Annotated in this window: 60 protein-coding genes, 1 other RNA gene and 2 pseudogenes; 34 read left to right on the top strand and 29 right to left on the bottom strand. The window is 54.3% G+C overall.

The annotated features are described in order from the left end of the window. A pseudogene (locus Q0683_RS06095) lies at window positions 1–141 on the top strand (photosystem II protein D2); the annotation flags it as partial. A 74-nt stretch (window positions 142–215) separates the two neighbouring features. Here the strand turns inward: Q0683_RS06095 and rfbC are convergent. From rfbC to alr, 4 genes are all read right to left on the bottom strand, one after another. Then, the gene (rfbC, locus tag Q0683_RS06100; RefSeq protein ID WP_298976810.1) at window positions 216–764 is read right to left on the bottom strand and encodes a dTDP-4-dehydrorhamnose 3,5-epimerase; all 549 of its coding nucleotides are present in this window, start codon (window positions 762–764) and stop codon (window positions 216–218) included. Beyond that, window positions 733–1,644, bottom strand: coding sequence for a glucose-1-phosphate thymidylyltransferase RfbA (gene rfbA, locus Q0683_RS06105; protein WP_298976812.1), 912 nt, complete (start codon window positions 1,642–1,644; stop codon window positions 733–735). Before rfbA ends, rfbC begins: the two co-directional genes overlap by 32 nt. Then, window positions 1,641–2,720, bottom strand: coding sequence for a dTDP-glucose 4,6-dehydratase (rfbB, locus tag Q0683_RS06110; protein WP_298612406.1), 1,080 nt, complete (start codon window positions 2,718–2,720; stop codon window positions 1,641–1,643). Before rfbB ends, rfbA begins: the two co-directional genes overlap by 4 nt. A 381-nt stretch (window positions 2,721–3,101) precedes the next feature. Beyond that, window positions 3,102–4,253 (bottom strand): alanine racemase, encoded by a 1,152-nt coding sequence (alr, locus tag Q0683_RS06115; RefSeq protein WP_298612403.1) that lies wholly within the window; start codon window positions 4,251–4,253, stop codon window positions 3,102–3,104. 317 nt (window positions 4,254–4,570) lie between these two features. On the opposite strand from alr, the gene murI reads away from it, so the two are divergent. Beyond that, window positions 4,571–5,464 carry a glutamate racemase gene (gene murI, locus Q0683_RS06120; RefSeq protein ID WP_298612400.1) on the top strand — a complete coding sequence of 298 codons (894 nt, stop codon included), beginning with the start codon at window positions 4,571–4,573 and terminating at the stop codon, window positions 5,462–5,464. 77 nt (window positions 5,465–5,541) lie between these two features. Next, on the top strand, window positions 5,542–6,264 hold the full coding sequence (locus Q0683_RS06125; protein WP_298612397.1) for a Bax inhibitor-1 family protein: 723 nt from the start codon (window positions 5,542–5,544) through the stop codon (window positions 6,262–6,264). Here the strand turns inward: Q0683_RS06125 and aroC are convergent. The 6 genes from aroC to rimI all read right to left on the bottom strand — a co-directional run bounded on the left by aroC (window position 6,261) and on the right by rimI (window position 11,031). After that, the gene (gene aroC / locus Q0683_RS06130) at window positions 6,261–7,352 is read right to left on the bottom strand and encodes a chorismate synthase (RefSeq protein ID WP_298612394.1); all 1,092 of its coding nucleotides are present in this window, start codon (window positions 7,350–7,352) and stop codon (window positions 6,261–6,263) included. The genes Q0683_RS06125 and aroC overlap by 4 nt on opposite strands. Before the next feature lie 14 nt (window positions 7,353–7,366). Then, window positions 7,367–7,705 carry an iron-sulfur cluster assembly accessory protein gene (locus Q0683_RS06135; protein WP_298612391.1) on the bottom strand — a complete coding sequence of 113 codons (339 nt, stop codon included), beginning with the start codon at window positions 7,703–7,705 and terminating at the stop codon, window positions 7,367–7,369. Window positions 7,706–7,716: 11 nt separating this feature from the next. Next, entirely contained in the window at window positions 7,717–8,655 is a 939-nt protein-coding gene (locus tag Q0683_RS06140; protein ID WP_298612388.1) for a TIGR01777 family oxidoreductase, read from the bottom strand. A gap of 6 nt (window positions 8,656–8,661) precedes the next feature. Further along, window positions 8,662–9,105 carry a ChuX/HutX family heme-like substrate-binding protein gene (locus Q0683_RS06145; RefSeq protein WP_298612385.1) on the bottom strand — a complete coding sequence of 148 codons (444 nt, stop codon included), beginning with the start codon at window positions 9,103–9,105 and terminating at the stop codon, window positions 8,662–8,664. A gap of 90 nt (window positions 9,106–9,195) precedes the next feature. Then, on the bottom strand, window positions 9,196–10,371 hold the full coding sequence (locus Q0683_RS06150; RefSeq protein ID WP_298612382.1) for a transaldolase: 1,176 nt from the start codon (window positions 10,369–10,371) through the stop codon (window positions 9,196–9,198). A 114-nt stretch (window positions 10,372–10,485) separates the two neighbouring features. Beyond that, window positions 10,486–11,031, bottom strand: a complete 546-nt coding sequence (gene rimI / locus Q0683_RS06155; RefSeq protein ID WP_298616945.1) for a ribosomal protein S18-alanine N-acetyltransferase — start codon at window positions 11,029–11,031, stop codon at window positions 10,486–10,488. A gap of 61 nt (window positions 11,032–11,092) precedes the next feature. On the opposite strand from rimI, the gene Q0683_RS06160 reads away from it, so the two are divergent. The 6 genes from Q0683_RS06160 to ald all read left to right on the top strand — a co-directional run bounded on the left by Q0683_RS06160 (window position 11,093) and on the right by ald (window position 14,612). After that, the gene (locus tag Q0683_RS06160) at window positions 11,093–11,470 is read left to right on the top strand and encodes a DUF2996 domain-containing protein (protein WP_298616944.1); all 378 of its coding nucleotides are present in this window, start codon (window positions 11,093–11,095) and stop codon (window positions 11,468–11,470) included. Between the two features lie 6 nt (window positions 11,471–11,476). Continuing rightward, the gene (locus tag Q0683_RS06165; RefSeq protein WP_298616943.1) at window positions 11,477–11,950 is read left to right on the top strand and encodes a peroxiredoxin; all 474 of its coding nucleotides are present in this window, start codon (window positions 11,477–11,479) and stop codon (window positions 11,948–11,950) included. A gap of 44 nt (window positions 11,951–11,994) precedes the next feature. Next, window positions 11,995–12,225: a hypothetical protein gene (locus tag Q0683_RS06170; RefSeq protein WP_298616942.1), complete on the top strand. Its 231-nt coding sequence runs from the start codon at window positions 11,995–11,997 to the stop codon at window positions 12,223–12,225. Window positions 12,226–12,232: 7 nt separating this feature from the next. Then, window positions 12,233–12,597: RNase P RNA component class A (gene rnpB, locus Q0683_RS06175), an RNA gene on the top strand. Window positions 12,598–12,658: 61 nt separating this feature from the next. Continuing rightward, window positions 12,659–13,513, top strand: a complete 855-nt coding sequence (gene pheA / locus Q0683_RS06180; protein WP_298976819.1) for a prephenate dehydratase — start codon at window positions 12,659–12,661, stop codon at window positions 13,511–13,513. Window positions 13,514–13,520: 7 nt separating this feature from the next. Continuing rightward, window positions 13,521–14,612 (top strand): alanine dehydrogenase, encoded by a 1,092-nt coding sequence (ald, locus tag Q0683_RS06185; RefSeq protein ID WP_298615847.1) that lies wholly within the window; start codon window positions 13,521–13,523, stop codon window positions 14,610–14,612. A gap of 64 nt (window positions 14,613–14,676) precedes the next feature. On the opposite strand, the gene Q0683_RS06190 is transcribed toward ald, so the two are convergent. Beyond that, complete coding sequence (locus Q0683_RS06190; RefSeq protein WP_298615853.1) at window positions 14,677–15,555, bottom strand: phosphatidate cytidylyltransferase; 879 nt, start codon at window positions 15,553–15,555, stop codon at window positions 14,677–14,679. A gap of 251 nt (window positions 15,556–15,806) precedes the next feature. Here Q0683_RS06190 and Q0683_RS06195 point away from each other — a divergent pair, with 251 nt between their 5' ends. Further along, window positions 15,807–16,472: a sigma-70 family RNA polymerase sigma factor gene (locus Q0683_RS06195; protein ID WP_298615845.1), complete on the top strand. Its 666-nt coding sequence runs from the start codon at window positions 15,807–15,809 to the stop codon at window positions 16,470–16,472. Between the two features lie 41 nt (window positions 16,473–16,513). Further along, window positions 16,514–17,044, top strand: coding sequence for an anti-sigma factor (locus tag Q0683_RS06200; RefSeq protein WP_298976822.1), 531 nt, complete (start codon window positions 16,514–16,516; stop codon window positions 17,042–17,044). Here Q0683_RS06200 and Q0683_RS06205 read toward each other — a convergent pair. The 8 genes from Q0683_RS06205 to proB form a co-directional block, all read right to left on the bottom strand. Next, on the bottom strand, window positions 17,022–17,954 hold the full coding sequence (locus Q0683_RS06205; protein WP_298976824.1) for an NAD(P)H-dependent glycerol-3-phosphate dehydrogenase: 933 nt from the start codon (window positions 17,952–17,954) through the stop codon (window positions 17,022–17,024). The two genes, Q0683_RS06200 and Q0683_RS06205, sit on opposite strands and share 23 nt — an antisense overlap. Window positions 17,955–17,966: 12 nt before the next feature. Continuing rightward, a complete protein-coding gene (locus Q0683_RS06210) occupies window positions 17,967–18,287 on the bottom strand; it encodes a hypothetical protein (protein WP_298976826.1) in 321 nt (106 codons plus the stop codon). 100 nt (window positions 18,288–18,387) lie between these two features. Next, window positions 18,388–19,245, bottom strand: a complete 858-nt coding sequence (locus Q0683_RS06215; protein ID WP_298615836.1) for a DUF6671 family protein — start codon at window positions 19,243–19,245, stop codon at window positions 18,388–18,390. Next, window positions 19,235–20,005 carry an ABC transporter ATP-binding protein gene (locus tag Q0683_RS06220; RefSeq protein WP_298976828.1) on the bottom strand — a complete coding sequence of 257 codons (771 nt, stop codon included), beginning with the start codon at window positions 20,003–20,005 and terminating at the stop codon, window positions 19,235–19,237. The genes Q0683_RS06215 and Q0683_RS06220 overlap by 11 nt, the downstream gene beginning before the upstream one ends. Further along, a complete protein-coding gene (locus Q0683_RS06225) occupies window positions 20,006–21,043 on the bottom strand; it encodes a serine hydrolase (RefSeq protein WP_298976830.1) in 1,038 nt (345 codons plus the stop codon). A gap of 26 nt (window positions 21,044–21,069) precedes the next feature. Continuing rightward, on the bottom strand, window positions 21,070–21,822 hold the full coding sequence (locus Q0683_RS06230) for an RNA methyltransferase (RefSeq protein ID WP_298976832.1): 753 nt from the start codon (window positions 21,820–21,822) through the stop codon (window positions 21,070–21,072). Window positions 21,823–22,358: 536 nt separating this feature from the next. Beyond that, complete coding sequence (locus Q0683_RS06235) at window positions 22,359–23,366, bottom strand: GntR family transcriptional regulator (RefSeq protein ID WP_298615828.1); 1,008 nt, start codon at window positions 23,364–23,366, stop codon at window positions 22,359–22,361. Window positions 23,367–23,532: 166 nt separating this feature from the next. Beyond that, on the bottom strand, window positions 23,533–24,642 hold the full coding sequence (gene proB / locus Q0683_RS06240; RefSeq protein WP_298976835.1) for a glutamate 5-kinase: 1,110 nt from the start codon (window positions 24,640–24,642) through the stop codon (window positions 23,533–23,535). A 79-nt stretch (window positions 24,643–24,721) separates the two neighbouring features. Here proB and Q0683_RS06245 point away from each other — a divergent pair, with 79 nt between their 5' ends. The 3 genes and pseudogenes from Q0683_RS06245 to Q0683_RS06255 all read left to right on the top strand — a co-directional run bounded on the left by Q0683_RS06245 (window position 24,722) and on the right by Q0683_RS06255 (window position 26,560). Further along, a complete protein-coding gene (locus Q0683_RS06245) occupies window positions 24,722–25,525 on the top strand; it encodes an inositol monophosphatase family protein (protein WP_298976837.1) in 804 nt (267 codons plus the stop codon). 34 nt (window positions 25,526–25,559) lie between these two features. Further along, a pseudogene (locus Q0683_RS06250) lies at window positions 25,560–26,008 on the top strand (DUF29 domain-containing protein). A 366-nt stretch (window positions 26,009–26,374) separates the two neighbouring features. Beyond that, window positions 26,375–26,560 (top strand): hypothetical protein, encoded by a 186-nt coding sequence (locus tag Q0683_RS06255; RefSeq protein WP_298976839.1) that lies wholly within the window; start codon window positions 26,375–26,377, stop codon window positions 26,558–26,560. On the opposite strand, the gene Q0683_RS06260 is transcribed toward Q0683_RS06255, so the two are convergent. Together Q0683_RS06260 and ggt are read right to left on the bottom strand one after the other, a co-directional pair. Beyond that, on the bottom strand, window positions 26,557–27,141 hold the full coding sequence (locus tag Q0683_RS06260) for an L-threonylcarbamoyladenylate synthase (protein WP_298615809.1): 585 nt from the start codon (window positions 27,139–27,141) through the stop codon (window positions 26,557–26,559). The genes Q0683_RS06255 and Q0683_RS06260 overlap by 4 nt on opposite strands. A 9-nt stretch (window positions 27,142–27,150) precedes the next feature. After that, on the bottom strand, window positions 27,151–28,878 hold the full coding sequence (ggt, locus tag Q0683_RS06265; protein WP_298976842.1) for a gamma-glutamyltransferase: 1,728 nt from the start codon (window positions 28,876–28,878) through the stop codon (window positions 27,151–27,153). Between the two features lie 99 nt (window positions 28,879–28,977). Between ggt and Q0683_RS06270 the strand changes: the two genes are divergently transcribed. From Q0683_RS06270 to Q0683_RS06315, 10 genes are read left to right on the top strand one after another with little or no spacing between them, the layout of a single operon-like run. After that, the gene (locus Q0683_RS06270; protein WP_298615803.1) at window positions 28,978–30,807 is read left to right on the top strand and encodes an NAD(P)H-quinone oxidoreductase subunit F; all 1,830 of its coding nucleotides are present in this window, start codon (window positions 28,978–28,980) and stop codon (window positions 30,805–30,807) included. Next, window positions 30,792–32,288 carry an NADH-quinone oxidoreductase subunit M gene (locus Q0683_RS06275; protein ID WP_298615801.1) on the top strand — a complete coding sequence of 499 codons (1,497 nt, stop codon included), beginning with the start codon at window positions 30,792–30,794 and terminating at the stop codon, window positions 32,286–32,288. Before Q0683_RS06270 ends, Q0683_RS06275 begins: the two co-directional genes overlap by 16 nt. After that, complete coding sequence (locus Q0683_RS06280; RefSeq protein ID WP_298615799.1) at window positions 32,285–33,430, top strand: CO2 hydration protein; 1,146 nt, start codon at window positions 32,285–32,287, stop codon at window positions 33,428–33,430. The genes Q0683_RS06275 and Q0683_RS06280 overlap by 4 nt, the downstream gene beginning before the upstream one ends. 59 nt (window positions 33,431–33,489) lie before the next feature. After that, window positions 33,490–34,767 (top strand): serine hydroxymethyltransferase, encoded by a 1,278-nt coding sequence (gene glyA / locus Q0683_RS06285; protein ID WP_298615797.1) that lies wholly within the window; start codon window positions 33,490–33,492, stop codon window positions 34,765–34,767. 28 nt (window positions 34,768–34,795) lie between these two features. Beyond that, a complete protein-coding gene (locus Q0683_RS06290) occupies window positions 34,796–35,842 on the top strand; it encodes a glycosyltransferase family 4 protein (protein WP_298976845.1) in 1,047 nt (348 codons plus the stop codon). A 4-nt stretch (window positions 35,843–35,846) separates the two neighbouring features. After that, entirely contained in the window at window positions 35,847–37,097 is a 1,251-nt protein-coding gene (locus Q0683_RS06295) for a competence/damage-inducible protein A (protein ID WP_366142731.1), read from the top strand. Next, complete coding sequence (locus Q0683_RS06300) at window positions 37,094–37,522, top strand: hypothetical protein (RefSeq protein WP_298615791.1); 429 nt, start codon at window positions 37,094–37,096, stop codon at window positions 37,520–37,522. Before Q0683_RS06295 ends, Q0683_RS06300 begins: the two co-directional genes overlap by 4 nt. 13 nt (window positions 37,523–37,535) lie before the next feature. Then, window positions 37,536–38,498, top strand: a complete 963-nt coding sequence (locus Q0683_RS06305) for a glycosyltransferase family 9 protein (RefSeq protein ID WP_298615789.1) — start codon at window positions 37,536–37,538, stop codon at window positions 38,496–38,498. After that, window positions 38,491–39,081, top strand: a complete 591-nt coding sequence (locus Q0683_RS06310) for an HAD family hydrolase (protein WP_298615787.1) — start codon at window positions 38,491–38,493, stop codon at window positions 39,079–39,081. Before Q0683_RS06305 ends, Q0683_RS06310 begins: the two co-directional genes overlap by 8 nt. Window positions 39,082–39,083: 2 nt before the next feature. Then, a complete protein-coding gene (locus Q0683_RS06315; RefSeq protein WP_298615785.1) occupies window positions 39,084–39,584 on the top strand; it encodes a hypothetical protein in 501 nt (166 codons plus the stop codon). Here Q0683_RS06315 and Q0683_RS06320 read toward each other — a convergent pair. Further along, window positions 39,573–40,268, bottom strand: coding sequence for a Crp/Fnr family transcriptional regulator (locus Q0683_RS06320; RefSeq protein WP_149818430.1), 696 nt, complete (start codon window positions 40,266–40,268; stop codon window positions 39,573–39,575). The genes Q0683_RS06315 and Q0683_RS06320 overlap by 12 nt on opposite strands. A 363-nt stretch (window positions 40,269–40,631) precedes the next feature. Between Q0683_RS06320 and Q0683_RS06325 the strand changes: the two genes are divergently transcribed. Genes Q0683_RS06325 through Q0683_RS06335 form a run of 3 tightly spaced genes read left to right on the top strand, consistent with a single transcriptional unit; the run spans window position 40,632 to window position 41,683 of the window. Further along, the gene (locus tag Q0683_RS06325; protein ID WP_298615783.1) at window positions 40,632–40,841 is read left to right on the top strand and encodes a DUF2997 domain-containing protein; all 210 of its coding nucleotides are present in this window, start codon (window positions 40,632–40,634) and stop codon (window positions 40,839–40,841) included. A gap of 20 nt (window positions 40,842–40,861) precedes the next feature. Beyond that, entirely contained in the window at window positions 40,862–41,248 is a 387-nt protein-coding gene (locus Q0683_RS06330; protein WP_298615780.1) for a DUF1257 domain-containing protein, read from the top strand. 24 nt (window positions 41,249–41,272) lie between these two features. Then, window positions 41,273–41,683 carry a ferredoxin gene (locus Q0683_RS06335; RefSeq protein WP_298615779.1) on the top strand — a complete coding sequence of 137 codons (411 nt, stop codon included), beginning with the start codon at window positions 41,273–41,275 and terminating at the stop codon, window positions 41,681–41,683. Here Q0683_RS06335 and Q0683_RS06340 read toward each other — a convergent pair. Then, window positions 41,670–42,101, bottom strand: coding sequence for an NfeD family protein (locus Q0683_RS06340; RefSeq protein WP_298615776.1), 432 nt, complete (start codon window positions 42,099–42,101; stop codon window positions 41,670–41,672). The two genes, Q0683_RS06335 and Q0683_RS06340, sit on opposite strands and share 14 nt — an antisense overlap. A gap of 192 nt (window positions 42,102–42,293) precedes the next feature. On the opposite strand from Q0683_RS06340, the gene Q0683_RS06345 reads away from it, so the two are divergent. Genes Q0683_RS06345 through Q0683_RS06355 form a run of 3 tightly spaced genes read left to right on the top strand, consistent with a single transcriptional unit; the run spans window position 42,294 to window position 44,010 of the window. Further along, on the top strand, window positions 42,294–42,470 hold the full coding sequence (locus Q0683_RS06345; protein ID WP_298615774.1) for a hypothetical protein: 177 nt from the start codon (window positions 42,294–42,296) through the stop codon (window positions 42,468–42,470). Window positions 42,471–42,509: 39 nt separating this feature from the next. Then, window positions 42,510–43,274 carry an EI24 domain-containing protein gene (locus Q0683_RS06350; RefSeq protein WP_298976851.1) on the top strand — a complete coding sequence of 255 codons (765 nt, stop codon included), beginning with the start codon at window positions 42,510–42,512 and terminating at the stop codon, window positions 43,272–43,274. Then, complete coding sequence (locus Q0683_RS06355) at window positions 43,255–44,010, top strand: DUF429 domain-containing protein (protein WP_298976853.1); 756 nt, start codon at window positions 43,255–43,257, stop codon at window positions 44,008–44,010. Before Q0683_RS06350 ends, Q0683_RS06355 begins: the two co-directional genes overlap by 20 nt. Here Q0683_RS06355 and Q0683_RS06360 read toward each other — a convergent pair. Beyond that, window positions 44,007–44,306, bottom strand: a complete 300-nt coding sequence (locus Q0683_RS06360) for a DUF6825 family protein (RefSeq protein ID WP_298615768.1) — start codon at window positions 44,304–44,306, stop codon at window positions 44,007–44,009. The genes Q0683_RS06355 and Q0683_RS06360 overlap by 4 nt on opposite strands. 332 nt (window positions 44,307–44,638) lie before the next feature. Between Q0683_RS06360 and Q0683_RS06365 the strand changes: the two genes are divergently transcribed. After that, window positions 44,639–45,241, top strand: coding sequence for a Uma2 family endonuclease (locus Q0683_RS06365; protein WP_298976857.1), 603 nt, complete (start codon window positions 44,639–44,641; stop codon window positions 45,239–45,241). Window positions 45,242–45,533: 292 nt separating this feature from the next. Continuing rightward, on the top strand, window positions 45,534–47,225 hold the full coding sequence (locus Q0683_RS06370) for a SulP family inorganic anion transporter (protein ID WP_298615763.1): 1,692 nt from the start codon (window positions 45,534–45,536) through the stop codon (window positions 47,223–47,225). Here Q0683_RS06370 and Q0683_RS06375 read toward each other — a convergent pair. Genes Q0683_RS06375 through dnaK form a run of 4 tightly spaced genes read right to left on the bottom strand, consistent with a single transcriptional unit; the run spans window position 47,216 to window position 51,924 of the window. Beyond that, window positions 47,216–47,785, bottom strand: a complete 570-nt coding sequence (locus Q0683_RS06375) for a DNA-3-methyladenine glycosylase (RefSeq protein WP_298615851.1) — start codon at window positions 47,783–47,785, stop codon at window positions 47,216–47,218. The genes Q0683_RS06370 and Q0683_RS06375 overlap by 10 nt on opposite strands. Further along, window positions 47,775–48,860 carry an acyl-CoA dehydrogenase family protein gene (locus Q0683_RS06380; protein WP_298976860.1) on the bottom strand — a complete coding sequence of 362 codons (1,086 nt, stop codon included), beginning with the start codon at window positions 48,858–48,860 and terminating at the stop codon, window positions 47,775–47,777. The genes Q0683_RS06375 and Q0683_RS06380 overlap by 11 nt, the downstream gene beginning before the upstream one ends. Window positions 48,861–48,869: 9 nt before the next feature. After that, entirely contained in the window at window positions 48,870–49,850 is a 981-nt protein-coding gene (locus Q0683_RS06385) for a J domain-containing protein (protein ID WP_298615759.1), read from the bottom strand. A gap of 49 nt (window positions 49,851–49,899) precedes the next feature. Beyond that, window positions 49,900–51,924: a molecular chaperone DnaK gene (gene dnaK / locus Q0683_RS06390; protein ID WP_298615757.1), complete on the bottom strand. Its 2,025-nt coding sequence runs from the start codon at window positions 51,922–51,924 to the stop codon at window positions 49,900–49,902. Between the two features lie 286 nt (window positions 51,925–52,210). Here dnaK and Q0683_RS06395 point away from each other — a divergent pair, with 286 nt between their 5' ends. Further along, entirely contained in the window at window positions 52,211–52,525 is a 315-nt protein-coding gene (locus Q0683_RS06395; protein WP_298615754.1) for a DUF6679 family protein, read from the top strand. A gap of 9 nt (window positions 52,526–52,534) precedes the next feature. Further along, the gene (ribD, locus tag Q0683_RS06400) at window positions 52,535–53,674 is read left to right on the top strand and encodes a bifunctional diaminohydroxyphosphoribosylaminopyrimidine deaminase/5-amino-6-(5-phosphoribosylamino)uracil reductase RibD (RefSeq protein WP_298615752.1); all 1,140 of its coding nucleotides are present in this window, start codon (window positions 52,535–52,537) and stop codon (window positions 53,672–53,674) included. Here ribD and Q0683_RS06405 read toward each other — a convergent pair. Further along, complete coding sequence (locus tag Q0683_RS06405) at window positions 53,646–54,116, bottom strand: hypothetical protein (protein WP_298615750.1); 471 nt, start codon at window positions 54,114–54,116, stop codon at window positions 53,646–53,648. The genes ribD and Q0683_RS06405 overlap by 29 nt on opposite strands. Window positions 54,117–54,551 lie beyond the last annotated feature (435 nt).

The following is a 54,551-nucleotide window of genomic DNA, read 5'->3' on the forward strand; positions in this document are numbered from 1 at the left end:
GAGGACCCTGAGTTTGAGACGTTCTACACGAAGAACCTGCTGTTGAACGAGGGCATCCGTGCTTGGATGGCGCCCCAAGACCAACCCCATGAAAACTTTGTCTTCCCAGAAGAGGTACTCCCCCGTGGTAACGCTCTCTAGGGGATAGAGGGAATTATTCTTCCCCGCAGATCCCTCTCCGATTGGGGAGGGATTTTTGATGGGGTGCTGCCAGCTCAGGGAAACAGGGGAAGCTCCTTAAAAGATTTACCGTGGGCATCTTTAACAGAAAGGAGGGGTTCACCCTCAATTGGCCATCGAATGCCAACGGTCGGATCATTCCACAGCAGTGTATATTCGTCCTGCGGATTATAGTAATCCGTTGTTTTGTAGAGTACCTGTGCGGTTGGCGATTTCACCCAAAACCCGTGGGCAAAGCCAGCAGGAATCCACAGTTGCTGGAAGGTCTCAGCCCGCAGCCAAATCCCCAGCCATTGCCCACAGGTGGGGGAAGAGCGGCGTAAATCAACCACTACGTCGAAAACTTCCCCTTCCAAAACCCGCACGAGTTTGCCTTGGGGCTGCTGGCGCTGATAGTGTAATCCCCGCAGAACCCCTCGCCGAGAGGCGGAGTGATTGTCTTGGACAAAGGTAATTTCTAAACCTGTGGCCTCCCTAAAGACCCGTTGGTTAAAGCTTTCTAAAAAAAAGCCCCGCTGATCGCGAAAGACAGGGGGTTCCAAAAGGAGGAGGTCAGGAATGGCCAGCGGTTGGACTTTGAGCATGCATACCTCCTGTGACTTCTGCCCATACCTGCAAGAGATATTGGCCATAGCTACTTTTGCGCAGGGGTTGCGCTAGTTCATAGAGTTGCTCTGGGGTAATGTAGCCCTGATGCAGGGCAATTTCTTCTAGGCAGGCAATTTTGACCCCTTGCCGTTCCTCTAGAGTGCGAATGAAGCTACTGGCCTGTTGCAGCAGATCAGGGGTACCCGTATCCAGCCACGCATAGCCACGTCCGAGCAATTCCACCCGCAGTTGCCCCTTTTCGAGGTAGAGGCAATTGAGGTCAGTGATTTCCAGTTCCCCCCGTGCCGACGGTTGAAGCTGAGCTGCCAGATCGCACACTTGATGGTCATAAAAATAAATTCCCGGCACAGCATAGTTGGATTTGGGGACGGCTGGCTTTTCCTCAATACCGAGAACGCGACCGCTGGCATCAAACTCAATCACGCCGTACTGCTGGGGATTGGCCACCCGATAGCCGAAGATCATTGCCCCTTCCGTAAGTTGAGCTGCCCGTTGCAACTTCTCTGAGAGATCATGGCCGTAGAGAAGATTATCCCCAAGGGCAAGGCACACAGGTTCCCCCTGTAAAAAATCGCGCCCCAAGATAAATGCTTCCGCCAAGCCATTGGGTTGGGGTTGCACGCAATAGCTAAGGGAAAGCCCCCACTGGTGACCATCCCCTAGAAGCTTTTCAAAGAGATAGAGGTGCTCTGGGGTGGAAATAATGAGAATTTCCCGAATCCCCGCCAACATCAGAATTGAGAGGGGATAGTAAATCATTGGCTTGTCGTAGATGGGCATGAGCTGTTTGCTAACCACCTGTGTCAGGGGATAGAGGCGCGTGCCGGATCCGCCGGCTAGAATAATTCCCTTCATAGGCAACGGGCGAGAACACGACCATAGTGAGTTGCCAGCCAAGCACTGTAGTCGGCAGTGCGAGCCGCCTCAACCCACTCTGGGTGAGCGAGATACCACCGCACCGTTTTTTCTAGGCCGGTGTTGAAGGTTTCTTGGGGCTGCCACCCCAGTTCCCGCTGGATTTTGCGGGCATCAATGGCGTAGCGGCGATCGTGGCCAGGGCGATCGCTCACAAAGGTAATCAAGCTGCGGTAATTCAGATCAGACCGGGGCACAAGGGTTTGCAGGAGATCACAGAGGGTTTGCACGACCTCAAGGTTAGGCTTTTCGCAATTGCCACCAATATTGTAGGTTTCGCCCACCTGACCCCTTTGCCAGACGGTATAGACAGCGCGGCAGTGATCTTCAACGTAAAGCCAATCCCGCACATTTTGACCATCCCCATAAATGGGTAGCGGTTGCCCTGCCAGGGCTTGGCAGATCGTCAGGGGAATCAGTTTTTCGGGAAACTGGTAGGGGCCATAGTTGTTGGAGCAATTTGTTGTGAGTGTCGGCAGGCCGTAGGTGTGGTGGTAGGCACGCACAAGGTGATCCGAAGCCGCCTTTGAGGCGGCATAGGGACTATTAGGAGCATAGGGGGTGTCTTCTCGAAAGGGGGGATCTTCAGGGCCAAGGCTGCCATAGACTTCATCGGTGGAAATATGAATGAAGCGAAACTGCTCCTGTGTTCTTGTAGGTAACCGTTGCCAGTAGGCTTTGACTTCCTCTAGGAGATTTGCCGTCCCGACCACATTTGTTTGGATAAAGTCTTGGGGACTATTGATTGAGCGATCCACATGACTTTCGGCAGCAAAGTGAATTACGGCATCGGGCTGAAAGGCCTGCAATAGCTCTTGGACAAGAGGGCGATCGCCCACATCCCCCTTCACAAATTGATAGTTAGGCAGTTGCTCCAACATAGCCAAGGTGCCGGGGTGACAGGCATAGGTCACTTTATCCAGGTTGAGTACTGCCCCCCAACCCTCCGTGAGGGCTAAGCGCACAAAGTTGGCGCCGATAAAACCACCCCCACCCGTTACCAAAAACTTGCTCATGGGCATTGATACCCCCAGATTCTCGCTTGCATCATATCAAGACTAGACAACGATTCAAAAAAAAGACGTTTACTCAGGTTTTGCCTGCCGAGATTGACCAAGGGGGCGACAAGCCTCGCCGCATAGCGCAGACGGTGCAGCCGTACGATGGTCTCGTTGTCAATAATAGCCAAGTCGGCCTAGGGCAGGACATGCCGCAAGTAGCGCCTAGGGAGAGACGAGGAGCAAAACCCACCGCAGGAATCTCCGGTCTTTGGGCTGGGGAGGAGGCCAACTGAACTTGAAGGAATGCCAGCAGTTAATGCGGGACTTTCTTGCTCAGCACCCTCACCGCTGGTTTAAGGACAGTGGCAAGCTGGGTTCTCAGGAGGAAAAAATGTCCTAGGAGACAGGAATACGCGGCAGACGGTTCTTAAAACCACAGAGAATTTCCCAAGTAATTGTGCCGAGGGTGTTCGCCCACGTCTCCACAGTCAGGCAGTCTTCGCCATCTTCACCTAGGAGCGTGACGACATCACCTTCTTGCAAGCCATCAAGGTCACTAACATCGATCATCAGTTGATCCATCGTAATTGCCCCCACTTGGCGCACCCGTTTTCCCCGGACGAGGACTTCGAGCTTATTGGAAAGCAGGCGCGGTACCCCATCGGCGTAGCCAATACCAACAACGGCAATTTTCATCGGTTTAGGGGCAATGAATTGGTGACCATAGCTAATGCCCGTATGGGCGGGAATGTCTTTCAACAGGGTAATGCGCGATCGCACCTGCATCACCGGTCGCAGGGGCACGACCTCCCGTAAATGGGGAGCAGGATACACGCCGTAGAGGCTCAAACCAATGCGCACCATATCGTAGTGACTACTGCGGTTGGCCAAAGTGGCTGCCGAATTGGCCATGTGACGCCGTACCGACCCCAACCCAAGGCGGGCAAGGTCTTGGCACACCTGCTCAAAATAGGCCTGCTGCTGCCACATTAAACTGGGGTCAGGATCATCGGCACTAGCAAAGTGGGAGTAAATGCCTTGGATCCGCAGGTGGGGTAACCGCTGCACAAATTGGACAAAATTCACTGCGTCCTGCCACGGACAGCCCAAACGAGACATGCCCGTGTCAATCATCAAATGGACATCGAGGGGTTCCCGTAGATGATCGGCGTAATCAGAGAAAATCAGGGCTTGCTTGGGTGTAGAAAGGGTGGGCTGGAGTTGCCACTCGGCCATCATCTGCACTTGCACGGGCAAATTGACGGATCCCAAGACCAAAATTGGCGCTGTAATTCCCGCTTGGCGTAGGGCAATCCCTTCGGGAATGGTTGCCACCCCGAGCCAAGTCGCACCGTGGGCTAAAACGGTCTGAGCCACGGTTACAGCGCCATGACCATAGGCATCTGCTTTTACTACAGCTAAAAGTTCCGTGGTCGGTGCCAGCCACTGGCGAAGATGTTGGGTGTTGGCGGCCAAGGCCGCTAAATCAATTTCAATCCATGCGCGCTCACACTCATGGGAGCGGGTGAGCTGTTCCTGACTGAGCATTGTCTTTCCTGTCCTCACACCATCAACTCCCCAGTAGGGGGTGGCCAACCCTACAGCCACGGGTGTTCTGTGATTCAATGTATAGCACTCTATGTTCAGCGTTGGCGTCAATATTCGGTTCTTAGCAAAACCTGCTAGAGTGTCACTACAGCCCTTTTCTAAGACATTAGAGTCCATCAAAGGGATGCCTTGCTTCCCCACAGTGGCTCTCACGGTTTTGAGCGTGTTCCATCCCTGTAAAAAGCGCTAGATTGGCTGTGGTTGCCCTCTTTCTAATAGGGCAATGTCATTTTTGTTGGTGTGAGGTCGAGGTTCGAGTGGACAACTGGCACAAGACATCCCTAGGGCTAAATCCTCTGGGAGCAATTGGTGTGTTTGACAGTGGGGTGGGTGGCTTAACGGTTTTGCAGGCACTGCAAAGGCTCTTACCCCAAGAGGCATTTCTCTACTTTGGGGATACTGCACGGCTACCCTATGGCACCCGCCGCCGCAGTGAAATTCTCCAGTATGTGCGAGAAATTCTAACGTGGATGTACGGCCGCGGAATCAAGATGGCGGTGATGGCCTGCAACACCAGTTCAGCCCTGGCCTTGAGTCAGGTACGCAGGGAATTTCCCTTTCCCATTCTTGGTCTCATTCTCCCCGCGGCGAGGATGGCGGTTACCCTAGGAGAGCGCATTGGGGTTATTGCCACCCCCGCAACCGTCAAAAGCGGTGCCTATGGGCGGGCGCTTCGGGAACTCTCGCCAACAGTGGCGATCGCCCAAGTGGCTTGCCCTGAGTTTGTCCCTCTTGTGGAGAGTAATTGCCTAGAGGGCGATCGCGTCCATCGCATTGTGCAGCAGACCCTAGCTCCCTTAGCTGACTTTGCCCCCGATACTCTCATCTACGGTTGCACCCACTACCCCCACCTGCGCCATGTGATCGAGCAGTACTTGCCGCCCACGGTACATCACCTTGATCCTGCCCATGCTGTGGCCCGTGCCGCATTGCACAAATTAGAGGCTATGAATTTGGCCACTCCCTGCCCCCAAGGCCAGGTGCAATTCTATGTCAGTGGGAAACCCGAACACTTTGCCCACTTGGCCAGCCAATGGCTGGGATACTTGCCCACGGTGGAACACTTGCCCTTGAGTCTGTTAACTCAGCTCCCTCTGCCATTGGAGAAAACCGCCCTTGAGCCAGAGATCTCCGTGGTTGCGGCCAGTTAGGCACCCTAGGGAATTTTGGCACAATAGAACTATGCCCTGGGGCCTTGTTCTCTATTCACCACCCTTGGAGGATTCCCGTGAGTAGTACCAGTAACTTTCAAGAGGCGATTCGTGAGGCGCGCAGTCACGCGATCATCGGTCCCAATGTCATTCGCAATGCCCTGCCCTTTTTGGGGGGCGGCCTTCTGCTGACGGCGGTGGGTAGTTGGGGCGGTCTAGGTGTGCTGGCTGCTGCGCCCCAGCTTTTTATGCCCACGTTTGTGGTGGCCATTATTGCTGAACTTGTGCTCTTTTTTGTGGCGCAGGGAGCCGCGCGCAAAGGGAACAATGGGTTAGCCCTGCCTCTACTGGCCACCTACAGCTTGCTGTCGGGCTATACCCTCTCTGGATTGATTTATGTTGCCCTCAGTACCGTGGGCATTATGGGCATTGTCCTTGCCGCCGCAGGCTGTGGCATCACGTTTATGGCTGCCAGTCCCATTGGCTCCAATCTCTCAGAGCGCGATGGCTTTGCCCTGGCCAAGACGGTACAGCTGGGCATTATTGCGCTTTTGGTGGTCTTGGTTCTCCAGTTGGTTTTTAGCTTCTTTGGCGTCTTTACGCCCACGTTTCTAGAAATCGCGATTTCTGGCATCGGCGTGGTGCTCTTTGTAGGAGCTGCGGTGGTGGACTTTTTTGTCCTACCCCGCACGTACCGCGATGATCAGTATCTCTCTGCTGCTCTTTCGATGTACCTGACCTATATCAACCTGTTTATTTTTATCCTGCGGTTACTGATTGCCCTCAATCGGGAGCGCTAAAGCAGCAGGTGACACTGGGCATGATCCCGAAGCAGATGGTCACAGAGAACCAAAGCCACCATTGCCTCCACCATGGGCACCGCTCGCGGTAAAACACAGGGATCATGCCGCCCCTTTGCTGCTAAGACTGTTTCTTCGCCCGCCTGGTTCACCGTTTTTTGAGCCTGACCAATGGTGGCCGTGGGCTTAAAGGCCACCCGCAAAATGATGTTTTCACCGTTGGAAATCCCCCCCTGAACTCCTCCGGAGCGATTGGTGCGGGTGCGAATTCGCCCCTGTTCATCGGTGTAAAATTCGTCGTTGTGCTCTTGACCGGTGAGCAGGGTACCCGCAAAGCCAGAGCCAATTTCAAAGCCCTTACTGGCGGGCAGGGACATGACCCCCTTGGCCAGATCTGCTTCTAGCTTGTCAAAGACGGGGGAGCCTAGACCGACAGGCACGTTGCGCACCACACACTCAATAACGCCGCCAATGGAGTTTGCCTGCCGCCGAATTTCATCCACCAGGGCAATCATCTTTTCGGCAGTGACGGCATCGGGACAGCGCATGATATTGGCCTCAACGGCAGCGGCTTCTACGGTATCGGGATCAACGACGGCTTCAATGTCTTTGACCCGCTTGACGTAGGCAATGATTTCGGTGCCAGCGACTTGAGCAAGAATTTTGCGGGCGATCGCCCCCGCAGCTACCCGCCCAATGGTTTCCCGCGCTGAGGCACGCCCACCCCCTTGCCAATTGCGAATCCCGTACTTGCCGTCATAGGTGGCATCGGCGTGGGAAGGACGATAGACCTGAGCCATTTCGGCATAATCTTCGGGGCGGGTATCCTTATTGCGCACCAAAACGGCAATGGGGGTACCGAGGGTTTTGCCCTCAAAAACCCCTGAGAGAATTTCACAGCGATCGCTCTCTTGGCGAGGCGTAGTCAGGCGACTTTGGCCAGGACGGCGGCGATCCAGTTCCTTTTGAATATCCGCCTCCGACAGTTCCAAGCGGGGAGGGCAGCCATCCACCACTACCCCCACACCGCCCCCGTGGGATTCACCAAACGTGGTGACCCGAAATAGATGCCCAAACGTATTCCCCATAGTGATCCTAGAATCTACGATGCGCTCACGCGAAAGGCCATGCCACAGCCACAGGTTTGACTGGCATTGGGATTGTGGAAGCGAAAAGCCCCTCCCATTAAGTCTTCAATGTAATCTACGCGCAAACCCCGTAAAAGCTCAGCAGCGTTAGCAGCAATCGCGATCCTCCAGCCTTGGGACTCGGTGAGTAAATCCGTTGGCTCGGCCTCGGCCACAAGGGCCAGATCATAGCGCCAGTCACCGCACTCACTGGGTTGCACCTGAATCCGCAGAATTGCTGCCCGGCCGCCACTAATGCCGTGGGTCTGGAGACGTTCCAACTCTTGAATGGCTGCGGGGGTCAATTCCACCATTTTGCACAAAACTAGCGGGAATCACCAGTATATCGTGGTTTGAGGAGGTTGGTGAGCGCTGCTTTGGCGTTGGGGTACTCAAATTGAAATCCCATTGCCAGTGTCCGCTCCGGCAAGACCCGTTGCCCCTTGAGCACCACATCGGCACCTTCCCCCAGCAGCAGTTGAAGGGCGGGGGCGGGCACCGGTAACCACGAGGGGCGTTGCATCACCTCTCCTAAAACACGGCAAAAGTCGGCCATCGTCAGAGGCTCTGGGGCGGTGGCATTGTAAACGCCCTGCATTTTCGATTCATCCACGGCTGTGAGAATGAGGCGCACCAAGTCCTGCTGATGAATCCAGGAAAACCACTGCTGACCGGATCCCAGAGGCCCCCCGAGGTACAACTGAAAGGGCAACAGAAGCTTGGCCAGCGCCCCCTGCTCCCCCAAGACAATGCCAAAACGGAGGATCACTAGGCGCACCCCCAAGTCTGTCACCCCTTGGGCCGCTGCTTCCCAGTCCACACAGACCTTGGCCAGAAAATCCGTCCCCGCGGCATGGGTTTCGACAAATGTTTCGGTCTCACTGGTGCCGTAGTAGCCAATGGCCGAGGTGGATACCAATACCTGTGGCCGCTGTTGACATTGGGCGATCGCCTGTACCAGTTGGCGCGTCCCCACCACGCGACTCTCGTAGATCTCCTGTTTGCGCTGAGGTGTCCAGCGACCATTGGCTAGGGGTTCGCCCGCGAGGTTGATCACGGCATCTGCGCCCTCTAGGGCAGCAAACCAGTCACCCGCTGCTTTTGGGGTATAGCCAATGCACTCCACACGGGGAACGCTTGCCAATTGTTTAGCCGCCCTTGCAGGGGAGCGCACTAAAGCAACGACTCGATCGCCGCGATCGCTCAACGCTTTGACCACCTGCTGGCCAACAAAGCCGGTGGCACCGGTAACAACAACCTTCATAGATTCCTAGCCATGGGTTACGCTGGACGTCTTTGAATCAAGAGCCGCCACCAGCGGTTGCCACTCGGTGCCGTAGCGTTCCCGCAGAGCCTGCCAAGCGGCCACTTGACCGGCGGCGTATTCACCGGGTTTGCCCCACTGCAAAAAGGCACTGAGAACGGACTTTTCATTGCTATCGAGAAAGCGGATGGCATAGGTGGGAAAATTGCCCCGCTTCGCCTGACCCTCCTCAAAGCGGATTTTGGCCACCTGATCCATATTCAGGTGAAACTCAAAGTCCTCTGTGTGCATGTTGGCATAGCGCCCCTTGGGCAGTTCAGCATAAAAGACCTTGCTGAGGGGCGATCGCACCTCCAAAACCGCCACCTCATTGGTGACCACAAGGCGCAGTAGCCCCAGTTGCTCACAGTCACTGAGGAATTGCTGAAAGGAAAGAGAAGTATCGGACATAGTTGGTGGAGTTGCTAGGGGATTAGCCATGCGTGCTTCTTCCACTGTGGCGCACAGCGGATGCCGATGCAAGCTTGGGGAGTTCGCTCTCTATTTCGCCTTGGCCAAGTGCAGCACCACCCCCAGACCCGCACCCATATCCTCTGGAGTGACTTTGCCATCGTGATTGGCATCGAGGGCATCAAACACTGCATCGCTTCCCAGCCATTCTTCGCGGGTAATGATGCCGTCGCCATCGAGGTCATAGACATGGAAGAGTTCTTCTGCCGCATGGGTGAGGATTTCGGCGCCTTCAAGGCGGGCTAGTCGCCGTGCCAACAAGTCTTCAAGGGTTTCCAGCGCCTTAGTAAAGCCCTTAATACCCTCCTCTAGTTTTTCACTGGCCATCTCGTCGGCGGCATGCATCCGGCGGAAGGTGGTTTCATCCATAGAGACCCTTTCAATGTCAAGGGTAGCGGCAATGGCTGGATCAAGTTTGCGCTGGAGTTCGCCCTCGGTGTTTTGCAACTCTTGGAGGAGCGCGGGTGAAATTGTCAGCAGATCACAGCCCGCCAGTTCGATAATTTCGCCAATGTTGCGGAAGCTGGCCCCCATGACTTCCGTGGGATAGCCGAATTTCTTGTAGTAATTGTAGATTTTGGTCACAGACCTCACCCCCGGATCCTCAGGGGCAGGGTACTCGGCGCGACCGGTTTTTTTCTTGTACCAGTCGAGGATGCGACCGACAAAGGGGGAGATGAGGGTCACGCCCGCCTCGGCGCAGGCGATCGCCTGGTGAAAGCCAAACAGCAGCGTTAAATTGCAGTGAATGCCCTCTTTTTCGAGAATTTCGGCAGCGCGAATACCTTCCCAAGTCGAGGCAATTTTAATCAGAACGCGATCGCGCCCTACCCCTGCCGCCTCATATTGGCCAATTAAGTCCCGCGCCTTTTCCACCGTGCCCGCCGTATCGTAGGAGAGCCGCGCATCCACTTCCGTTGAGACCCGGCCGGGAATAATCTGCAAAATTTTCAAGCCAAAGGCTACCGCCAAGCGATCCGCCGCCAGGGAGACAATCTCACGGGGAGTGGCACCCGACCCCAAATCCGCCTTGGCTTTGAGCAAGGTTTCATTCACAATGGGCTGGTATTCCTTCATTTGGGCCGCGGCCGTAATCAACGAGGGATTCGTGGTGGCATCGCGGGGGGTAAATTTTTCAATGGCGAGGATGTCACCGGTGTCTGCCACCACAACGGTCATTTGTCGCAACTGTTCCAGCAAGTTCATGGGACAAGTCTCCCAAACATGTCCCTTTCATTATCGTTCGCCAGCCCAAGGGTCGGGGAAAGCCGCGTAACAAAGCGCAATATCATATCTCCTCTGTGGGCTATTTAGGTGTAATCAATAGCTGCGATCAATGAGTGACCAGCCTTGGGTCTCTACCCGCGATCGCCAGGACTGCCACTGCTGCTGCAGTTCTTGTGCCGTTTGCGGCGTATTGAGGTGATTGCGCCAAAGAATTAGGGCATCCTCTTCGGGATTCTGGTAGTAACGGGGACGCCGCCCCACCACTTCAAAGCCAAAGTGCTGATAGAGCCGTTGCGCAGCTTCATTGCTGGCCCGCACTTCCAAAGTTGCCCACCGGCGATCGCCCCCCCGATGTCCCAGTTGCAACAGCCGACACAGCAGTAACCCCCCTAACCCCCGCCGTCGGTACTGCGGATGCACCATTAACAGCACAAGGTGCAATTCATCGGCAATGCCCCAGCTCACGCCACACCCCCACACCTGCGCAGGGCTGGCCACCACCAACAGCGTGTGCTGTGGATTTTCTAATTCGCGGGTGTATTCTTGGTCAGACCAAAAGCCCCCCAAACACACCTGATCTAGGTGAACGATGCCATTCAGATCCATCATCGTTGGGCGTCGTAATTCTAATTGCCCCATTGCCATTGCCTGGAAGGGAGAGTGCTATCATGCAAAGGAAATAGTACCGTGTCGCAGCACCATGGCAGAAGAAACCCCCACCAAACCCGCGAAAAAGGAAAAGCCCCCTGCCGTTGAAGAGAAACCTTTTGCTGAATTCATCAACGAAGCCTTTTTACCTGCTCTTGAGAAAGCCCTCAGCAGCAAAGTAGGGGAGGTCACCCTACGCCTAGAGGGGAATACCGTGATTGGTGAGTGGGGCAAGGGAATGTACCAATTTCGCCTCTACTTCCTAGAGGGGGATATCCAAGGGCCAAAGGCCTTTGTCTGTAGCAGTGGCGGTATTGCCCCCAGCACCATTGAGCCATTTTTGGGGGATGAACGCAAGGTAACACTGGATTTACTGGTCTTTGGCGTGATGCAGCGCCTGAACGGCCAAAAATGGTTAGGAGGCAATTAGACCAAGATGGGAACAGCAATTCAAGTGGGCGATCGCGCCCCGGACTTTGAACTGACCGCTAGCGACGGCCGCAAGGTTAAGCTCTCCGATTTTCGGGGTCAAAAGAACGTCGTCCTCTACTTTTACCCCGCTTCAGAAACCCCCGGCTGCACGATTCAAGCCTGTGCCTTCCGCGATGCCTACAGTGTTTTCCAAGAACTGGGGGCTGAAATCATTGGCATTAGTGGTGACCCCGTGGAGCGACAGCAGGGCTTCCAGAAAAACCACCAATTGCCCTTTCTGATCCTCAGTGATCCGGGCAATAAGGTTCGCCAGCAGTATGGCGCCTCTACCCTCTTTGGCCTTCTTCCCGGACGGATTACCTATGTCATTGACAAAGAGGGGGTGGTGCGCTACGTGTTTGACTCCATGCTCAATTTCAAAGCCCATGTGGATGAGGCTCTCAAGATTTTGCGCCAGTTGGCCAGTGCCACTGCCTAAAACAAGAGGAGCGATCGCAACTAGAGCTGCATTACATTGCAGTCGTGACTCCTCCCCCAGGCGGGGCACATCTCCTTGCGCAGGCCCTGAAGCCCGATGGGCAACTCCAACCGAGCCAAAACTACCGCCGGACATCGCCACTGCCGGGGGGTGCCGATACCGATGATCGCTGTGCCTTTATCTCTGTTAGTGGCGTGATTTCGCGGCTGCAGGGGGCGACGGATTTGCTTCATCAACTTCTAGGGAGCATTGCCCAAGCACCCCTAGTACAATAAAAAAGAATGAGTTAGCGCGGTGGTTGCGGGAGGTAACACCTCCTGAGGAAAGTCCGGGCTTCCGAAAGACCAAGCTTGCTGGGTAACGCCCAGTGCGGGTGACCGCGAGGATAGTGCCACAGAAATATACCGCCGATGGAGGGAAACCTCACAGGCAAGGGTGCAACGGTGCGGTAAGAGCGCACCAGCAACACCGTGAGGTGTTGGCTCGGTAAACCCCGGCTGGAAGCAAGGCGTGCTAGCGCTAAGGAACCAGGGTTGGTCTTTTTCCCAGTTCTTTGCTAGCCAGAGCCGCTAGAGGCACTTGGTAACAAGTGTCCCAGATAGATAACCACCCTTTGAACAGAACCCGGCTTACGTCTAACTCATTCATTTTCAAAATCCCTTGTGAGGATGTGCCCTTGAGTCTTTGCCCCCCCTGTTTGGATCCTCTATGGTGAAGCTGGGTTATCTTGGCCCAGTGGGCACCTACAGCGAAGAAGCCGCTCAAAGCTACGCCCAATGGCAGCACCGGCAGGGCGAACCCGTGACCCTGATTCCCTTGACGACGATCGCCGGCTGCTTGGAGGCGTTAGCGACCGGAGAATTGGATTTGGCTCTAGTGCCCAGTGAAAATTCCGTTGAGGGCAGTGTCAACATTACCCTCGATTCCCTGTGGCGACTGAATACATTGCACATTCAGCACGCCTTTATCCGCCCCATAGTCCACGCCTTCGTTGCCCAGACTCAAGAGCTAGGCCACATTGAAGCGGTCTATTCCCATCCCCAAGCCCTCGGTCAGTGTCAGCGCTGGTTGCAGGCGCATCTCCCCCATGCCTGCCAGTGCCCCGTTACCTCTACTGCCGAAGGGCTGCACTATGTTGCCCAGTCATCGCGGGTGGGCGCAATTGCTTCCGTGCGGGCGGCGCAACTGCATCAACTGCCCATTGTGGCGACAGAAATTCAGGATATTGCCGACAACTGCACCCGTTTTTGGGTTGTCAGTCGCCAACAGGGGGAAGGCTGGCCCAAGGAGGGGGATACCCACACCTCCATTGCCTTTAGCCTCAAGGCCAATGTGCCGGGAGCCTTGCTGAAGGTGCTGCAACTGTTTAGCGATCGCCAGATAAACCTCAGCCGCATTGAATCGCGCCCCAGCAAGCGAGCCTTGGGGGATTATCTGTTTTTTGTTGACCTCGAGGTGAATGGTCGCCCTGAGGTAGTGGTTGATTGCCTTTTGGCTCTCAAGGAAGCCACGGATGTATTGAAAGTCTTTGGGAGTTATCAGTTTCTAGACCTGGGAGAATAGCTTAACCATGCGTATCGGTGTCCCCAAGGAAATCAAAGATCAGGAATTGCGGGTGGGCTTGACCCCCGATGCAGTGCACAGGTTACGAGAGCGCGGCCATGAAATTCTAATTCAGGCGGGAGCTGGGGAAGGTGCCGGTTTTAAGGATCTAGACTACAAAGCGGCGGGAGCGAAAGTGGTGGTAACGGCAGAAGCTGCATGGGATGCTGATTTGGTCATCAAGGTCAAGGAACCCCTGCCCCCTGAATATGGCTATCTGCGCCCCGGTCAACTGTTGTTTACCTACCTCCACCTTGCCGCCAATCGCGAGTTGACGGTGACCCTCATGCAGTCGGGCGTGACTGCCATTGCCTACGAAGCCGTAGAGGAAACCCAAAACGGCCAACGCCATTTTCCCTTGTTGACGCCCATGAGCAAAATTGCCGGACGTCTGGCAGTACAGTTTGGCGCTCGCTTTCTAGAGAGTCCCCAGGGCGGTCGAGGTGTGCTGTTGGCAGGAATTCCGGGCGTGGCACCAGGGCGAGTTTTGGTGTTAGGGGCAGGGGTAGTGGGCACTGAAGCGGTGCGCATGGCAGTGGGACTGGGCGCCCGTGTCACTGTCGTGGATATCAATGTGGAGCGGCTTTACTATTTGGAAACCCTCTTTGGTGACCGCGTCGAGTACCTGTATAGCACGCCGGAACTCATTGCTTATTTAGTACCCCTCAGCGATCTGGTGATCGGCGCTGTTTTGGTGCCGGGGCAGCGACCCCCCTGCTTAGTTCCGGAGTCGGCAGTATCAGACATGCCCCTGGGGGCGGTGATTGTGGATGTCACCGTGGATCAGGGGGGCTGTGTAGAGACGATTCGCCCCACCACCCACTCACGACCGGTTTACAGCGCCTGTGGGGTGATTCACTGCGGTGTACCCAATCTGCCAGCGGCGGTGCCGCGCACGGCCACCCAAGCCCTCACGAATAGCACCTTGCCCTATATCCTTGCCCTTGCCGATGCCGGCGATCGCGCCCTTGAAGCAATTCCTGCCCTAGCAAAAGGCCTCGTTATCAAGGATTACCAACTGGTTCATCCCGACGTGCGGGCTGTCTTTCCAGACCTCTAGGGAATTTTGCAAACACCTTCGCAGAAAAATAAAATAAAAGTGCTGAATCTCGTGTTCAGCTGATTCAATGGAAACAATTGCAAAAAGAATGGCAGAACGGCAATAGCAACGTTACAAAGTAAAACACAAGGGGGGCTGTAAAGACGTAGCTATCGGCGCGATCCAAAATGCCGCCATGGCCGGGAATCAGTTGACCAGAGTCCTTGACGCCGGCATCCCGTTTCATCATTGACTCTGTTAAATCCCCCAGGAGGCTGGCAATGCCAATCATGAGGCCGAAGATGGCGCCCAACAGCCAAGGCAGTGGCCAGCCAAGGGAATGTGCTCCCCAAAGGGCAACCCCTAAACTCCCTAGAACGCCAAACACTGCCCCTTCCACAGTTTTCTTGGGACTGATGTGGGAAAGGCGGGTGCGGCCAAAGAGCTTGCCAACTGCATAGGCACCAATGTCCGCTGCCCAAATACAAACAAAGGCCAAGAGGGTCATCTGTAACCCCAAGGGCAAAGCGGTGAGCCGAAACTGCTCTGGCCAAAATCCCCCCAAAGGTAGTGTTGCCTGTTGCTCTAGCCCCCGCAGACGCACCCAATAGCTTGGCAAATAGCCGCCGTAAAACAGCCCCATGATTGAGGTGGAAATATCGGCAATCGAGGCCAGCTTGGGTTGAAATAGCAAGTAGAAGCAAATGAAAGTACCTGCCACGGGAAATACAGCATCCGCAAGATCTGGCCGCAACAAACAGGTGATGAGAAGTACTTGACTGACTACGAGGGTGGTTTTGGCCGCTGGCGCACTCCCCTTAGCGCGAGCCAGTTCAAAGTATTCCAGTTGACCGAGATAAATCAGTGCCCCAATGCCCAGACAAAAATACCAACCCCCTAGCACGGTCATCAGTAGCGCGAGGGCGATCGCGACAAGTCCACTGGCAATGCGGATCCAGAGCATGGTGGTAGGGGCGGTGATGAGGAAAGGGGGGTACATTGGGCTGCGCGTTCAGTGTCTGCGTAGAGCGTCCAAGGAACGATCGCCGCTACATTAAAAAGCTTAATCTAAATTCACCAACGTTAAGGGAATATTAACAGGTCTGCCCTAAAACAGGAGGCATGGCCCTGTCCTTGGCAAGCTATAACGGATTAGGGAACATCGGAGGGGCAAAGGCGTCATGAAAAGCGATTGGTCTGAGGTCAATTGTATCCATGACATCCAGTCTTCCCCTTCCTTGGACGCGTGTTGAGGAGATCAGTGCTCGGGTGACGCTGCCGCTGACAAAACTTACACCCCAAGAGTTGGTTATTCGCTGTCAAGCCGGCAGAACCCCAGATCGTGCTGCTTTTACTGAACTGCTGCGACGATACCAATCCCATGTGGAGCGAATTATCTATCATCTTGCTCCCGACTGGGAGGATCGCGCCGATCTTGTCCAAGAAGTCTGGATTCGGGTTTATCGCAATATTCACAAATTGCAAGATGCCAGCAAATTTCGAGGTTGGCTCAGTCGCATTGCCACCAACTTGTTTTACGATGAGTTGCGCAAACGCAAACGCCATCAACCGCCCCTTTCCCTGGATGCGCCCTTGAAAACCCAAGAGGGTGAAATGAATTGGGAACTTGCCACCAGTGATACTAGTCCCGACGACCGGCTGCGCACGGATGAATTCTATGATCAATTACGGCGGGCGATCGCCAACTTACCAGAAGCCTTTCGGACAACCATTGTACTTCGGGAGATTGAAGGCCTCTCCTACGAAGAAATTGCCCAAATCACCGGAGTTTCCCTCGGCACCGTGAAATCGCGAATTGCCCGCGCCCGCCAGCGACTCCAACTAGAACTACAACCTCACCTCGATCTCCCCTCAGCCTAATGCGAATCACGCCTACCCTTTTCCTCCACGGACAACCCCCTATGATGGACGAACTTGATCCCTGCAAACACGATACCTTTGAACTCTTGAGCGCCTACCTTGATGGTGAAGTGACGGCGGCAGAACGGCAGCAGGTGGAAGCATGGCTCGCCACCGACCCCGCAGGACAACGCCTCTACCAGCGACTCCTGACTCTCAAGCAGCAGATGCAAGAGCTGCCCGTACCCCTGACCCCCTGTCCGGCGGATCAGTTGGCGGCCCAAGTAATTGCTAAGGCCAATCGCCCCCGTCGTATTTGGGTCTTAGGGAGTGCTGGGGCAACACTAGCTGCATCCCTTGTGGCAATGCTTACAGGTCTCATTCCCAATCCCTTCCCTAGTCTGCCTGTGGCTGTTACTAGCCCTGCCCGTCTTGAGCCGGCACCATCTCCTTTACCGATTGAGCCAACAGCAGTGGGTTTGATGCTCAGTCTCGACCGTCCCCCCGTAGCTATTCCGGTGAGTGAAACGGCTCCTGCGGTGCTGCCAGAACCCCAGGCAGAATCAACGACTAAACCCCCAAGCCAGGAATAATCTCCGGCTTGAAGGGACGCTCTAAAAGACAATTGAGAGCTGCTTGGGGCGTGAGATTGCCAGCAAGAACCGCGTTCACCATGGTAGTAATGGGAACCTCTAACCGGTGTTGTTGGGCATAGGTGCACAGAACCCATGCAGTGTTTACCCCTTCGGCAGTGCCTTTTGTCAAGGCTAGAGCCTGGGAGAGAGATTTCCCCTGGGCAAGGTGCCACCCCACTTGATAATTGCGACTGAGGGCACTGGTGCAGGTGGCAAGGAGATCCCCTAACCCAGAAAGACCGTAGAAGGTTTCCACTTGTCCGCCCCAGTGAGTCCCCACCCGCACCATTTCTACGAGTCCTCGGGTAATCAGGGCAGAGCGGGCATTGACGCCAAGACCGAGACCATCATTGACGCCACAGGCGATCGCAATCACATTTTTGAAGATGCCCCCCATTTCAACGCCCCGCCGATCCTCATTGCTGTAGAGGCGAAACGTGGTACTACCTAACCAGTCCTGCACTTGCTTGGTAGCTACTGAATGCCCCCCCACTACTGCTGCTGCCGGGAGTCCCTGCTGAATTTCAGCCGCCAGGTTGGGTCCCGAAAGCACAACCAGATCGTGATGCGGACAGTAAGTTTGCCAAATATCTGCCGCCGTGGCAAAGGTTTCAGCTTCTAGACCCTTGGTGGCACTGACAAAGATGATGCCCAAGGGGGGGTGAAGAGCGGCAACTTGAGTAGCAACTTCCCGCACCGCTTTGATGGGGAGAGCCGAAACCATTAACTGAATATCTTGGAAAAGCGCAGCCGAAAGTGGGCCTTGCGATCGCCCCCAACAGGAAACCGTGCAGCCCTGTTGCTCGAATAGGTATGCCAGTGTCTGTCCCCAATGACCCAGGCCCAAAATCAATACCCTTGGGGACATACCATCCCCATCCTAGGGGGTAACCGTTAAATTTTGGAATTGTTGCTGCTGCCGTTTGCGAAAGGCCTCTGCTTGCGCATTGAGATTTTCCATTTGATCTGCGACCACTTCGTTGGGATCGCGACCATCCATCAAACGCAGCCGATTCATCAATCCCGGCAGAGAAAAATTGCCATTCTGGGGATTGAGAATGGTGCCTAGATCATTGGCATTGCCGTTTTGTTGCCAGCCCTCCAGGGGGTTATTGGGGCTTGCAGGCCGGGCAAGGGCTATACTTCCCAAATTGAGAGTTAGTGCAGCAAGGGCAAGACCGCTCAGGTGGCGAGGTGTCATGGGTCACTCCTCAAAATTGCGCTAGGAATGCAGACGATAGGATGGCCCAATCGGTGCCGCAGTGAAAAGGGCTGTACAGGAAATTATACCAAGTCTTTGCCTAAGGATTGCAGAAGTAGCACTGACTGGGATCGGCGACAGTTGCCGTCACAGGGACTACTTGTTCATACAAACAGCGTTGACAGCGATAGCGGTTGGCTTTGATGGCGCCGGTGGGTGCCCCACATAGCCCACAGGGTAGCCCCGGCAGTTTCTCGCAGGCCACAAACCCCGGCCAACCACACTGCGGACAGCCCTGAGCCATGGCTTGAACGAGCTGAGCAGCAGCTTGAGCAATCACCTGCATCCGTGTGGGGTTCATGTGGGCACGCATGTCAGTTTCTAGGTGGATTCTGGGGCTGTAGGCTTGCAGGGTGGCGATCGCCCTTTGCAACTGTTCCTCGCTTTGCATCCCTTTGAAAATTGGCGTATTGGGGGGCGGATTAGCCTGCGCCATGGCAATCAAACCATGCTCTGGAAAGCCCACCCGTGCCCCAAAGGCCAAGGCCTCTTCAAGATCACTCACGGTGGCATGGTTAAAGTTCGTTTCCAGGGAGAGCACCTCCCCCCGCAAGACAAGGTCATGGCGGCGATCCACAAGGAGAATCAGTTCGCGATCGCTCGGCAGCAGCGGAAATTGCGGATGGGGGCCAAAGCTCCCTTCACTGGCAAGGACTAAGTCTGCATCCATTTGCGCGAGCACCGCTTCTGCCTTGGCAAGCGCCGCCTCCTCTTGGGTACCCGTCCGGGGAATTTCACGGCTAAAGGTGCCAAAGCGATCGCTATCAAAGTCTGGCGCCACAATCACGCTTACCCCTAAGGAAGCCAGAGCAGGAGCAATTACCTGTTCTTTGCCGTGCTTGGTGGCAAGAATTGCCGTGCGTCCTTGAAAATAGGCATCGGTGGGTCTAAACTTCACCGCCCAAGTAGGCCTCAATCACCTTAGGATCGTTTTTAACACTGAGGGGATCCCCCAGGGCAATCAGTTGACCAAAATCTAGAACCGCTAGGCGATCGCACAAACTCATTACTAAAGGCACATGGTGCTCAATGAGAATCACCGTCAGTTCAAAGGTCTCCTTCAGGCGGCGAATTAACTCACAGAGGTCTTGCTTTTCCTTGGGATTCATACCCGCTGCCGGTTCATCTAACAACAGCAGTCGGGGTTGCAGTGCCAAGGCACGGGCCAGTTCAAGGCGGCGTTGTTCACCATAGGGCAAATTGCCCGCTCGCTCGTGGCGACGTTCATAGAGATTTACCCAGTGGAGAAGTTCCTTGGCGCGGTTCTCCAAGCGCTCCTGCGCACGACGTACAGGCGGTGCTCCCCAGAGGTTTGCCCAGAAACTGGCAGGGGCATGGAGATGCTGGCCTAGGCGCACATTCTCCCAAACACTTAGCTCTGGAAAGAGGCGGATATTTTGAAAAGTGCGGGCAATGCCCAATGCGGCAATCTGGTGGGGTTTGAGCTGGTGGAGGGGCTGCTGCTGAAACTGAATTTGCCCTGCGGTGAGAGGAATTAACCCCGTCAGCAGGTTAAACAGCGTCGTTTTACCGGCACCATTGGGGCCAATAATGCCGAAAATTTCGCCCCTTTCGACGCTAAAGGAGACCCGCTCAACGGCCTTGAGGCCGCCGAAGTAGCGGCACACATTCTCTAGAGTCAGGAGTGGCTGTGACATCTAGGGGTGGGTTGGCGGCAGTTTCTCAAAGGCTTGGTAGACCATGCGGGAGACTTGGCGAATGAGTTCACTGCCTCGGGGATCATTGTAGGGGCGTTTCACCATCATTGCCGCCACATAGCGCTGACCATTGGGCATATCCACCATCCCTGCATCCCCCACCACAATACCAATATCTCCGGTTTTGTGGGCAATGGTGGCCCCTTTACCCAAACCCGCAGGCAAGAGGGTCTTGGTGACCGTGCGCCGCATCATATCCAGCAGGCGATCGCGACTACGGGGCGAGACAATCTCCCCTTGAGCAATTTTTAGCATCAGGGTGGCCAAATCGCGGGGGCTGGTGGTGTTCGTGCCCTGCATATCCGGTAGCGGATTGTGGATCACCGTGTTTTCCAACCCCCATTCCCGAAACTGCTGGTTGAGCACAGCTGCGCCTCCCAGGCGATCAACGATCATATTCGTGGCTGTGTTATCGCTAATGGTAACCATTAACTCTGCCACCTCAAGGACGGGATACTGGGAATTTGGCTTTTGGTATTGCAATGTACCGGCCTCAGGGGCAATGAGATCGGGGCGCATCGTCAGGCGTTCATGGAGCGTGACTCGTCCCTCGTCCACCGCCTTGAAAAACGCCACAAGGATGGGAAATTTAATCGTAGATGCCGCCGGAAAGACCTGATCCCCACTTACATTGAGGGAGGCGCCGGAATCTAGGTTAAAAAAGTACAGCCCCGCTGTCAGATTGGGTTGACGGGTCACCAGTTGCTGAATTTGCCGTTGTAGGGTTGTGAGGGGACGTTCCGGAGGTAGGTTGGGCGTTGGCGTTTCGGGAGCGATCGCCTGACCGGCAGTTGTCTGTGGGGATAATGCCTGAGGCTGCAATACAGACAGCAGCGTTCCTACCGTTGCAGCAAGAGCCACCACACTGACCCCGAAGCGCAAAGTCATTAAAAACAGATTGGGACGGGGCGGTGTCGTGCTAGAAGTGGGGGGCGTTGCTGGATGCGGCAGGGAGGAAAGACCGGAAGACCGAACCATTGAACGAGACTGAGCAACCATGCCATTTACCCTGAAGGAAAGGTGTCCGAAGAGATCGTGGCTGCGTGCTGAATCGCCCACTCCACCTGATGAACCATGCCCCGCAACAGCGCCACTTCGGCATCCGTGGGGTAGGCGCGCCCCAGGAGTGCACGCACCTTGGCCATGCGACTGGCAGCCGTATGGGGATGCAAAAAACCAATGCGGAGCAACACCCGCTCTAAATGCTCATAAAACCCCTCCAGGCGCTCAAAGGGGACGGCAGACCCTTGGGGAAAAGTTCCTCCCCTGTCGCAGGCCGTTAACCACAACTCATAGCAGCATACGGCCACAGCTTGCGCCAGATTCAAAGATGGATAGGCATTGGCCGTAGGGATTTGCACTAAACCCTGGGTGCACTCTAATTCCGCATTCGTCAGTCCCCGATCCTCACGCCCAAATACCAGTGCCGACTGAGGCACGGCCAAGAGTTGAGGCGCTGCCTGACGGGGAGGCCAAAGGGGTAACGCTAAATCTGCCACCTCTCGTCCTACTGTGGCAAAAACCCGCTGACAATCGGCCAGAGCTGTCGTGAGGGAATCCGTAATCTCAGCTTGCTGAAGCACATCCTCTCCATGAACCGCCCAGCGCTGGGCTAACTCTCCCTTGGGATCACAGCGGGGACGGACAATCCACAACTGCTGTAGTCCCATATTTTTCATCACACGGGCAATGCTGCCGACATTGATTTCCCCTTGGGGTTCAACGAGGACAATGCGCACCGACGGCAGAGTATCCACGCTTGTCTGCTGAGTCAAAACAAAAAAATAATTAACCTTTTCTAGATAATTTTAGAAGACTTTCTGGCTTCTTCTCAAGCCTTGAGAATTAGAGCCTTTGCCGCACTTCTAAAATTTTTAACAATGGTTTAGAAAATGCAACATTGGCAGCGCAATCCTTAGCGCGATTATTAAAATTAAAGCTAATTTTTGAGAAGTAACCCCTACTGCCTTAGCCTAGGAAGTTCAGGGCGGATTTCCTAGGGATAAATTTCCACGATTCTCTTGGAGACTTCGACGAATTTAATCGTGTTCCCTCTTGATGAAAAAGGGTAGGGGGTCTGGTTTGATGGTGTGGTCTTGAAGGAGTTAACCCATGTGGCGTCTTATAAGCTTGCATTGGCCTAAGCTAAGTGCTGTCGGTCTGCTGTACTGCGCTTTAGCTGCCGGCGTAGGTTATCTTACGAACCTACAACTGGATGAAATGCACAATCAAGCAAGACATCAGGCAATACCCCTGCACTCGTACTATAGCCTGAATGATCTCACTCCCTGAGTCAAGAGGCCTTGGCTTCGAGGGGAGAATCCTCCGTCAGGCCAATTTCCCGCTTCAGGAGTTCCACTGACTGGGGATCAATGTAGCTTTCGCAGCAAATGAGACGGGGAATGCGAATCAATTCATGGCGAGCTGCCGCAATGGCTGCTTTAACCCGTTCCCCACTGGCGCGATCGCTAATGATTGTGTGGGCACGGTGGACAAGAGCATTGAGCTTATAGCTATCGTTGGCTTGGGCTGTGACCACGAGGAGTTCATCGCCCCGCAAACTGTGGATCATGACTTCAGCAACACCAAGGGTACCGGAACTCAGGCTGACCAACCCCAAGCAGGAGCCTTTCGGCAATTGCTGTACCACTTCCAGTTCCCGCTGGTAGTTGTAGATGTCGATGAAAAATACCCGCACGTCCTTATCGCGCGTGATTGCTTCCGTCATGCTGGCAAAATAGCGCACGGTAACGACGGTTGCAGAGGTATCCCCCTCAAGGACGGTTTCCAAGTCTTCAAGAAAGACCAATTCTACAGGAATCGGCAGCAGTTGTTGCAGTTCTTGAACAATTAGTTCGCCAGCCCCTTGATCGTGGCGGGGCACGGTTACCAAGATTCTCACCCCGGCTTTCTGGCGGGCGTCGAGTTCAGCGAGGAATAACTCCCGAATTTGACTGAGGGAATAGCCCATTTCCAGAAGGGTATCCACACTTTCTTGGACAATGCGGTGGACAGGGACAACGGCGGGTCGGCGTTGGCGGGGACGGGTTTCCTCTTGGCCGAGGGCGCGCACATAGATACCAGACCCCACTTGGGGCACGACTAAACCAGCGGCTTCAAGGCGTTCGTAAACTTTGCTGATGGTGTTGCGGTGCAGACCGGTTTGCATGGCAAGCTGCCGCGTACTGGGCAAGCGATAGCCGGGGGGAAACTGCCGTGCAGCGATCGCAAAACTAATTTGATTAAAGAGCTGAGTCGAAGCAGGAATTTCGCTATCCGGTTGGATGTGGAATTGAACCATAGCTTTTCTTTTGCCAATCAGAGACTGTCCTTGGGGGATACGCTCTCCTTGGTGTGGCTATGCCAGATGCAAAACCTACCCCCAATCGCTGCATAAATCGTTACGGTTAGTGAGTAATTTTACCCCACCGGTTCCCTATTGTCCTGTGCTTGATAATAGGGCGCTGTCACAGGGTCACCACCAAGTTGTCGCGATGGACAATTGTATCGGCACCCGCATAGCCAAGGATGTTGGCTAATTCTGTGGACTGTTGCCCCTGCACGCGGCGAATCTCTTCACTGCTGTAGTTGACGAGGCCACGGGCAATTTCGGTTCCTGTGGGATCACAGAGCTTGACGGCATCTTGGGCTTGAAACTCCCCTTCAACCCGGGTAATGCCGGCGGCCAAAAGAGATTTACCGCCAATGGTAATGGCTTTTACAGCGCCGTCATCCAACCACAACTCGCCTTTGGGAATGAGGGCACGGGCAATCCAGCGTTTGCGGGCATTGAGGGTTTTGGGACGGGGTTCAAAGTGGGTGCCTATGGGTTCACCCGCAAGGATTTTGAGAAGGTTAGTGGGCGATCGCCCATCGGTAATGACAGTGCGCACCCCGGCTTCTGTGGCAATCTCCGCGGCTCGAATTTTTGTCGTCATGCCCCCGGTGCCCCAAGGGGAGCCGGCAGCCCCAATTTGAATCGTTTGCGCTAACTCTGCCAAGGAGACCACCCGCTCAATGGGAACGGCTGTCTTATCAATGCGCGGATCTGCTGAGTACAGGCGATCGACATCTGTAAGCAAAAAGAGCCAGTCAGCCTCCACAAGGCTAGCCACAAGGGCTGAGAGGGTATCGTTGTCGCCAAACTTGAGTTCATCCACCGCCACGGTATCGTTTTCATTGACGATGGGGATCACCCCTAGCTCAAAAAGCGCTTGAAAGGTGTTGTAGATATTCAAGTAACTTTGGCGATCCACAAAGTTTTGCCGTGTGACGAGGATCTGGGCAATGGGCTGGTGGAGCACTGAAAAGAGGTCGTCATACATGCGCATCAAGTGTCCTTGACCTACGGCTGCTACCGCCTGCTTTTGGGCTAATTGTTGGGGACGCTCGCTCAGGCCCAAGCGCACGGCACCCACACCTACGGCCCCGGAGGAGACGAGCACCACGCGATCGCCCCGCCGTTGACAATGACACAAGACCTCCACTAATTGGGCAATGGTAGCCAAGGCCAGATTCCCTTCTTTGCCCCCCGTTAAGCTCGATGTGCCAATTTTGACGACCAGTGTTTGTGCCATGGGGAGTGGGAACGCAGGTTGTCTTGTGGGTATAGGATGAGGAGCAACGTGCTCATTGTATCGCAGTGGGAGACGGCGGATGAACTCAGGGTTTTGGTTCCAGGTGCTGGAAACCTGTCAACAGATTCAACAGGTGGTTGCCCCCCAGTTGCTGGCGTGGGCAGGGCAGTCCCCCAGCGATCGCAAAGCCGATGGCAGCCTTGTTACCCGCGCCGACCTTTGGGCCGATCGGAAAATCACTGAGATACTGCAAGAGCGCTTTCCCCACCACGGCTGTCTGAGTGAAGAGGGCAACCATACCTATGGCGGTGAACAGTGGTGTTGGATCATTGATCCGATTGATGGCACGACCAACTATAGTCATGGTCTGCCCATTTGGTGTATTGCCCTGAGTTTGCTCTACCAAGGCACACCCGTATTTAGCTATGTGCACGTTCCCGGCCTTCGGCAAACATTTCATGGCTTCCATCAAGCCCCGGATCATGCCAATGGTGCCTATTTGAATGAAAAGCCCATTCACGTCAAGGTCAGTGAGCCAAATTCCCAGACGTTTTTTAGTCTCTGTGCCCGCAGTACCGATGTGCTCAAGCGTCCCTTCCCCTGCAAAATTCGCATGCTGGGTTCTGCCAGTTATAATTTGCTGACCGTTGCCGCTGGTTATACCCTCGGTGCTGTAGAGCGCACACCTCGCCTTTGGGATGTCGCCCCCGCTTGGCCGATTGTCCATGCCGCTGGTGCCCACTGGCAATGGTTAGATGCGCCGCAATCTGGGCAAAGACTGTTTCCCCTTCAACCGGGTCATGAAGCCGGGAGTCGCAGTTTCCATACCCTAGTGAGTGCCAGTGCCAGCTTGGGGCAATTTTTTGCCGCGTACATTCTCTAAAATGCAGCTTGAGGAGACCAGCTCATAAAAACTCATGCAAAGCAATCTTTATGAAAGCGATTTTTACGCCTGGACTCTAGAGCAGGTAAAGTTGCTGAAGGCAAGAGACTTTACCCACCTTGATATTGCCCACCTCGTGGAGGAAATTGAAGCCTTGGGCAGGCAGGAGCGTCGGGAGCTAGAGAATGCCTAGGAGTCTTGATTGGGCATCTCCTGAAGTGGGACTATCAGCCGCAAAAACGGAGTAAAAGCTGGCGAGTCATGATTTAGATTCAGCGACGGGAGATTAAGGATTTATTGGAAGAGAATCCTAGCCTTCAGTCTTATCTCACGCAGGCGATCGCCAAGGCCTATTTGGCAGGACTAGATTTAGTGTGCTTGGAAACACCTCTAGACTATCAGGACTTACCTGAAACCTGTCCCTACAGTCCAGAACAATTGCTGGATTCAGACTTTCCCGGAGACTTGCATTCCACGAAATAGGTCAGCATCAAAGTTGACATCCTCCCCGGCTTGTTAGCTTGCGCCCGCGTAGCAATAGGCCAAAGATTCCTAGGGCGCTCAAGCCGATGATCTTAAGTCGCTAGGGACTCCGTCCCGCTGGCGCGAACGGTGGGTTCTTACACCGAGTGCGGATCCGCTGCTCGTATCTCCCCAGGCGTCATTTCCGGCATGCCCTACCGTAGGTCGGCGTGGTTGCGGCCGACAGCAAGATGATAGAACGGCTCCCCCCTTGACGCTATCCTTCCCTGCCCTGCTAGCTTGCTCCTGCGCAGCGGTACGGCGGGGCTTGCTGCGCACCGGGTCAAGTGTGAGGCTATACTGGCAGTGACGACGTGGAGTCGCAGGATGGATACAGCAGAGATTAAAGCCTTGGTGGAAAAAGCCCTAGAAGATAAAATTCTTACCCTTGAGGAGCATGGCCAGATTATTGATGCGGTGCTCTCCGATGGCCAAATTTCCGAAGAAGAGAAAAAAATTTTACAGGAACTCCTCGAACGGGTCGCCTCTGGGGAAATTGATTCCCAGTACTAGGATGTTTGAATCTGCACTCGCCCTTGGCGTAGGACGTGCCATTCCCCCGCTTGCCACTGCACCACGGTTGAGGGTTCTGGAGGCGTAGGGGGTAACTGCCAAGGGTAGAGCGTCAGCACTTGGGGAAACTCGCGAGCGATCGCCCCCAATTCAATAAGTGGGGGTTGACCTGAGCGGTTAACGCTGGTAGTGGCCAAGGGGCCTGTTTGCTCCAAGAGGGCTTGAGCAGGCGGCCAATCGGGAACCCGTAAGCCAATCGTGCCTGTACCTAGGGGGTTCAATCCGCGGGGGAGTTCAGCGGCAGGCAATACCAAGGTTACAGCACCTGGCCAATAACGCGCCGCCATTGCAGACCACTGTTCCCATTCAGCGGCAGTGCCACGTACAAACGGCCAGAGTTGCTCAGGGTTGGCGCCCATGAGGATCAAGGGTTTATCTGGTTGGCGCTCCTTGGCGATATAGATTAATTCCCCGCGATCGCAACGACTGGCCAAAGCGGGCACCGTATCGGTGGGAAAACTAATTAACCAATTGCCTGTGCGCACTGCGGCCACTAAAGCAGCTAGACTTACCTGTGCCATGCCTCCTTCCTACCAACCAATGGCAACCCCTTCTCCCCGCGGATCGGCTGCCCCTTCCAATTGTCCCTGATCTAAAACACGAATTAAGCTGGCATTGCCCCACGGGCGGGTTTGTTCGACCCGATAGCCCCACTGCTGCCATGTTTTGAGCCAAGGACGGGGGATGGTTGGCTCGACAAAGAGGGTATCCGGTGCCCATTGGTGATGAATGCGGGGATGACTGACAGCAGTAGCGGCATCCTGGCCTAAATCAACCACGTTCAGAAACAGTTGCAGCACCGTGGTGATGATTCGACTGCCCCCCGCTGAGCCTAGAACCATATGGAGGCGATTATCCCGTAGCACAATTGTCGGACTCATGCTGGAGAGGGGACGCTTGCCGGGGGCAATACCATTGGCAAGGGAGCTATTGTTCGCTTGAATACCGACAACCCCAAAGAGGTTGGGTTGATTGGGGGCAATGGCAAAATCGTCCATTTCGTTGTTGAGGAGAATGCCTGTTTGGGGCACAACCACACCTGCACCAAAAGGACCATTAATTGTAAACGTCAGGCTAACCGCATTCCCTTGGGCATCCACCACATTCAGGTGACTGGTATTATCCGACTCTGCAAGTTGGATCGGGGTTGCGGGAGCAACGGCTTCTTGAGCACGGGCACGCCGAGGGAGAATTTCTGTCACCCGCTGTTGGGCATAGCGACGACTGGTGAGGGTCGTTACGGGAACAGGCACAAAGTCACTATCCCCAAGATAACGGGCGCGATCAGCATAGGCAATTTGCATCACAGCGGCAAGGTAGTGACCGCGATCGTAGGGGGTGGAAGTAGGGGGAAGGAGTTGCCAGAGGTTGAGCATTTGCACAAGAGCAACACCCCCAGAAGAGGGGGGTGGCATCGAACAAACTTGAAATACACGGTAGGTGCCACAGATTGGCGATCGCCAAAGGGGAGTATAAGTTCGCAAATCCTCTTGTCTGATTTTGCCCCCTTGCTTTGCCATAAAGTCCGCGATCGCGCCAGCAATCCAACCCTCATAAAAGCTTTTTGGGTCGCGGGCGATCGCCCCCAAAGTTTTTGCCAACTCTGGCTGCCGAATGAGGGTGCCCAAGGGGGGAACTTGACCATACCTGAGGAAAATGCGCGCAGCGGTGGCATCTTGCTGAAGAACAGATTGGCGCATCGTCGCCCACTGCCGATAGCGGGAGGTAACGGCAAATCCCTGTTGGGCGGCCTGAATGGCAGGCGCCACCACCTGAGACCAAGGCAGTTGACCATAGTGTTGGTGCAAAGTGGCTAAGCCGGCAACGGTGCCGGGGGTGCCTGCGGCCAAGACGCCATCTAAACTGGCACGGGGAACTACCTCTCCTTTCTCATTCAGATACATGGTTGGTGTTGCTTGCAGGGGGGCCCGTTCCCGAAAATCAAGGGCATGGATGGTTTGAGAGGGAGCGTGATACACAAGGGCAAAGCCACCCCCGCCAATCCCAGCAGCATAGGGTTCAACCACTGAGATCATAAATGCCGTTGCCACGGCGGCATCCACAGCATTGCCCCCTTTTTTGAGAATCTCTATCCCTACTCTTGCTGCTGCGGGTTGTGCCGCTGTAACCATTCCCCGTTGGCTAATGGTTTGGGCTGGGGTGGGTGGGGCGGGAAAAAAGGTTACCGCTAGGACAATGCCTAGGAGGGGCGATCGCCCCCACTGCCCAAGCTTCCCTAGACTAAACCCTTGTCCCATAATTGATTTGGCTCAAAACTGCTGCGGAACGCCAGCCTGTAAAATACACGAAAAGAGGATTATTGCAAAATCTATCAACCGCCAAGATTCATTTTTGTCATGCCAAATTCACTTTTAGAAACCAGTTGGTGGGTGCCCTGTTATGGTTTGGTGGGTGCAGCCCTAACACTGCCCTGGGCCACCGGTTATGTGCGGCGCACCGGCCCTCGACCTGCTGCCTACTTTAACCTGCTCATGACCTTCGCTGCCTTTGTCCATGGCTTTTTTCTGTTGCAACAAACTCGCAGTGGCGCCACCACAACAATTGTTTGGCATTGGCTGCAAGCGCCCGGTCTAGACCTCTCCTTTTCGATTCTGGTCAATAGTGTCACCACCGCGGCAATGGAACTGGTGACGGGTCTGAGTATCTTGGCACAAATTTTTGCCCTTGGCTACCTGGAAAAGGACTGGGGCATGGCGCGGTTCTTTGCCCTCATGGGCTTTTTTGAAGCAGCCCTCAGTGGCATTGCCATCAGTAACTCCCTTCTACTTAGCTATGGCCTATTGGAGATGCTGACCCTCTCGACGTATTTGCTCGTTGGCTTTTGGTATGCTCAGCCGCTCGTGGTCAAAGCTGCACGGGATGCCTTTCTCACGAAACGGGTAGGGGATATTCTCCTGCTGATGGGGGTCGTTGCTGTGGGGAGCCTTGCGGGCAGCTATGATTTTCCCGATCTCTATGAATGGGCAGAACAGGTTAACTTACCGCAGGGTTGGGGCTTTTTACTGGGCTTGGCTCTCATTGCCGGTCCTACGGGGAAATGCGCCCAAGTGCCTTTACACCTCTGGCTGGATGAAGCAATGGAAGCCCCTAACCCTGCCTCAATCATGCGGAATTCGGTGGTGGTGGCTGCGGGTGCCTATATCCTGATTAAGCTACAGCCGATTCTTGTAGCTTGCCCAGGGGCAAATGCACTGTTGATTCTCATCGGTGCGGTGACGGCCATTAGTGAGTCGCTTGTCTCCATTGCTCAAATTGACATTAAACGCGCACTGTCTCACTCGACAAGTGCGTATCTGGGACTGGTCTTCATCGGTGTCGGCACGAACTGGACAGACTTTGCCCTGTTTGTATTGCTGACCCACGCGATCGCCAAGGCATTGCTCTTTATGAGTATTGGCAGCGTGATTATGACCACTAACTGTCAGGATTTAACGGAATTGGGCGGCCTAGGGGGACGGATGCCGGCCACCAGTTCGGCTTTTGTTGTTGGCGGTTTGTCCCTCATTGGCTGTCTGCCCCTTGGGGGTTTTTGGGCTTTCTATCGGGGTATAGACTACTATTGGCCCGACCTCCCTTGGCTAGTGGGCTTGATTTTGCTGGTGAATCTGTTGACGGCGGTAAACCTCACCCGTGTCTTTCGCTTAGTCTTTTTAGGTCCTACGCAACCCAAAACCCGCCGTGCCCCTGAAGTGCCTTGGCCTTTAGCTGTGCCGATGGTAACGTTGAGTGTTTTGAATTTGCTGGTGCCCTTTATCTTGCAGCGAGTGCAGTTGTTGCCGGAGACAATTGACTGGAGAATTGTGGCTCTCTTGGTGGTGTCCGGCGGAGCGGGGATTCTTTTGGGCGGCTTTGTGACCCTCAAGCGCAGTTGGACGCGCTCCATTAAGGTGCCCTTACGCTTTGTGCAGGATCTGCTGGCCTACGACTTTTACATTGAGGAACTCTACCGTTATACCGTGGTTTGGGCAGTGCGATCCCTCTCGCAGTTGAGCGCCTGGGTGGATCGCCAGATTGTGGATCGAATTGTGAATACCACGGGTGTGGCCTCCCTTGTCGGAGGGGAGTTGCTGAAGTACAGTGCCAGTGGTCAATCCCAAGCCTATTTACTGCTGGTATTTATTGGTGTGGCGATTCTTGGGGGGGCGATCGCATGGCTACTCCTGTAATGCCGCTGTTGAGTCTCCTCCTCTGGGTGCCCTTGCTCGGTGCAGTGGCTCTCACTCTATTACCCTCTGAAACAAGGGGACAAACCTATCGCACTTTGGCAGCCATAGTGATCGCGATCGCCCTTGGGGTGAGTCTCGCGATCGCTCGCCTGTTTGATCCGAGTAATGCGGCGCCGCAATTAATAGAGGTGATTCCCTGGTTAGAGCCACTGGGGTTGAGCTATCGCCTGAGTGTGGATGGTCTGTCGCTGCCGCTATTGGTTTTGAATAACTTCCTAACATTGATTGCCCTGTTGGCCACCTCTGTCCATCTGCCCCGTCCTCGGTTGTATTACCCCCTGGTACTGCTGTTGAATGCTGGCGTCAGTGGTGCCTTTTTGGCCGACAATTTGCTGCTCTTTTTCCTCTTTTATGAATTGGAGTTGATTCCCCTGTATCTTTTGATTGCGATTTGGGGTGGGGCACGGCGCAGTTATGCAGCCACGAAGTTTTTGATTTATACGGCTCTTTCTGGGGTGCTGCTTCTAGCGGGCTTTCTGGGATTGGTGTGGTTAGCCGATGCTCCCTCCTTTGATTTTGATCCCCAGTTGTCAACCCTACTGCCCTTGAGTTCGCAAGTGATCCTACTGGGGCTGATTTTAGTGGGGTTTGGTATTAAGATTCCCCTCGTGCCCTTCCATACTTGGCTACCGGATGCCCACGTTGAAGCCTCCACCCCCATTTCAGTTCTACTCGCAGGGGTACTCCTCAAACTGGGTACCTATGGGTTGGTGCGCTTTGGCGTGCAGTTATTCCCCCAAGCATGGCAGGTGTTAGCGCCCCTATTGGCCACGTGGGCGGTGGTCAGCGTCCTCTACGGTTCCCTGATGGCGATCGCCCAAACGGATATGAAAAAAATGGTGGCCTACAGCTCCATTGGGCATATGGGGTTTGTCCTTTTGGCCACTGCAACGGCCACACCCTTGAGTATTCTGGCAGCCATTGCCCAGATGATGAGCCACGGGCTAATTTCCGCTCTCCTTTTTCTGCTGGTGGGGGTTGTCTATGAAAAAACCGGCAGTCGCAACATTGAGGTGCTACGGGGATTGCTGAACCCAGAGCGGGGTTTACCCCTCATTGGCAGCTTGATGATTGTCGGTGTCATGGCCAGTGGCGGGATCCCCGGTATGGTTGGCTTTGTTGCCGAGTTCTTGATCTTTCGCAGCAGTTTTCTCACCTTTCCGGTGCAGACGCTCCTGTGTATGGTGGGAACAGGCTTGACGGCCGTGTATTTTCTGTTGCTGGTGAACCGCGTCTTTTTTGGTCGGCTACCCAATGAGCTAACGGATTTACCCCCAGTTGCTTGGGGCGATCGCCTACCCAGCCTAATCTTGGCCACGCTAATCTTAATGTTAGGAATTGCTCCCAACTGGTTGATTCACTGGAGCAAAACCACCGTTGATTTGCTAACCCCCACTGTTGTGACACTGCCCACCCTATGACATTACTTCGTCCGACGCTTACCTCCCACTCTCCTGAGTTGCGGACTGTGATTTTAGAGCGACTGCTGCGGGGTCAAGCCCTGTTGCCGGATACACCAACCCATGTCATGGAAGTGGTGGGCATTCTCAAAAGCTATGGGGTAGTGCTCAAAGCCTACGCCGAAAACCTCTGTGACATTAGTGAGCGGCAGTTCCTGGTGCTCTTTCCCTTTTTTAAGTACTTTAATGGCGAAATTACCATTCCCAAGCTACTGCGCCACTGGTGGCACGACCGCATTAACTATGAGTATGCCGAATACTGCATGCGCGCCATGATGTGGCATGGGGGTGGGGGTCTTGATGCCTTCTTGGATTCGGCAGAATTTCGCCAATTAGCCGGCAAGGCAATTGCGGCTAAGCTGCGGGGCAATCCCCTCATGCAACTGCTAAATCAGCTCTTTCCAGAATTTTTGCTGGAAACGGTGCGGATGCTTTGCTACTACAGTGGCTTGGGGCAGTTTTGGACGGTGATGTATCCCATTTTCTTGACCTTGAGCGATCGCTACGATGCGGGTGAGATTCGCAGTATTCCCGATGTGGTGGATCACATTCGCGCCGGTCTAATTGCGGAGGCGCATCGCCCCATTACCTACAGCGTCAAAATCCACGGTCAAACCTACGACATCCTCCCCCCCAGTGCCAACCTTACCTTTCTAGCCGACACGGCCATTCCCTACATCGAAGCGGTCTTCCTGCGGGGCACCCCCTTCTTTGGCTTGGTTTCCTTCAACGCCCAAGCCCAGCAAATTTCCCGCGAGCAAGCGGAGTTTAGCTATGGTGCTCTCTTTGCCGATCCCATTCCCACGGGTGCTGCCGGCATTCCCCCCACCCTCCTAATGCAGGATATGCGGCACTATCTCCCCCCCTATCTACTGGAGTTCTATCGCCGCCACGGTCGGGGAGAAGGCGATTTGCGGGTGAAAATCTGCCAGACCTTCCAAAAGTCAATGTTTTGCGTCACCACAGCAGCAATCACTGCCCTTGCCCCCTATCCCTGGACGACCACTGACCCCCAAGAGCAAGCTGCCAATCGTGCCTTCTACGAAACATGGCTGGATCGCCTCGAAACCTCCCGCCTCTGGAGTGTTCAAATGGGCAATTAAGCAAGGCTCAGGCCGCGATAAGATAGTATGGCAGTTCATCTCCCTCCATTGACAATAAAATGACCCACATTGATTGGCTTGCGCAAACGGATCCCTTGGTTGCTGAAATGGTACAGCGGGAACTCCAACGGCAGCGGCAACACCTTGAACTGATTGCCAGCGAGAACTTTACTTCTCCTGCGGTGATGGCCGCTCAAGGCACAGTTCTCACCAACAAATATGCCGAGGGCTTGCCCGGCAAACGCTACTACGGTGGCTGCGAATTTGTGGATGAAGTAGAGCAATTGGCCATTGATCGCGCCAAGGAACTCTTTGGTGCTGCCCACGCCAACGTTCAGCCCCACTCCGGTGCCCAAGCCAATTTTGCCGTCTTTTTGGCACTGCTCAATCCGGGCGATACGATCATGGGCATGGACTTGTCCCACGGCGGCCATCTCACCCACGGTTCGCCCGTCAACGTTTCCGGCAAATGGTTTAACGTGATCCACTACGGTGTCCACCCTGAAACGGAACGCCTCGATATGGATCAGGTGCGGGATTTAGCGCAGCGGCATCGTCCCAAGCTCATTATCTGCGGCTATTCCGCCTATCCTCGGCAGATTCCCTTTGCCGAGTTTCGCCAAATTGCCGATGAGGTGGGGGCTTACTTAATGGCTGATATTGCCCACATTGCCGGTTTGGTTGCCACGGGTCACCATCCTAACCCCGTGCCCATTTGTGATGTAGTCACCACCACCACCCACAAAACTCTGCGCGGCCCTCGCGGCGGCCTCATTCTTACCCGTGATGAAGAGTTGGGCAAAAAACTGGATAAGGCTGTCTTTCCCGGTAGCCAAGGCGGGCCATTGGAACACGTGATTGCTGCTAAAGCTGTGGCCTTTGGTGAAGCCCTCAAGCCAGAATTCAAAGCCTACTCTGGTCAAGTCATCCGCAATGCCCAAGCCCTCGCTGCCGGACTGCAGGCACGCCAACTGCGTCTTGTTTCTGGCGGAACCGATAACCACTTGATGCTCATTGACCTGCGATCGGTGAACCTGACGGGCAAAGAAGCCGATCGCCTGATGGGGGAAATTAATATCACCACTAACAAAAATACAATCCCCTTTGATCCGGCCTCTCCCTTTGTTACCAGTGGTCTGCGGTTAGGAACACCTGCGTTGACAACCCGCGGCTTCACTGAAGCTGAGTTTAGGGAAATCGCCGAAATTATTAGCGATCGCCTACATGCTCCCACCGATGAAGCCGTCAAGCACCGCTGCCGTGAGCGGGTGGCAGCTCTCTGCACCAAATTTCCCCTTTATCCTCACTTGCCATTGCCGCAACCGGTGCTAGCCTGAAGGGGAATCCTGCCCCTTTCTTGAGCAGATGCTGTACCACCTGATTGCCTTTCTTGCTGCCATTGCCGTTGTCCTCTTGGTCACCCCCATTGTCAATGACCTTGGACATAAAGCTGGGTTTGTCGATCAACCCAATGAGCGCAAGATTCACACTCGCCCGATGGTGCGCCTCGGAGGCGTCTCTATCTTTCTCGGTAATCTGGTGGCACTACTCATTGTCTGGAATGCGGGCGGGTTCGGTGTCCTCCCTCAGCCAGCGGAGTATGAAATTTGGGGCGTTACCCTAGGGGGAGTGGCCTTTTTCCTCATTGGCTTAGCGGATGATCTTCTCACTTTACCGGCGCTTCTACGCCTTGTCCTGCAATTTCTGGTGGCGGGGATTGTCTGGGCGGTGGGCGTGAAAATTCGCATTATTACTGTGCCCTTTGTGGGCATGGTTGACCTCGGCTGGCTCAGTTTACCCCTGACCACGGTCTGGCTGGTGGGGATTGCCAATGCCATTAACTTCATTGACGGTGTGGATGGTCTAGCAGCGGGGGTGTCCGGTATTGCCGCGTCTGCAATGTTTTTCGTCTGTATGCTTATGGGCGAGCCAGAGGCAGGACTTTTGGCTGCGGCTCTAGCAGGGGGTGCACTGGGCTTTTTGCGCTATAACTTTAATCCTGCCCAAATTTTCATGGGGGATGGGGGTGCCTACTTCATGGGGTTTACCCTTGCAGGATTGGGGGTCATTGGTCTGGTTAAAGCCTATACAGCGGTGGCTATTCTAGTGCCTCTGTTGATTCTGGCAGTGCCGATTGTGGATACATCAACCGTTGTTTTTAACCGCCTCCTGAAGGGGCAATCTCCCTTTGCTCCTGACAAGAGACACTTACACCATCGCCTTCTTAAGGCCGGTCTTTCGCAGCGGGTAACGGTACTGTTTATCTACTGCTTGACGCTGTGGGTGGGTAGTCTTGCTTTGGCTTTGGCGGGTTTACCGGGGGGATGGGGCTATGCGGTGGCGGCGTCCCTTTTAATGGGCTTTGCTTCATGGTATGTCTGGCAGCGAGTGCGCAGCAGCGAAAATGACTGAAACAATGAGTGCAGAAATTATTTGCGTGGGCACGGAATTGCTCCTCGGGGAGATTCTCAACAGTAATGCCCAGTTTTTAGCGCAACAACTGGCGAGCTTAGGCATTCCCCACTATTACCAAACTGTGGTTGGCGACAATCCCACGCGGATTAAAAAAGTCGTGGCCATTGCCTGCGATCGCGCCCGTCTGTTGATTTTCACCGGCGGCCTTGGCCCCACTCCCGATGATCTCACCACCGAAACCCTAGCGGATTTTTTTCAAGCCCCCCTGGAAGAGCGCCCGGAAATTATTGCTGACCTAGAACGCAAGTATGCCCATCGCGGCGGCTTCAGCCCCAGTAATCGCAAGCAAGCCCTCTTGCCGGTAGGGGCACAGATTCTCCCCAATCCCCTGGGAACAGCCCCCGGCATGATCTGGCAGCCGCGCACAGGTCTCATCATTCTCACCTTTCCCGGCGTGCCTGCGGAAATGAAACGGATGTGGCAAGAAACGGCAGTGCCTTTTTTACGCTCCCAAGGCTGGGGAAAAGAGGTCATTTACAGCCGTGTGCTGCGGTTTTGGGGTATTCCCGAAGCCCTGCTGGCCGAAAAAGTGGCGGCTCAAATTGCCCGAGAGCACCCCACGGTGGCTCCCTATGCAAGCAACGGTGAAACCCGCCTCCGCATTACCGTACGTGCCAAGGATGAAGCAACGGCTCAACAACTGATTCAGCCGGTCGAAGCAGAAATTCGCCAAATTACCGGCATGGATTGCTACGGCGTTGATGAAGATACGCTCGCATCTGTGGTTGCTCGCCTTCTCCAAGAGCGACACCAAACCGTGGCCGTGGCGGAGTCCTGTACGGGCGGCGGCCTTGGGGAAATGCTGACCCGCCTAGCGGGGAGTTCCCTCTACTTCAAGGGGGGCGTCATCGCCTATGCAAATGAAGTGAAGGTGAATCTACTGGGCGTTGATGCTCAGGTCTTACACCAGCTGGGGGCTGTGAGTGCGGAGGTGGCCGCCCAAATGGCGCTGGGGGTTAAGGCCCGCTTGGCCAGTGATTGGGGCATTAGTATTACGGGGATTGCAGGGCCGGGGGGAGCAACGCCCACTAAACCTGTGGGGCTGGTCTATATTGGCGTGGCATTGCCCAATGGCGAAGTGATTACCCATGAATTTCGCCTCAGTGGTCAACGCGGCCGGGATTGGGTGCGGCAGTTGAGTGTAATGAATGCCTTGGATGTATTGCGGCGGCAACTCTTGATGAACCCATGAGTCACGCTCTGCTTTGGTTACCCCTATTGGCGGTTTTTGTGGTTCTGGTATGGCTGGGCTGGGTCGAGTCCCGCAAGCTAGAACACTATCGCCACTGGGCGCAACAGTTTGAGGCAAGCAAGTACGATATTGCCGCTGTCCTTGGTCAGCAGGGCGATCGCCTGATCTGGGGACAACCGACGCGACAGGGTATTGTCAATTTGCAAACCTGTGAATTCTCGGCCATCCAGAGCGTCTGGGTCGAGGGTGGGGGCCGGCGGCTTGAGACAGAGAGTGATCGTTTTAGGGGAACCATTTATCTGGTGTTGCAAACCCCCACAGGAGAGTGCCATCGCATTCCCTTTACAGAACTCTCCCTTGCCTTGGCGTGGCGCGATCGCCTGCAATCAAAACTTGCGGGTAAAATTGAGAGCGAGTTTGCATAGGTTCTCAACCTGTATGAAACATATCGTGGCGCTGGTGCCCGGTGGTATCGGTGATCAAATTCTTTTTTTTCCCACCCTTGACGATCTCAAAGCCCATTTTCCCCAAGCGCGGTTAGATGTAGTCGCTGAACCCCGTGCCGTTGCGGCCTACCAACTCAGCAGCAGTGTCCACCAGGTCATTCCCTTTGACTTCAAAAACCGCAATGCCCTTGCCGACTGGGCAAACTTCATTGGTACACTCCGCGAGGGCGAGTACGACGCCATTCTTTCCTTGGGGCGGAGTAAAGCCGTGCGCTTCTTGCTCTGGCTGACGGGGATTCCCAAGCGGGTTGGCTTTGCTCAATTCAATCCTTTGGGGTTTCTTACCGATGCTGTGCCGCTCAACCTCAATCAGTACGCCGCTGCCACCTACCACGACTTACTCAAAGCCTTTGGCATCACCGCCCCCTGTCCTCTGCCCAAGGTCGTTATTACTGAGGCGGATCAAGAGTGGGCAACGGCAGAGCGGCACCGCTTGGGGATGACTGAGAGGTATCGCCTCTTGCACGGTGGCTCAAGTCAGATGGCACTCACCAAAGGGATTCAGAAAATTTACCCCCCTGCTGCATGGGCTGAGGTCATCCAGACCCTACAACAGCAGGAGCCGCATCTGCCCTGTATCGTGGTCTGTGGGCCTGAGGATCAAGCATGGGTGGAAGCACTATCCCAAGCCCTGCCCAACATTCAGATTAGCCGCCCACCCGATCTGCGCAAGCTAGCTGCCCTCATGCAACAGGCACAACAAATCCTCTGTACCGATAGTGGTCCAATGCACATTGGCGTGGCAGTGGGGACTCCCCTAGTGGCGCTCTTTGGCCCTACAGATCCCGCGAAACTCTTGCCTGCGGATCCGCGTTTTCGTGCCGTCAAGTCCCCCACAGGCAACATGGCCGACATTCCAGTTGCAGCCGTGATTGAGGCGGCGCGCCATGGCTAGACCGGCTGTTTTCCTGGATCGCGACGGCGTGCTAAACCAAGAGGTGGGCTATATTCACCGCCTTGAGGACTTGCAGCTCATCCCCGGTGTGGCTCAAGCAGTACGACGACTCAATGAGGCCGGCTGGTTTTGCTGCTTAGCCTCCAATCAATCGGGTCCGGCGCGGGATTATTACAGCATTGATCATGTCCATGCCCTCCACCAAAGACTCCAGGAATTACTGGCTGCAAGTGCCAGTGCCGTGTTGGATGCGGTTTACTTCTGTCCCGATCTCAGCCGCCCGGAAGGGGGAGTTGTAGCCGACTACGCAGGCTGGACGACATGGCGCAAACCCAATACCGGTATGCTGGTAGCAGCGGCTTGGGATCACGACTTGGATTTAAGACGCAGTGTCATGGTGGGAGATAAGGCCACCGATATTGATCTGGCGCGAAATGCCGGCTGCTATGGCATTTTGGTACAGACGGGCTTCGGCGATCGCGTGCTTGAGGGGAGCTACCAACACACCAGTCAACCCGATTACATTGCAGAGGATTTAGCCGCTGCCGTAGAGTGGATTTGTACTCACCTTGCGCCCCGTTAGGGATGACTTCATCGCCAGACTATACCAAGCCTCCCCTCGCCTTGCTCTTACTTGTGGTGTTGGGCTACGTACTCGTAGGGTGGTATCTGTCTGCCTATCCTTGGATGTGGTCAGCCTATGCCTGTTTTTTTGCAGCTATTCTGACAGTATTTATCGTAGGTGGTACCTCTAGTCTGTTGCGCTCCAAACAGAACAATCCCAAGGGTATTTTCACCACCTTAATCCTGCGGATGGGTACCCCCAGTCTTTTTACCGTCTTGGTGCTGAGTACTGCCGTTACCCTTGCAATTATTGCCTTCCGGATCTTTAGTGTGATTGCCATTCTCATTGGCACCGAGATACTCGTGCGCATTGAAATGAAAGCCGCCGGCTACCAGAATTGGCAAATTGTGCTAGTACTGATTCCAACGGCGACTTTAGGGGTGTTTATTGGCTGGAGTATTGGGCACTACTTACCTTCTTCCCTAGAGGGGGCATCATTGCTCTTGGGGCTAAAGCAATAAACTTTCCAAGGCGCGTAGATTCGTAATGCACAGGCTCTCTTGATTGCGGCGAATAATGCCCTTCCGCTCCAGTTTCCCTAGCACCCGTGTCACCGTTTCCCGCGCCATGCCACTGAGACTGCTTAACTCACGGTGAGGTAAATTGGGAATTTCCAGGCCATCGGCTCCCTGTCGCCCCTGACCATCCGCTAAAAACAGCAGAATATCCGCCACCCGTGACGTACTGTCGGATTCCCGTAACCGTAGCCGCCGATTCAGTTGTCGTAGCCGCCGAGCCATCAACTTAGCAAGGCGGATGCCGGCTTGGGGTTCGGTATTGACCAGATTGACAAAATCCGTGGCGGGCATATTGGCCACCACCGTTGGCGTTAGAGTAATTACATCCGTTGAACGGGGCACTTCCTCCAAGGGTGCCATTTCCCCAAACAGTTCCCCTGGGCCAAGAATATTCAAGGTAACTTCTTTGCCATCAATGTTGTAGGTGCGAATTTTCACCCAGCCGCTGAGGATGAAGTAAACCGATGTTCCCCAGTCGTTTTCCAGCAAGATCACTCGGTTGGCAGGATGTTGCCGCGTCACCACATGGGCGAGTGCCTTTTCCACCACTGCCTGCGGTAAATCGCGAAAAAAGGGCGTATTTTGTAAAGATAGTTCGGGTGCAGGAGAACTACGCCGTTCTTGCATAGAGGTCAAGACCGAGAGCGCGAGAGCAGAGGCTAAGCGAATAGGTGGTCAGGCGTTGCAGGAAAATCAATACCTGTGATCTTACCATTGCTATCCATAATCACAATCAATGTATCGGTAACCTTACACTTAGCAAGCGCTACCTTGACATTTCTCTTATCAATTCTTGACGCAGACTTGACTCTATTGATGACTGTTCCTTCAGTTCCCCAAGCTTTCGGGGAAAACGGCTGCGGAGTGTAAAGTTTATTAAAGACCTTGACTCCTTTGGTTAGCCTTCGTCACAATGAGTTCCATAGGTTAAGACTTAAATTTTATCCTCAGGGCTGATTTGTAATAACTGCGGGTGAGTAGGTTGTGCCAATGCTAGAAACCCTTGAATTTGTGATTTATCCCGATGGCCGCGTCGTTGAAACGGTGACAGGCATTTCTGGGATGTCTTGTGCTGAGGTGACTGCTGCCATTGAAACGCAACTTGGGTGTGTCATTAGCCAACAGCCCACTGCAGAATACTACGCTTCCCAAGAGGAAGAAAACCAATTGGTTGTTCAATCTGTCCCCTCCCAGTGGTAATCGTTGAGGATTGTTGCTCCATGTCGCACTTCAGCCAAATCAAAACCCAAATTCGGAGTTTACCCGCCCTCCAAGCTGCCCTAACGGACTTGGGCTTACCCTGGCGCTCTGGCCGTCAAGAAGTGCGGGGGTTTCGCGGTCAAACCCAAACGGCTCAAGTCGTGATTCCTCAACAAAATGGCTACGACATTGGCTTTCGCTGGAATGGCACGGAGTATGAACTAGTGGCCGATCTTGAGTTTTGGCAACAGGCGTGGTCAGTGGATCGCTTTTTGAATAAAGTCACTCAGCGCTATGCCTACCATGCAGTGCTGCAATCTGCCACGGAACAGGGCTTTCAAGTCCAGACCACAGAGCAGCAGGCGGATGGTAGTGTCAAGGTGGTGCTGCAACGCTGGCGTTCCTAGCCGCTTGAGAGAATGGATAGACCCATGGGTCAGCCCCTTGGTTTAGAGCCAGAGCTTGGCGGTCAACTACGCCAAAGTGCACCTCGCAGTGGCTATGAACCGGAACTGGGGGGAACCCATCGCCAACAGGGTGTCTATGTAGATGAGATTACCTGTATTGGCTGCAAACACTGTGCCCATGTGGCGCGAAATACGTTTTACATCGAGCCGAGTTACGGGCGATCGCGGGTAGTGCGCCAAGATGGCGATCCGATTGAACTCATTCAAGAAGCCATTGATACCTGTCCCGTTGATTGCATCCACTGGGTGGATTACACGGAACTAAAACGGCTTGAAAAAGAACGTCTCGAGCAAGTCGTTCCTCCTGCCGGTTTTCCCATTGATCTAGCGACCACTCGCCGCAAAAAACGAGGGTCACTCCCTAGGACTGAATAGCATCCTCCGGCATGACAATCAGCGTTGTTCCCTGACGACCGATGATAATTACGTGCTGATGCTCTGGAATAGCCAAACGGGGGTCACCACAGCGCGCTTGCCAGGAAATCCCCTCGTAGAGCACTCGTCCAGTTCCGCCGGCGGGAATTTTCGTGAGTGTTTCTGCCTCGGCGGTTTCCTTAAGAACTGGCGGGACTCGTTTTGGTTGGTACCGCCGCAAGAGGAAGACCACGGCTACCGATAACACTATCCAAAGGACAATTTGCACTGAAAAGCTGGGAATCAGAGGGGAGAGAAAAGCCACGATCAGGGCACTGAGTCCAACCGTAGCTTCCATAAAAGCTGTGGGCAGGACAAGCTCCATTACAAAAAGAATGGCAGCAACAATTAACCAAATCCAAAAGGGAGACAGTGGCATTGCTCTGATCACTGAAGACGGCTACTTCAACGATAGCTTAAACTCCCTTTCTACGGTGAGTGGATTTAACTGTTTTGAATGTGTTTAATGCCTGTGAAAAAAGTGGGACTGGAACTTATAAAGCTACCCTGCGTCAGGGGAGCTAGACTCCTCTAGTTCTGTATGATGATGAATTCAATGAGGCAAACAACAATGACGGATCTATTCATCTCCCTGCTGGTGGGACTCCTCACCCTTGGCCTGTTGACTAGTTGGCTATGGCGACCAACAACAACCCCTGTTTCTCGTGCCGAACAGGCCAATACACCCGATTTTGTTGCCGATGCACCTCCCCCGGATGATGAGGGTACGCCACCCCGTCGGGGATAGGCTAGGATTTTCCTAGGGACTTCTAGAAACAATGCTTTAGTGATTGAGCAGCTTTGGTTAGCAGGGCAACTATTTCAAGCGGGTTTCTTTGCCTTTGGTCGTGGCCTTTTCTTTATTGCCCGCTATCACCTTTGGGGTTACCTGCTGCTACCGGCCTTTTTGAGTCTGGTGCTGGGGATTGCACTCATCATTGCTGCTTTCTGGGCTGTTCAAGTCGTCGGTAGTGATTGGTCTGTCGGTGGGGAATGGCAGTGGCTCTACCAAGGGTTCATTGATGTGTTGGCAACCCTGATGGCCATCTTTTTGGCCTTGATTAGCTACCAAACGCTGATTCCCCTTGTGGTGATTCCTTTTCTGGGGGCGTTGCTCAGTCGGGTTGAAAAAATTACGATGGGACAAACCATTGAAGTGGGGTGGCGGCGAGATCTCTTGAACGCTATGATGGGCGGATGGCTTGCACTGCGGGATGCCATTTTGCAAGTGATCTTCCTACTGCTCTCGTTTCTTGCAGGTCCCTTGCAACCTGTTGTTATGGCGATCGCCAGTAGCTATTTCTTGGGGCGAGGAAGTTTTGATTACCTCCTTGAAAAACACAGCACCTCTTTGCGGGAGCGCAAACTCTTAACCCGTGCCTATAGACCCCAAATCTATGGCCTTGGTTTGGCGCAGTTTTTGGGGCTGTTGATCCCCTTGGTGGGGTTAGTGTTGGTACCGCCGGTGGGGGTGGTGGCCGCGGCTTTGCTGATTCAAGATTATCCACCGCAAGACCAGTTGATGGCAGTCAATGCGGTTTCTCGGCGTTGATTTGGCGTGGAAGGGAGGAGCGTCAGGGTACTGCTGTTTGCAGTGGCAGGGGCAAAATTTAGGGGTGGTCGCCCTTGATCGCTCCCGTGATACGGATGAACTCCTAGCGTGGATTGATCGCGATGCACCCTCTGCGCAAGGGGCAATGGTGGCGGTGGATGCACCCCTGATCATTCCCAATCCAAAGGGAATGCGTACCTGCGATCGCCAGTCCCATCAAGTCCTTGGCCGTTATCACGCCGGCTGTTATCCGGCAAATCAGCAATCCCCCTTTGCAGGCTACACCACGGGTTTTAGTGAAGCCCTAAGTCAACGGGGGTTTCGCCATGCCCCTACCCTCACGCCCCAAGAACTAGGGCGCTTTCAAATTGAAGTCTTTCCCCATGGGACGGCGATCGCCCTCTTCCGGTTGGATCAAATCATTAAATACAAAAAAGGCCGCCTTGCAGAGCGAGCCAAAGGGTTAGCGCGGCTGAGGGAGTTGATGGCTACCCGTCTTCCCCACTGTGAGCCACCCTTAGCCCTGCAACTCCCCACCGAACTCCCCGCCACCGGGCGAGATCTCAAAGCCCTAGAGGATCAACTGGATGCTGTGCTCTGTGCCTATACGGCAGCCTATTGGTGGTACTGGGGGCGCGATCGCCACTGGGTGTTGGGGAGTGAGTCTTTTTCCTTAGAGCCAGCCCCCACCGCTGCCTACTTGAAAACTGGCTATATTGTTGTTCCGCGTGCCTAGCTTTCGCGATTGCGGTAGCGTTGCAGCTCCGTGCGCAGGGCCGCAATTTCGGCACGCAAATCATCAATCAGGGCTTGCCAATCCACCCGCTGCTCGCCGCGAGGAACCACCATTTCTGACTCTTGACGAGCGCGTGCTTGCACCTCTTCCATGAATTGACGAAGCCGTTGCTGCTGTTCGGCATCAAATCGCCCCAGCTGACTTAGGAATTCCACAAAGAGATGTTGCGCCTGATCACGCAGGAGCGTTGCTGTCGCTCGACCAAGGAAAAAGGCATCCAGCGGCGATTGACTCATAGGAGTGTTATTCCTCATAAGTAGTGTTTTTCAATCCTTGAGTGTAACAAAGTTTTACAGGGAACAGACCTTGCTCTCTTCCTATTCTCCACTTCTCCACCTTGGTTTCCTATAGAGGAGATAAGAAATTCTTTCATCTTTTCCCTAGACAGGTGATCCATTGCAAAGTATAGAATTATCCCAATCCAAAAATTTTCTGTCATAGCTATAAGCTATGGAGATGAACTACTGGAGCCATTTCCTAAGCCAAAAGTGCTAGGCTGCCTTGCCTGTCATCCAGAGGCTAAAACTGGCACATTTGCTAGGACTTGAGATGCCATTCAGGAGGACTAATGACGACGACTACCCCCAAACTAAATCACCCCCCTCATCCCCTGCGATTTACAGTGCAAGACTATCATCGCTTAAGAGAATTAGGGTTTCTGGGCGAAGATGACCATATTGAGCTAATTCGAGGGGAGCTTATTCAAATGGCAGCCAAGGCAACCGCCCATGAAGCCTGTGTCAGACGATTACTTCGTCAACTTCCCCTGCTCCTCCAGAATCGGGCAACTCTACAGTGTCAAGCCCCGCTTTCTCTAGCTTTTGATGGTGAGCCAGAACCAGATTTTGCCATTGTGCAGAATCGTCCGGATGACTATGCGACTCAACATCCGACACCTGCGGACGTATTACTGATTATTGAAGTAGCCGACTCGTCTCTTGACTACGATCGCGAAGTGAAACTGCCGCTTTATGCCGAGGCAAAAATTAGTCACTACTGGCTGTTTAACCTCCGTGATTCTTATTTAGAATCCTATAGTGAGCCTGATCAAATCACGCTAGGTAAATTTGGTTATTTGAACAGAAAAATCATTCCCAAAACTGGCACCGTTGCCCTGCCACCGTTTCCGGAACAGACACTTGAGCTTTCCTCAATTTTTCCAGATGTTTAACACGCCTAAAGGAGTTGGTATTATTTAGCAAAATTAAGGAACTAACTGAAATCTGCATTGAGAAGATCAAGCAGAATAGGCGGTGCTATCCCCTCTAATCCCCAAGAAATCAGATCGGCAAGGTTTTGTCGGATTAAACAGCATTCTGTAGGTGCTGAGAAGACTTGCTCCGCTCTGAGTCAATGCTTGCTCAATAGGATGTGGGAGCATGTGCCCTCTGTCTTGTCCCTCTCTTGTCTTGAATATTGACCAGATTTTGAAATAACTTCTAGAGTGCTTAAAAGAGGCAGAAATGCAAACAAACTTGATCAACCGAGTGCACTTTAAGTACTGGCGCGGCGATCTTTTTGGTGGGCTAACTGCCGCCATTGTTGCCTTGCCAATGGCTTTGGCCTTTGGGGTCACTTCTGGTGCGGGTGCAACGGCGGGACTGTACTGCGTGGTCTTTCTGGGCTTTTTTGCCGCCCTTTTTGGGGGCACACCAACGCTCATTTCCAATCCCACAGGGCCAATGACGGTTGTGATGACGGCAGTGATCACCCGCCTCACCGGTGAATATCCCGAGCAGGGGCTATACATGGCCTTTACAGTGGTGATGCTGGCGGGCTGTTTTCAGATCCTGTTTGGCCTGTGGCGGTTGGGCAAGTACATCACCCTCATGCCCTACACCGTAATTTCCGGCTTCATGTCGGGAATTGGCCTGATCATGATCTTGTTGCAAATTGGCCCGCTGTTGGGTCACAGCAGTAAGGGGGGTGTGCTGGGGGCAGTGCAAAACTTGCCGGAGTGGATTCAAACAGTGAACTTTGCTGCCCTTGCCTTGGGGCTATTCACGCTCGGTCTAATCTACTTCACTCCCCAGAAAATTCGGCGGATTGTACCGCCACAACTCCTAGCCTTGGTTTTGGGCACGATTCTATCAATGGTGTTTTTTGCGGATGCCGGTTTGACCCGCATTGGCACGATTCCCACGGGACTGCCAGAGTTTGTGCCCCCCACCTTTACGCTGCCTGCTCTAAAAACAATGATTGTGGATGGGGCAATGTTGGGAATGCTCGGCTGTATTGATTCCCTCTTGACTTCGGTCATTGCCGATAGTATTACCCGCACTCAACACGATTCGGATAAGGAACTAATTGGTCAAGGGATTGGGAACTTACTATCGGGTCTCTTTGGCGGGTTACCCGGTGCGGGGGCAACGATGGGTACGGTGGTGAATATCCAAGCGGGGGGGCGTACCTGCTTATCCGGCATGATCCATGCGGTTATTCTCCTGATGGTGGTGCTGTGGGCTGCCCCTTTGACGGAACCAATTCCCACGGCAGTGCTGGCGGGGATTCTCATCAAGGTGGGGATAGACATCATTGACTGGAATTTTCTCAAACGTGCCCATGTGCTCTCTTTGCGAGCTGCCTTCATCATGTATGGGGTAATGCTGCTCACCGTGTTTGTAGATCTCATTGTGGCGGTGGGGGTCGGCGTCTTTATTGCCAATATGCTGACCATCAAACGCTTGGCAGATCTGCAATCGGAGGATGTCAAGGCCATTACGCACGCTGACGATCAAACGCCGCTCACTCCAGAGGAAAAAGACCTCTTTCGGCAGGCCAAGGGGCAACTCTTGCTGCTGCACCTCGGTGGTCCTATGAGCTTTGGCGCCGCTTGGGCAATTTCTCAACGGCAGGCCATCATGTCAGACTACAAGGTGCTGATCCTCGATGTGAGCAGTGTGCCCCTGCTGGGAGTAACAGCGACGTTGGCTATTGAGTCCTTGATCCAAGAAGCCCAAAAGCACCATTTAGCCGTTTTTCTTGTGAATGGCTCAGCAAATAGGGTGCAACAGCGACTCCAACGCTTCCGTATTTTGGATCGGTTGCCCGCCGATCACGTGGTGAGCGATCGCCGGCAAGCCCTTGAAAAAGCCATCCAGTTTCTCCACCAAGGGGCGGAGTTACAAGAAGCAACAACGGGCAGCTACGAATAACGGGAGACGGCAGGGTTGCCCTGCACATACCACCGCCAAGGGATTTCTTGCCCTTGGGAAATACCAATGCGTGTGGTTTGTACCACCGGCTCTGTCAGGGGGTGGGGCGGCTTTTCCAGCCAGAGACCGCTTTCTTCCCCTAACATTAAGCCGGAAAGCTGGCGATCAATCCCCAGGACTTGGCAGAGTTTCCCTGGGCCAGCGGCACTGCGGGGCGGCAAGGGCGGGCTGAGCATCTCTAGGGCACGAATGAGAACGGCACTGGCAAAATTGGGGCGATCGCTGGCAATATTCAAGCAGTGGTAAATGCCATAGATTTGATAGACATAAATCGTGCCCGGTGCTGCAAACATGGGGGCATTGCGAGGCGTTTGGCGACGGTAGCCATGGCAGGCGGGGTCACCGGCCATGTAGGCTTCAGTTTCCACAATGCGGCCTCGGTAGAGTTGACCATTGGGCTGTTGCCGTACAAGAAGACACCCCAATAATTCTTGAGCCACCACCGGGGCAGGGCGCGCTAGCCATTCAAGGGGCAGACAGTTCTCTTGCTCAATGCCAATGTCCTTCAAGCAGCAATCCCTCCATCAAAGCATGACGCAGGGGGGCATTCAGGCCAGAGACGGCGTAGAGCATGGCTTCCCGATAAAGACGCTGAACGGTGTGACTGAGCACTAGGGCACTGCCGCCAGTGGCAATTAGGGCAGCTTGAGACGTTTGAATAGCCAGGCGAATGGCTGCGGCGCGCAGTTGTGCATGGTAGGGGGGATTGAGGTTCTCTAGTTCCCCTTGAATCTGGTCGTAGAGACGGTGCCAGCGATCGCGAAAGTGGTGATAGAGGTTTTTGGCGTCGGCACGCTCGGCTAGGAGTTGTAAACTAGCCTGGGCACAACCCATGGGGGCGGCACTGCTCCGCAACAATTGCTGGCGATCGCGAAGGGCTATCCAATCTGCCTCACTGATGCCCACCACCTCTTCCAGAGGGACTAACCAGTTGACCACTTCTGCTTGCACCGTTTGGGTGGAGGGTACGGCTGCCAAGGGCAAGGGTAAAGAGAGGTGTAAAATTCCCCCACCGGCCTGCTGAGCATTGAGGAAGGGCATGAGGGCAAAGAGAATGCGCTGATCCGGTAGGGGAGCGACGGCGACAAACATTGCCATGTGCTGAAAGCCACTGAGCCAAGGTAACCTCCCCTGCAGGCGATAGCCCTTACCGGTGGGTTGAGCTTGCAAATCCACTGGGTTATGGCGTAAATGGGAAAAGCTAACCCCAATCAACACCTGCCCCTTCACCAAGTCCGCCAAGTAGGTTTGAGCAACGTTCCCTTCGGGATGCTCAAGAATGATTCCTAGGGCGGACTGATGTTGTGCTACTAAAAAGGCAAGGGCTCCAGAGGTTTGCGCCAGTTGCATATTCAAATGCCACAGGGTACGGCGATCGCACCCCAATCCCCCCTGTGCCTTAGGGACACCTAGGCGAAAAATGCCCAAGTTGCCTAAAGTTTGCAGACTCTCGGATAAAAGGGTCTTTTGCCGATCAATGCGGTTGGCAACGGGGCTAACACAGTTGTTGAGGTAAGTCTGAATCTCTGTCAGAATGGACTGCGCTGCTGAATCCGCAAAGGCCACGGCATTCATAATCTACGGTCAGGAATAGGCCAAATGGGCACGGGGATTGTAGGATTCAATGGCTTGAAGCTGCCGATACAGCTCCCGCTCTGCCTCGCTCAGTTGGGGGGGCAGCGTAATCACAATTTCCACCAGTTGATCTCCGCGATCGCCATCGGGACGAGGATAGCCTTTGCCCGCCAGTCTCAAGCGTTGACCTGTGCGTACCCCTGGGGGCACCGTCATTTTTACCCAGCCATCGAGGGTAGGGGCTTCAATTTGCCCGCCGAGGGCCGCCTCACTGGGGGTCACGGGGAGTTCACAGACAATGTCGTAATCCTCGAGGCGAAAGAGGGGATGGGGCGTCACCTGAATTTTGAGGTAGAGATCGCCGCCGCCTGTGCCTTGACCGCGTAGCCGAATGCGCTGACCCGTAACCATTCCCGGCGGTAGGGTGACCTCTAAAGAGCGTCCATCCCCCAGGCGAATTCGCTCCCGTCCCCCTGCGTAGGCCTTTTCGAGGGGGATTTCGAGGGTGGCTTCCGCATCGCGACGACTCACAGCGGTATAGGCGGTTTTGACGGTGCCGGGGCGAAAGTAGTCTGTCTCTATCGTAGGCGGGCGACGGGGGGGATCCGCTGAAACCGTAGAAGTGCGGGAGGATCGCCGACCCAAGAGTTGATCCAAAAACTCTTGAAAGTTATCCTCGCTGAGATCGGGTTCATCCCGAAGACTGGTGCCATTGCGGCGAGCCACGGTGGTACGCTGCGAAGAGCGACTGCGAAAACCGGGTTGTGACCAATATTCACCGTAGCGATCGTACTGCTCACGGCGAGCGGGATCACTCAGCACTTGGTAGGCTTCACTAATATCTTTGAACTTCTCTTCGGCAGCGCGATCGCCCGGATTCATATCGGGATGATACCGCCGCGCCAGCCGCCGATAGGCGCGTTTAATCTCCTCCGTGCTGGCACTGCGATCCACGCCCAAAAGCTGGTAGTAATCTCGAAAATTACGCATTGACAGTCCTATCTAAACTCCCATTTGCGGCAAACAATGCAAAGAAGCTCTACCAGTCGTCGTCATCCCAATCCTCCCATGCGGCTGAATCACTGCGCTGGGAGTAGCTGCGGGAACGCCGTGTGCGGGGGGGCTGATCCCACTCATCTTCATAATCGTCGCGCCGCCGCTCTCGACCCCGCACTGTATTCAGACCTTTATTTACCGCTTCTCTGAGGTTGGGGAGCTTAAAGAGATCCTCATTGTCGTCTGCTTCCTCTTCCCTTAGGCGCAGTTGACGGACAAAGTCGTAGAGCCGCTCTTCAAGGGCAGCGTAGGTGAGGTCAATCTGGCGATCGTCCTCATTGCGAATGGCCTCCTGCAATTGCCGCACCAAGGCCTCAATGCCACGACGTTGATCGGCGGCAAATTGATAGCCAAATTCCTGGGCTGCTTCCCGCAGTTGGCGTTCGGCGCGGTTAATTAAATCTTGCGCTCGGTTGCGCTTTTCAATGCGTGCCCGCCGCTGGCGATCGCCCGCGGCATTGGATTCGGCATCCAAAAGCATCTGCTGAATTTCCTCTTCGCTCAGGGTTGATGCCCCCTGAATCACCACACTTTGCTCCCGACCACTAAAGCGATCCAAAGCCACCACTTGGAGCAGACCGTTGGCATCCAAATCAAAGGACACTTGAATTTGCGGTACCCCGCGCGGCGCCGGGGGAATTCCCGTGAGCTTAAAGCGTCCCAAGGACTTGTTGTGCTCTGCCAGTTCCCGCTCCCCTTGAACCACGTGGATTTCCACTTGGCTTTGGTTGTTTTCTGAGGTTGAGAAAATATCGGAGCGACGCACGGGAATAGTGGTATTGCGAGGAATCAACACCTTGGTGACACCGCCAACGGTTTCCACCCCTAAGGAGAGGGGAGTTACATCCAGCAGCAGAATGTCCTTCATCTCCCCTGCCAGAATACCCGCTTGAATTGCTGCCCCAATTGCCACCACCTCATCGGGGTTGACGTTTTGGTTGGGTTCACGGCCAATCATCTGCCGCACTAGATTCTGCACCATAGGCATCCGCGTCGCTCCCCCCACAAGCACTACGGCATCAATTTGACTAGGGGTTAAATGGGCGTCCATCAGTGCCTGTTCGACCGGGTAGCGCAGCCGTTGCAGCAGGTCTTGGCTGAGGTCTTCAAATTGGCGGCGGCTAAGGGTGGTTTCAATGTGTTTTGGCCCATCCGCTGTGGCGGTAACAAAGGGCAGATCAATGTGGGTTTCCAGTAGGCCAGACAGTTCAATTTTGGCTTTTTCGGCAGCATCGGTGAGCCGTTGCAGCGACTGGCGATCGCGCCGCAGATCAATTCCTTCTTTAGCCAAGAAGTCCTCTGCCAGCCAATCCACAATTAACTTATCGAAGTCATTGCCCCCCAATTGGGTATCGCCACTGGTGGCCTTCACTTCAAATACGCCATCGCCCACCTCAAGAATCGAGACATCAAAGGTGCCACCCCCCAAGTCAAAGACAAGAATTGTCTGCTCCTTCTGGCGATCGAGACCATAGGCCAGAGCCGCCGCCGTCGGTTCGTTAATAATGCGGCGCACATTTAGACCTGCAATCCGCCCAGCATCACGTGTCGCTTGCCGCTGGGAGTCATTAAAGTAGGCGGGTACAGTAATCACCGCATCGGTGATGGGTTCTCCAAGATAGCGGCTGGCATCCTCCACCAGCTTGCGCAAGACCATGGCGGAAATTTCCTCAGGGGCAAATTCCCGTTGTAGCCGTGGACACTTAATGCGCACTTTCCCTGACTCATCGCGGCGGATGGTATAGGGTACCCGCTTGGACTCAGCCGTAAGTTCACTATATTCGCGGCCAATAAAGCGCTTCACCGCATAGAAGGTGTTTTGAGGGTTAAGCACCGCCTGCCGCCGTGCCAACTGACCCACTAAGCGCTCACCATCTTTGCCAAAGGCCACCACAGAGGGGGTGGTGCGGGAGCCTTCTGCATTGGCAATCACAACGGGCTTTCCCCCTTCCAACACAGCAATGACGGAATTGGTTGTCCCCAGATCAATGCCAACAATTTTGCCCATGCCGTTTGAACGACTCCGCACTGGTTAGAATGAATGAATAGCGTTATAGTAACGGATTATTTACCCTTTGTTACGCTTATTCGATTGTACGAGATCTGCCCCAGACTGTCAGAGTCACTCTTTTCTCTGTGCTGCGCGATCGCGACAACGATATGCACAACCTCAGTGCTCACACCTCACAATTCCCGCTGCTCATAGGTGAATTCTAGCGGTAAGATGACAGGCAAGAGGTTGCAGCACAGCTTATAACTGTTGCTACGCCCAATTCCGAGAAGGAGACTGTTCTATGTTACACCGCAAGCTTTATCAACTCTATACCGACGGCCAAGAAGTCTGGATTTACTTGCGGGATCAACAACGCCTGATTGACCGGGCACGCATTGTCGATATCGAAGGAAACGTTGTAACCATCCGCTACGAAACGGAGGAAGACGACGAAGTGTGTGCTTGGGAGGAGATTGTCAACATCGAAAGTATTGGCTCGATTTCGCGGCGGCTGGCGGCAGTTCCCCGCGGCAGTGCAGAACTCCCCATTGCCGATGAGTGCCCAGAGGCAGAGCAATTGCCGAAGCATTCTTCGGAAACCGAACACGAGCGTTAGTAGTTACTCATGCGCTCAGCCCCCATTGTGGAGGAAATAGCTGCGATTGATGCCCACTACATGGGGCGCTGCCTTGAGTTAGCTGCCCGCGCTAAGGGCTGCACAGCTCCCAATCCCCTCGTGGGTTGTGTGATTGTGGCTGAGGGGCGGGTCATTGGGGAGGGTTTTCATCCCAAAGCGGGGGAACCCCATGCAGAAGTCTTTGCTCTGCGCAGTGTTAGCGAGAGCGATCGCCCTCTCCTCAGTCAAGCCACCCTCTACGTCAATCTTGAACCCTGCAACCACTATGGCCGCACGCCCCCCTGTACCGAAGCAATTATTGCGGCGGGCATCCCTAGGGTGGTGGTGGGCATGATTGATCCCAATCCCCAAGTGGCGGGGGCGGGGGTAGAACGCCTGCGCTCAGCGGGCATAGAAGTTACCGTGGGCGTACGGGAAGCGGAATGTCAGCGCCTGAACGAGGCCTTTGTGCATCGGGTGCGCTACCAGCGTCCCTTTGGCATTCTCAAATACGCCATGACCTTGGATGGCAAAATTGCCTCTAGTGCCGGTCACAGTCTCTGGGTGAGCGGCGAAGCAGCACGAGCGATGGTGCATCAACTGCGCGCCGAATGTGATGCCGTCATTGTGGGGGGCAATACTGTGCGTCGGGATAATCCTCTGTTGACCTCGCGCCATGAGCGTAATCCACTGCGGGTGGTGATGAGTCGCACGCTGAATCTGCCGCCGAATGCCTCTTTGTGGCAAACAACGACGGCGCCGACACTGGTGGTCACTTCCGCTTCGCTCCACCATCCTTTAATTCCCCAACTACAGGCACAGGGGGTGGAGGTACTGCAGTTGGAGCCGTTAACACCGACAACGGTGATGACCCAGCTCTATCAATGGGGAATGCTCACTGTGCTCTGGGAGTGTGGCGGTTCCTTGGCAGCAGCAGCGATCGCTGAAGGAATGGTGCAAAAAGTATGGGCGTTTATTGCGCCAAAGATTATTGGTGGTTGCCATGCCCCCACCCCAGTCGCCGATCTAGGCTTAGCGCAAATGAATGAGGCTCTATGCCTAGAGAACGTGAGTTGGCAAACCGTCGGCGAGGATGTTCTCGTGGTGGGCTATCTCCCGTCTAGGCCTCCGGTGCCGTCACTTCAATGATGGTGCAGCCCGTTTCTGGGGGGGGCATATCCGCTTGCTCATAGAGCAAATCAATCCACAGCGACTCCGGATAGGGCTTGCGACTAGAAACATAAAAGAGCCAATGCTGGCTAACATTGAGAGACTCTCGCCGCAGTTTGGCCATTGCGGGGGTGGTAATGAGTCGGAGAGCGGCATCGGCATTGCGCCACTGCTCAATAATTCCAGCCGCAACCCGCAGGGTTTCCCCCTCGCTATTTTCTAATTCCAAAATGCCGTCAATGTGAATACTCTCCCACCAGTGCTGTGGATCACTGAGATCCAATCCTTGGCCATCCATGTAGCTAATGAGGTTGGGGAGATATTCACGGATAAATTTTTGGACAACCTCAAAAGGGGGAAAAGGACGCAAGACTTTGAGGTGGCTTGCTGTTTGTTGAAACCACAGCTTGTGGTAAGTCATGGGGACAAAGCTCCATCAGAATGGCGATCGCCAAAGATCGTTACAAACTCGTTTATTCTACCAAGCAAGCTTGCGCTGATCGTCTCTGAGAGGGAGGATTGGTGTGTGACACTTTGACGCAATTTGGCACATTTACTGTGGGACAATTTAAGTCCGGTGAGCGCTGGCGGAAGGCATGTAAACTAGCCAACATTATTAAAAAAAACTATAAACACTGATTTGAAAACTTTACTTTACTTATTTATTTATTGGAAACAACGATTTTTCTTCCATTGAGGACAATTAAGCCCAAATTGTGATGAATTCGGGTTTTTTGATTATTAACTAGCGGGTAGAAAATTCAGAGTTTTGTCTTGTAGCAAATAATCTACTCCCCAGAGATAGCGGGGCTGCAAAGGTGAAGTGTCTTGTCATTTGGCTGTGGATTCGGTAAAG

This window comes from uncultured Thermosynechococcus sp., from assembly GCF_938074695.1.
Classification (GTDB): Bacteria; Cyanobacteriota; Cyanobacteriia; order Thermosynechococcales; family Thermosynechococcaceae; genus Thermosynechococcus.

What these genes read in the sequence shown, in the direction of transcription:
- rfbC (WP_298976810.1), bottom strand. Translation starts at nt 764, where the DNA reads ATGCTCAAAGTCCAACCGCTGGCCATTCCTGACCTCCTCCTTTTGGAA.
- rfbA (WP_298976812.1), bottom strand. Translation starts at nt 1,644, where the DNA reads ATGAAGGGAATTATTCTAGCCGGCGGATCCGGCACGCGCCTCTATCCC.
- rfbB (WP_298612406.1), bottom strand. Translation starts at nt 2,720, where the DNA reads ATGAGCAAGTTTTTGGTAACGGGTGGGGGTGGTTTTATCGGCGCCAAC.
- alr (WP_298612403.1), bottom strand. Translation starts at nt 4,253, where the DNA reads ATGCTCAGTCAGGAACAGCTCACCCGCTCCCATGAGTGTGAGCGCGCA.
- aroC (WP_298612394.1), bottom strand. Translation starts at nt 7,352, where the DNA reads ATGGGGAATACGTTTGGGCATCTATTTCGGGTCACCACGTTTGGTGAA.
- Q0683_RS06135 (WP_298612391.1), bottom strand. Translation starts at nt 7,705, where the DNA reads ATGGTGGAATTGACCCCCGCAGCCATTCAAGAGTTGGAACGTCTCCAG.
- Q0683_RS06140 (WP_298612388.1), bottom strand. Translation starts at nt 8,655, where the DNA reads ATGAAGGTTGTTGTTACCGGTGCCACCGGCTTTGTTGGCCAGCAGGTG.
- Q0683_RS06145 (WP_298612385.1), bottom strand. Translation starts at nt 9,105, where the DNA reads ATGTCCGATACTTCTCTTTCCTTTCAGCAATTCCTCAGTGACTGTGAG.
- Q0683_RS06150 (WP_298612382.1), bottom strand. Translation starts at nt 10,371, where the DNA reads ATGAACTTGCTGGAACAGTTGCGACAAATGACCGTTGTGGTGGCAGAC.
- rimI (WP_298616945.1), bottom strand. Translation starts at nt 11,031, where the DNA reads ATGGGGCAATTAGAATTACGACGCCCAACGATGATGGATCTGAATGGC.
- Q0683_RS06160 (WP_298616944.1), top strand. Translation starts at nt 11,093, where the DNA reads ATGGCAGAAGAAACCCCCACCAAACCCGCGAAAAAGGAAAAGCCCCCT.
- Q0683_RS06165 (WP_298616943.1), top strand. Translation starts at nt 11,477, where the DNA reads ATGGGAACAGCAATTCAAGTGGGCGATCGCGCCCCGGACTTTGAACTG.
- pheA (WP_298976819.1), top strand. Translation starts at nt 12,659, where the DNA reads ATGGTGAAGCTGGGTTATCTTGGCCCAGTGGGCACCTACAGCGAAGAA.
- ald (WP_298615847.1), top strand. Translation starts at nt 13,521, where the DNA reads ATGCGTATCGGTGTCCCCAAGGAAATCAAAGATCAGGAATTGCGGGTG.
- Q0683_RS06190 (WP_298615853.1), bottom strand. Translation starts at nt 15,555, where the DNA reads ATGCTCTGGATCCGCATTGCCAGTGGACTTGTCGCGATCGCCCTCGCG.
- Q0683_RS06195 (WP_298615845.1), top strand. Translation starts at nt 15,807, where the DNA reads ATGACATCCAGTCTTCCCCTTCCTTGGACGCGTGTTGAGGAGATCAGT.
- Q0683_RS06200 (WP_298976822.1), top strand. Translation starts at nt 16,514, where the DNA reads ATGATGGACGAACTTGATCCCTGCAAACACGATACCTTTGAACTCTTG.
- Q0683_RS06205 (WP_298976824.1), bottom strand. Translation starts at nt 17,954, where the DNA reads ATGTCCCCAAGGGTATTGATTTTGGGCCTGGGTCATTGGGGACAGACA.
- Q0683_RS06210 (WP_298976826.1), bottom strand. Translation starts at nt 18,287, where the DNA reads ATGACACCTCGCCACCTGAGCGGTCTTGCCCTTGCTGCACTAACTCTC.
- Q0683_RS06220 (WP_298976828.1), bottom strand. Translation starts at nt 20,005, where the DNA reads ATGTCACAGCCACTCCTGACTCTAGAGAATGTGTGCCGCTACTTCGGC.
- Q0683_RS06225 (WP_298976830.1), bottom strand. Translation starts at nt 21,043, where the DNA reads ATGGTTCGGTCTTCCGGTCTTTCCTCCCTGCCGCATCCAGCAACGCCC.
- Q0683_RS06235 (WP_298615828.1), bottom strand. Translation starts at nt 23,366, where the DNA reads ATGGTTCAATTCCACATCCAACCGGATAGCGAAATTCCTGCTTCGACT.
- proB (WP_298976835.1), bottom strand. Translation starts at nt 24,642, where the DNA reads ATGGCACAAACACTGGTCGTCAAAATTGGCACATCGAGCTTAACGGGG.
- Q0683_RS06245 (WP_298976837.1), top strand. Translation starts at nt 24,722, where the DNA reads ATGAACTCAGGGTTTTGGTTCCAGGTGCTGGAAACCTGTCAACAGATT.
- Q0683_RS06255 (WP_298976839.1), top strand. Translation starts at nt 26,375, where the DNA reads ATGGATACAGCAGAGATTAAAGCCTTGGTGGAAAAAGCCCTAGAAGAT.
- Q0683_RS06260 (WP_298615809.1), bottom strand. Translation starts at nt 27,141, where the DNA reads ATGGCACAGGTAAGTCTAGCTGCTTTAGTGGCCGCAGTGCGCACAGGC.
- ggt (WP_298976842.1), bottom strand. Translation starts at nt 28,878, where the DNA reads ATGGGACAAGGGTTTAGTCTAGGGAAGCTTGGGCAGTGGGGGCGATCG.
- Q0683_RS06270 (WP_298615803.1), top strand. Translation starts at nt 28,978, where the DNA reads ATGCCAAATTCACTTTTAGAAACCAGTTGGTGGGTGCCCTGTTATGGT.
- Q0683_RS06275 (WP_298615801.1), top strand. Translation starts at nt 30,792, where the DNA reads ATGGCTACTCCTGTAATGCCGCTGTTGAGTCTCCTCCTCTGGGTGCCC.
- Q0683_RS06280 (WP_298615799.1), top strand. Translation starts at nt 32,285, where the DNA reads ATGACATTACTTCGTCCGACGCTTACCTCCCACTCTCCTGAGTTGCGG.
- glyA (WP_298615797.1), top strand. Translation starts at nt 33,490, where the DNA reads ATGACCCACATTGATTGGCTTGCGCAAACGGATCCCTTGGTTGCTGAA.
- Q0683_RS06290 (WP_298976845.1), top strand. Translation starts at nt 34,796, where the DNA reads ATGCTGTACCACCTGATTGCCTTTCTTGCTGCCATTGCCGTTGTCCTC.
- Q0683_RS06295 (WP_366142731.1), top strand. Translation starts at nt 35,847, where the DNA reads ATGAGTGCAGAAATTATTTGCGTGGGCACGGAATTGCTCCTCGGGGAG.
- Q0683_RS06300 (WP_298615791.1), top strand. Translation starts at nt 37,094, where the DNA reads ATGAGTCACGCTCTGCTTTGGTTACCCCTATTGGCGGTTTTTGTGGTT.
- Q0683_RS06305 (WP_298615789.1), top strand. Translation starts at nt 37,536, where the DNA reads ATGAAACATATCGTGGCGCTGGTGCCCGGTGGTATCGGTGATCAAATT.
- Q0683_RS06310 (WP_298615787.1), top strand. Translation starts at nt 38,491, where the DNA reads ATGGCTAGACCGGCTGTTTTCCTGGATCGCGACGGCGTGCTAAACCAA.
- Q0683_RS06315 (WP_298615785.1), top strand. Translation starts at nt 39,084, where the DNA reads ATGACTTCATCGCCAGACTATACCAAGCCTCCCCTCGCCTTGCTCTTA.
- Q0683_RS06320 (WP_149818430.1), bottom strand. Translation starts at nt 40,268, where the DNA reads ATGCAAGAACGGCGTAGTTCTCCTGCACCCGAACTATCTTTACAAAAT.
- Q0683_RS06325 (WP_298615783.1), top strand. Translation starts at nt 40,632, where the DNA reads ATGCTAGAAACCCTTGAATTTGTGATTTATCCCGATGGCCGCGTCGTT.
- Q0683_RS06330 (WP_298615780.1), top strand. Translation starts at nt 40,862, where the DNA reads ATGTCGCACTTCAGCCAAATCAAAACCCAAATTCGGAGTTTACCCGCC.
- Q0683_RS06335 (WP_298615779.1), top strand. Translation starts at nt 41,273, where the DNA reads ATGGGTCAGCCCCTTGGTTTAGAGCCAGAGCTTGGCGGTCAACTACGC.
- Q0683_RS06340 (WP_298615776.1), bottom strand. Translation starts at nt 42,101, where the DNA reads ATGCCACTGTCTCCCTTTTGGATTTGGTTAATTGTTGCTGCCATTCTT.
- Q0683_RS06345 (WP_298615774.1), top strand. Translation starts at nt 42,294, where the DNA reads ATGACGGATCTATTCATCTCCCTGCTGGTGGGACTCCTCACCCTTGGC.
- Q0683_RS06355 (WP_298976853.1), top strand. Translation starts at nt 43,255, where the DNA reads ATGCGGTTTCTCGGCGTTGATTTGGCGTGGAAGGGAGGAGCGTCAGGG.
- Q0683_RS06360 (WP_298615768.1), bottom strand. Translation starts at nt 44,306, where the DNA reads ATGAGTCAATCGCCGCTGGATGCCTTTTTCCTTGGTCGAGCGACAGCA.
- Q0683_RS06365 (WP_298976857.1), top strand. Translation starts at nt 44,639, where the DNA reads ATGACGACGACTACCCCCAAACTAAATCACCCCCCTCATCCCCTGCGA.
- Q0683_RS06370 (WP_298615763.1), top strand. Translation starts at nt 45,534, where the DNA reads ATGCAAACAAACTTGATCAACCGAGTGCACTTTAAGTACTGGCGCGGC.
- Q0683_RS06380 (WP_298976860.1), bottom strand. Translation starts at nt 48,860, where the DNA reads ATGAATGCCGTGGCCTTTGCGGATTCAGCAGCGCAGTCCATTCTGACA.
- Q0683_RS06385 (WP_298615759.1), bottom strand. Translation starts at nt 49,850, where the DNA reads ATGCGTAATTTTCGAGATTACTACCAGCTTTTGGGCGTGGATCGCAGT.
- dnaK (WP_298615757.1), bottom strand. Translation starts at nt 51,924, where the DNA reads ATGGGCAAAATTGTTGGCATTGATCTGGGGACAACCAATTCCGTCATT.
- Q0683_RS06395 (WP_298615754.1), top strand. Translation starts at nt 52,211, where the DNA reads ATGTTACACCGCAAGCTTTATCAACTCTATACCGACGGCCAAGAAGTC.
- ribD (WP_298615752.1), top strand. Translation starts at nt 52,535, where the DNA reads ATGCGCTCAGCCCCCATTGTGGAGGAAATAGCTGCGATTGATGCCCAC.
- Q0683_RS06405 (WP_298615750.1), bottom strand. Translation starts at nt 54,116, where the DNA reads ATGACTTACCACAAGCTGTGGTTTCAACAAACAGCAAGCCACCTCAAA.